This is a genomic window from Acinetobacter sp. NBRC 110496, assembly GCF_000876115.1.
Taxonomy (GTDB): Bacteria; Pseudomonadota; Gammaproteobacteria; order Pseudomonadales; family Moraxellaceae; genus Acinetobacter.
In genome coordinates this window covers 1-57,671 of sequence record NZ_BBTF01000021.1, presented here as the reverse complement: position 1 = coordinate 57,671, position 57,671 = coordinate 1, and the positions used below count along the sequence as shown (strand labels likewise).

55 protein-coding genes are annotated in these 57,671 nt (G+C 41.4%); 33 read left to right on the top strand and 22 right to left on the bottom strand.

Annotated elements, in window-relative coordinates; all coding sequences use genetic code 11:
• Positions 1 to 205: 205 nt before the first annotated feature.
• From Aba26S_RS11850 to Aba26S_RS11770, 17 genes are all read left to right on the top strand, one after another.
• Entirely contained in the window at positions 206 to 913 is a 708-nt protein-coding gene (locus tag Aba26S_RS11850; RefSeq protein ID WP_043972170.1) for a hypothetical protein, read from the top strand.
• 19 nt (positions 914 to 932) lie between these two features.
• Positions 933 to 1,436 (top strand): type VI secretion system contractile sheath small subunit, encoded by a 504-nt coding sequence (gene tssB, locus Aba26S_RS11845; RefSeq protein WP_005273741.1) that lies wholly within the window; start codon positions 933 to 935, stop codon positions 1,434 to 1,436.
• A complete protein-coding gene (gene tssC, locus Aba26S_RS11840) occupies positions 1,429 to 2,910 on the top strand; it encodes a type VI secretion system contractile sheath large subunit (RefSeq protein ID WP_043972165.1) in 1,482 nt (493 codons plus the stop codon). Before tssB ends, tssC begins: the two co-directional genes overlap by 8 nt.
• Before the next feature lie 51 nt (positions 2,911 to 2,961).
• On the top strand, positions 2,962 to 3,465 hold the full coding sequence (locus tag Aba26S_RS11835; protein WP_005151564.1) for a type VI secretion system tube protein Hcp: 504 nt from the start codon (positions 2,962 to 2,964) through the stop codon (positions 3,463 to 3,465).
• A 77-nt stretch (positions 3,466 to 3,542) separates the two neighbouring features.
• Complete coding sequence (tssE, locus tag Aba26S_RS11830; RefSeq protein WP_005273745.1) at positions 3,543 to 4,019, top strand: type VI secretion system baseplate subunit TssE; 477 nt, start codon at positions 3,543 to 3,545, stop codon at positions 4,017 to 4,019.
• A gap of 12 nt (positions 4,020 to 4,031) precedes the next feature.
• Complete coding sequence (gene tssF / locus Aba26S_RS11825) at positions 4,032 to 5,840, top strand: type VI secretion system baseplate subunit TssF (RefSeq protein WP_043972162.1); 1,809 nt, start codon at positions 4,032 to 4,034, stop codon at positions 5,838 to 5,840.
• Complete coding sequence (tssG, locus tag Aba26S_RS11820) at positions 5,804 to 6,799, top strand: type VI secretion system baseplate subunit TssG (RefSeq protein ID WP_043972160.1); 996 nt, start codon at positions 5,804 to 5,806, stop codon at positions 6,797 to 6,799. Before tssF ends, tssG begins: the two co-directional genes overlap by 37 nt.
• A complete protein-coding gene (locus Aba26S_RS11815; RefSeq protein ID WP_043972158.1) occupies positions 6,799 to 8,229 on the top strand; it encodes a hypothetical protein in 1,431 nt (476 codons plus the stop codon). The genes tssG and Aba26S_RS11815 overlap by 1 nt, the downstream gene beginning before the upstream one ends.
• Before the next feature lie 28 nt (positions 8,230 to 8,257).
• Positions 8,258 to 12,067 carry a type VI secretion system membrane subunit TssM gene (gene tssM, locus Aba26S_RS11810; protein WP_043972156.1) on the top strand — a complete coding sequence of 1,270 codons (3,810 nt, stop codon included), beginning with the start codon at positions 8,258 to 8,260 and terminating at the stop codon, positions 12,065 to 12,067.
• Positions 12,068 to 12,104: 37 nt separating this feature from the next.
• Positions 12,105 to 13,064 (top strand): type VI secretion system-associated protein TagF, encoded by a 960-nt coding sequence (gene tagF, locus Aba26S_RS11805; protein WP_005242891.1) that lies wholly within the window; start codon positions 12,105 to 12,107, stop codon positions 13,062 to 13,064.
• Positions 13,061 to 13,834, top strand: a complete 774-nt coding sequence (locus Aba26S_RS11800; protein ID WP_081408447.1) for an OmpA family protein — start codon at positions 13,061 to 13,063, stop codon at positions 13,832 to 13,834. Before tagF ends, Aba26S_RS11800 begins: the two co-directional genes overlap by 4 nt.
• 34 nt (positions 13,835 to 13,868) lie before the next feature.
• Entirely contained in the window at positions 13,869 to 14,399 is a 531-nt protein-coding gene (locus Aba26S_RS11795) for a PAAR domain-containing protein (RefSeq protein WP_043972150.1), read from the top strand.
• On the top strand, positions 14,392 to 15,084 hold the full coding sequence (locus Aba26S_RS11790) for a hypothetical protein (protein WP_043972147.1): 693 nt from the start codon (positions 14,392 to 14,394) through the stop codon (positions 15,082 to 15,084). Before Aba26S_RS11795 ends, Aba26S_RS11790 begins: the two co-directional genes overlap by 8 nt.
• Positions 15,085 to 15,087: 3 nt before the next feature.
• The gene (locus tag Aba26S_RS11785; RefSeq protein WP_043972145.1) at positions 15,088 to 15,501 is read left to right on the top strand and encodes an NF045616 family extracytoplasmic (lipo)protein; all 414 of its coding nucleotides are present in this window, start codon (positions 15,088 to 15,090) and stop codon (positions 15,499 to 15,501) included.
• 367 nt (positions 15,502 to 15,868) lie between these two features.
• The gene (gene modA, locus Aba26S_RS11780) at positions 15,869 to 16,639 is read left to right on the top strand and encodes a molybdate ABC transporter substrate-binding protein (protein WP_043972142.1); all 771 of its coding nucleotides are present in this window, start codon (positions 15,869 to 15,871) and stop codon (positions 16,637 to 16,639) included.
• A 4-nt stretch (positions 16,640 to 16,643) separates the two neighbouring features.
• The gene (gene modB / locus Aba26S_RS11775; protein WP_043972139.1) at positions 16,644 to 17,339 is read left to right on the top strand and encodes a molybdate ABC transporter permease subunit; all 696 of its coding nucleotides are present in this window, start codon (positions 16,644 to 16,646) and stop codon (positions 17,337 to 17,339) included.
• A complete protein-coding gene (locus tag Aba26S_RS11770) occupies positions 17,336 to 17,953 on the top strand; it encodes an ATP-binding cassette domain-containing protein (RefSeq protein ID WP_005242886.1) in 618 nt (205 codons plus the stop codon). The genes modB and Aba26S_RS11770 overlap by 4 nt, the downstream gene beginning before the upstream one ends.
• Here the strand turns inward: Aba26S_RS11770 and Aba26S_RS11765 are convergent.
• Positions 17,948 to 18,214, bottom strand: coding sequence for a metal/formaldehyde-sensitive transcriptional repressor (locus tag Aba26S_RS11765; protein ID WP_043972137.1), 267 nt, complete (start codon positions 18,212 to 18,214; stop codon positions 17,948 to 17,950). The genes Aba26S_RS11770 and Aba26S_RS11765 overlap by 6 nt on opposite strands.
• A gap of 55 nt (positions 18,215 to 18,269) precedes the next feature.
• Here Aba26S_RS11765 and dmeF point away from each other — a divergent pair, with 55 nt between their 5' ends.
• Complete coding sequence (gene dmeF, locus Aba26S_RS11760) at positions 18,270 to 19,205, top strand: CDF family Co(II)/Ni(II) efflux transporter DmeF (RefSeq protein ID WP_043972134.1); 936 nt, start codon at positions 18,270 to 18,272, stop codon at positions 19,203 to 19,205.
• A gap of 158 nt (positions 19,206 to 19,363) precedes the next feature.
• On the opposite strand, the gene Aba26S_RS11755 is transcribed toward dmeF, so the two are convergent.
• The 9 genes from Aba26S_RS11755 to Aba26S_RS11715 form a co-directional block, all read right to left on the bottom strand.
• Complete coding sequence (locus tag Aba26S_RS11755) at positions 19,364 to 19,648, bottom strand: gamma-butyrobetaine hydroxylase-like domain-containing protein (RefSeq protein WP_005242881.1); 285 nt, start codon at positions 19,646 to 19,648, stop codon at positions 19,364 to 19,366.
• Positions 19,638 to 20,630: a HEAT repeat domain-containing protein gene (locus Aba26S_RS11750; RefSeq protein ID WP_043972132.1), complete on the bottom strand. Its 993-nt coding sequence runs from the start codon at positions 20,628 to 20,630 to the stop codon at positions 19,638 to 19,640. Before Aba26S_RS11750 ends, Aba26S_RS11755 begins: the two co-directional genes overlap by 11 nt.
• Positions 20,631 to 20,642: 12 nt before the next feature.
• Positions 20,643 to 21,464 (bottom strand): ABC transporter ATP-binding protein, encoded by an 822-nt coding sequence (locus Aba26S_RS11745; RefSeq protein ID WP_043972129.1) that lies wholly within the window; start codon positions 21,462 to 21,464, stop codon positions 20,643 to 20,645.
• Position 21,465: 1 nt separating this feature from the next.
• The gene (locus Aba26S_RS11740) at positions 21,466 to 22,308 is read right to left on the bottom strand and encodes an ABC transporter permease (protein ID WP_043972127.1); all 843 of its coding nucleotides are present in this window, start codon (positions 22,306 to 22,308) and stop codon (positions 21,466 to 21,468) included.
• 118 nt (positions 22,309 to 22,426) lie between these two features.
• A complete protein-coding gene (locus Aba26S_RS11735; protein WP_043972125.1) occupies positions 22,427 to 23,836 on the bottom strand; it encodes an ABC transporter substrate-binding protein in 1,410 nt (469 codons plus the stop codon).
• A 10-nt stretch (positions 23,837 to 23,846) separates the two neighbouring features.
• A complete protein-coding gene (locus Aba26S_RS11730) occupies positions 23,847 to 24,092 on the bottom strand; it encodes a ferredoxin family protein (protein ID WP_005242870.1) in 246 nt (81 codons plus the stop codon).
• Positions 24,093 to 24,102: 10 nt separating this feature from the next.
• Positions 24,103 to 25,842 carry a fumarate reductase/succinate dehydrogenase flavoprotein subunit gene (locus Aba26S_RS11725; protein ID WP_005242868.1) on the bottom strand — a complete coding sequence of 580 codons (1,740 nt, stop codon included), beginning with the start codon at positions 25,840 to 25,842 and terminating at the stop codon, positions 24,103 to 24,105.
• 45 nt (positions 25,843 to 25,887) lie between these two features.
• On the bottom strand, positions 25,888 to 26,640 hold the full coding sequence (locus Aba26S_RS11720) for a GntR family transcriptional regulator (protein ID WP_043972123.1): 753 nt from the start codon (positions 26,638 to 26,640) through the stop codon (positions 25,888 to 25,890).
• Between the two features lie 252 nt (positions 26,641 to 26,892).
• A complete protein-coding gene (locus Aba26S_RS11715) occupies positions 26,893 to 27,837 on the bottom strand; it encodes a LysR family transcriptional regulator (protein ID WP_043972121.1) in 945 nt (314 codons plus the stop codon).
• Between the two features lie 93 nt (positions 27,838 to 27,930).
• Here Aba26S_RS11715 and Aba26S_RS11710 point away from each other — a divergent pair, with 93 nt between their 5' ends.
• Positions 27,931 to 28,572 carry a LysE family translocator gene (locus Aba26S_RS11710; RefSeq protein WP_005242860.1) on the top strand — a complete coding sequence of 214 codons (642 nt, stop codon included), beginning with the start codon at positions 27,931 to 27,933 and terminating at the stop codon, positions 28,570 to 28,572.
• Positions 28,573 to 28,617: 45 nt separating this feature from the next.
• Here the strand turns inward: Aba26S_RS11710 and Aba26S_RS11705 are convergent, their stop codons facing one another.
• The 4 genes from Aba26S_RS11705 to Aba26S_RS11690 all read right to left on the bottom strand — a co-directional run bounded on the left by Aba26S_RS11705 (position 28,618) and on the right by Aba26S_RS11690 (position 33,223).
• Positions 28,618 to 30,570 (bottom strand): family 2A encapsulin nanocompartment cargo protein cysteine desulfurase, encoded by a 1,953-nt coding sequence (locus tag Aba26S_RS11705; RefSeq protein WP_043972118.1) that lies wholly within the window; start codon positions 30,568 to 30,570, stop codon positions 28,618 to 28,620.
• The gene (locus Aba26S_RS11700; protein WP_004654714.1) at positions 30,545 to 31,477 is read right to left on the bottom strand and encodes a family 2A encapsulin nanocompartment shell protein; all 933 of its coding nucleotides are present in this window, start codon (positions 31,475 to 31,477) and stop codon (positions 30,545 to 30,547) included. The genes Aba26S_RS11705 and Aba26S_RS11700 overlap by 26 nt, the downstream gene beginning before the upstream one ends.
• A 235-nt stretch (positions 31,478 to 31,712) precedes the next feature.
• Positions 31,713 to 32,651 carry a serine O-acetyltransferase EpsC gene (gene epsC / locus Aba26S_RS11695; RefSeq protein WP_043972116.1) on the bottom strand — a complete coding sequence of 313 codons (939 nt, stop codon included), beginning with the start codon at positions 32,649 to 32,651 and terminating at the stop codon, positions 31,713 to 31,715.
• Positions 32,652 to 32,713: 62 nt separating this feature from the next.
• A complete protein-coding gene (locus Aba26S_RS11690; RefSeq protein ID WP_043972114.1) occupies positions 32,714 to 33,223 on the bottom strand; it encodes a rhodanese-like domain-containing protein in 510 nt (169 codons plus the stop codon).
• A 406-nt stretch (positions 33,224 to 33,629) separates the two neighbouring features.
• Between Aba26S_RS11690 and tauA the strand changes: the two genes are divergently transcribed.
• The 4 genes from tauA to tauD are packed head-to-tail and all read left to right on the top strand — an operon-like array spanning position 33,630 to position 37,211.
• Positions 33,630 to 34,670 carry a taurine ABC transporter substrate-binding protein gene (tauA, locus tag Aba26S_RS11685; RefSeq protein WP_171248940.1) on the top strand — a complete coding sequence of 347 codons (1,041 nt, stop codon included), beginning with the start codon at positions 33,630 to 33,632 and terminating at the stop codon, positions 34,668 to 34,670.
• A 9-nt stretch (positions 34,671 to 34,679) separates the two neighbouring features.
• Complete coding sequence (locus Aba26S_RS11680) at positions 34,680 to 35,471, top strand: taurine ABC transporter ATP-binding protein (protein ID WP_005242850.1); 792 nt, start codon at positions 34,680 to 34,682, stop codon at positions 35,469 to 35,471.
• Positions 35,468 to 36,349 (top strand): taurine ABC transporter permease TauC, encoded by an 882-nt coding sequence (gene tauC, locus Aba26S_RS11675; protein ID WP_005242849.1) that lies wholly within the window; start codon positions 35,468 to 35,470, stop codon positions 36,347 to 36,349. Before Aba26S_RS11680 ends, tauC begins: the two co-directional genes overlap by 4 nt.
• 16 nt (positions 36,350 to 36,365) lie before the next feature.
• Positions 36,366 to 37,211, top strand: a complete 846-nt coding sequence (gene tauD, locus Aba26S_RS11670; RefSeq protein WP_005242848.1) for a taurine dioxygenase — start codon at positions 36,366 to 36,368, stop codon at positions 37,209 to 37,211.
• A 275-nt stretch (positions 37,212 to 37,486) separates the two neighbouring features.
• Here the strand turns inward: tauD and Aba26S_RS11665 are convergent, their stop codons facing one another.
• A complete protein-coding gene (locus tag Aba26S_RS11665) occupies positions 37,487 to 38,587 on the bottom strand; it encodes an AraC family transcriptional regulator (RefSeq protein ID WP_043972109.1) in 1,101 nt (366 codons plus the stop codon).
• 62 nt (positions 38,588 to 38,649) lie between these two features.
• Here Aba26S_RS11665 and Aba26S_RS11660 point away from each other — a divergent pair, with 62 nt between their 5' ends.
• Together Aba26S_RS11660 and Aba26S_RS11655 are read left to right on the top strand one after the other, a co-directional pair.
• Complete coding sequence (locus Aba26S_RS11660) at positions 38,650 to 40,398, top strand: neutral/alkaline non-lysosomal ceramidase N-terminal domain-containing protein (RefSeq protein WP_043972106.1); 1,749 nt, start codon at positions 38,650 to 38,652, stop codon at positions 40,396 to 40,398.
• Entirely contained in the window at positions 40,395 to 41,681 is a 1,287-nt protein-coding gene (locus Aba26S_RS11655; protein ID WP_043972104.1) for a D-arabinono-1,4-lactone oxidase, read from the top strand. Before Aba26S_RS11660 ends, Aba26S_RS11655 begins: the two co-directional genes overlap by 4 nt.
• Before the next feature lie 109 nt (positions 41,682 to 41,790).
• Here Aba26S_RS11655 and Aba26S_RS11650 read toward each other — a convergent pair whose 3' ends face one another.
• A complete protein-coding gene (locus Aba26S_RS11650) occupies positions 41,791 to 41,928 on the bottom strand; it encodes a hypothetical protein (RefSeq protein WP_155522863.1) in 138 nt (45 codons plus the stop codon).
• On the opposite strand from Aba26S_RS11650, the gene Aba26S_RS11645 reads away from it, so the two are divergent.
• On the top strand, positions 41,927 to 43,090 hold the full coding sequence (locus tag Aba26S_RS11645) for an alanine racemase (RefSeq protein WP_043972101.1): 1,164 nt from the start codon (positions 41,927 to 41,929) through the stop codon (positions 43,088 to 43,090). The genes Aba26S_RS11650 and Aba26S_RS11645 overlap by 2 nt on opposite strands.
• Positions 43,091 to 43,143: 53 nt before the next feature.
• Here the strand turns inward: Aba26S_RS11645 and Aba26S_RS11640 are convergent, their stop codons facing one another.
• The 3 genes from Aba26S_RS11640 to Aba26S_RS11630 all read right to left on the bottom strand — a co-directional run bounded on the left by Aba26S_RS11640 (position 43,144) and on the right by Aba26S_RS11630 (position 45,600).
• Entirely contained in the window at positions 43,144 to 43,506 is a 363-nt protein-coding gene (locus Aba26S_RS11640; protein ID WP_005242833.1) for a hypothetical protein, read from the bottom strand.
• Positions 43,507 to 43,660: 154 nt separating this feature from the next.
• Positions 43,661 to 44,902 (bottom strand): transporter, encoded by a 1,242-nt coding sequence (locus tag Aba26S_RS11635; protein WP_043972097.1) that lies wholly within the window; start codon positions 44,900 to 44,902, stop codon positions 43,661 to 43,663.
• Between the two features lie 257 nt (positions 44,903 to 45,159).
• On the bottom strand, positions 45,160 to 45,600 hold the full coding sequence (locus tag Aba26S_RS11630) for a universal stress protein (protein ID WP_005242829.1): 441 nt from the start codon (positions 45,598 to 45,600) through the stop codon (positions 45,160 to 45,162).
• Positions 45,601 to 45,848: 248 nt separating this feature from the next.
• On the opposite strand from Aba26S_RS11630, the gene Aba26S_RS11625 reads away from it, so the two are divergent.
• The gene (locus Aba26S_RS11625) at positions 45,849 to 46,139 is read left to right on the top strand and encodes a hypothetical protein (RefSeq protein ID WP_005242828.1); all 291 of its coding nucleotides are present in this window, start codon (positions 45,849 to 45,851) and stop codon (positions 46,137 to 46,139) included.
• Between the two features lie 107 nt (positions 46,140 to 46,246).
• A complete protein-coding gene (locus tag Aba26S_RS11620; protein ID WP_043972093.1) occupies positions 46,247 to 46,738 on the top strand; it encodes a DUF2505 family protein in 492 nt (163 codons plus the stop codon).
• Positions 46,739 to 46,783: 45 nt separating this feature from the next.
• Here Aba26S_RS11620 and Aba26S_RS11615 read toward each other — a convergent pair whose 3' ends face one another.
• Positions 46,784 to 46,987, bottom strand: a complete 204-nt coding sequence (locus Aba26S_RS11615) for a hypothetical protein (protein WP_043972090.1) — start codon at positions 46,985 to 46,987, stop codon at positions 46,784 to 46,786.
• A gap of 133 nt (positions 46,988 to 47,120) precedes the next feature.
• On the opposite strand from Aba26S_RS11615, the gene def reads away from it, so the two are divergent.
• The 4 genes from def to Aba26S_RS11595 all read left to right on the top strand — a co-directional run bounded on the left by def (position 47,121) and on the right by Aba26S_RS11595 (position 50,097).
• Positions 47,121 to 47,603, top strand: a complete 483-nt coding sequence (gene def / locus Aba26S_RS11610; protein WP_043972088.1) for a peptide deformylase — start codon at positions 47,121 to 47,123, stop codon at positions 47,601 to 47,603.
• A gap of 115 nt (positions 47,604 to 47,718) precedes the next feature.
• A complete protein-coding gene (locus Aba26S_RS11605) occupies positions 47,719 to 48,996 on the top strand; it encodes a glutaminase (protein ID WP_043972085.1) in 1,278 nt (425 codons plus the stop codon).
• Between the two features lie 173 nt (positions 48,997 to 49,169).
• Positions 49,170 to 49,640, top strand: coding sequence for a hypothetical protein (locus Aba26S_RS11600; RefSeq protein ID WP_043972082.1), 471 nt, complete (start codon positions 49,170 to 49,172; stop codon positions 49,638 to 49,640).
• Positions 49,641 to 49,728: 88 nt separating this feature from the next.
• Entirely contained in the window at positions 49,729 to 50,097 is a 369-nt protein-coding gene (locus tag Aba26S_RS11595) for an endonuclease domain-containing protein (protein ID WP_043972080.1), read from the top strand.
• Positions 50,098 to 50,179: 82 nt separating this feature from the next.
• Here Aba26S_RS11595 and Aba26S_RS21415 read toward each other — a convergent pair whose 3' ends face one another.
• Positions 50,180 to 50,647 (bottom strand): hypothetical protein, encoded by a 468-nt coding sequence (locus Aba26S_RS21415; RefSeq protein ID WP_227541444.1) that lies wholly within the window; start codon positions 50,645 to 50,647, stop codon positions 50,180 to 50,182.
• Between the two features lie 1,032 nt (positions 50,648 to 51,679).
• On the bottom strand, positions 51,680 to 55,366 hold the full coding sequence (gene metH, locus Aba26S_RS11585; RefSeq protein ID WP_043972076.1) for a methionine synthase: 3,687 nt from the start codon (positions 55,364 to 55,366) through the stop codon (positions 51,680 to 51,682).
• Between the two features lie 438 nt (positions 55,367 to 55,804).
• Between metH and Aba26S_RS11580 the strand changes: the two genes are divergently transcribed.
• Positions 55,805 to 57,436 carry an inorganic phosphate transporter gene (locus tag Aba26S_RS11580; protein ID WP_043972073.1) on the top strand — a complete coding sequence of 544 codons (1,632 nt, stop codon included), beginning with the start codon at positions 55,805 to 55,807 and terminating at the stop codon, positions 57,434 to 57,436.
• Positions 57,437 to 57,671 lie beyond the last annotated feature (235 nt).

The following is a 57,671-nucleotide window of genomic DNA, read 5'->3' as shown; positions in this document are numbered from 1 at the left end:
GCACGCGTTTTAAGTTTTTTTTTACAAGAATGTCTGTCATGAAAATTTAATAATGTTAATAAACGTAACTAGTATTGACTTTATATGTGTTTTTTTTGTTAAATTCGCGGAAATGATGTAAATGTACAAAAATTGACGAGTAAGAGGGTTTTTTAACAATAATTGTCAGCTCTTCAATTATAAGTTAAATAATATGAGGCATATTTTGAAAAAAGGTATTGTAATATCAATTCTTTGTATAACAACGAGTTTAATCGGTAATGCAGTTTATGCTGATGATCAACCAGTAAAACCAATTAAATTAAAAAGTAAATGCATTAAACAGTATCCTTTGGCAGCAAACCAAACGGATCATACCCTCTTGGATCTTTATCAGCAGGCTTGTGATAAGGATAATGCTTCTCGTGTAAATGATTTATTAGCTCAAGCAGCAATGCGTATGTATGAATTAAAGCAACCGATGAATGCTTTAAAACTCGCGACGCAATTACAAGAGCAAAATGTACGTGGTACAACTTTAACAGATGTTACTTTTTTAGCCAGTGTTGAGATTGCCAATCAATCATTGCAACACATGCGTTCGAGTGAAATGCGTTATCTGAGTAATGAACTCACTTACCCACCTGCGAAACAGCTCAGCGATAACATTCGTGTTGCTTTACCTGCTCCAGATACCTCAACGAGCAAAGCAATTACTGATGAATCTTTAAAGAAAGAAATTCGAAATACGTCAAGCAATAACACAACGCGACGTACTACGAACAGAAAAGTACGTACAACTCAACCAACACGTAGTACTGTAACTCAAACAGTTGCACCGGTGAAACGTCAAACACCTGTAACACCTGCAGTTACGAAACAACCAAATACTGTTCAAAAGACAGGTTCGAATCCATTCGATTCGTTGAAATAATAATCAAGGGTGAAAAGTTATGGCAAAGAGAGAAAGCGTACAGAAAAAACTGCAACGCATACGTCCTCCTCGTGTACAACTCACATATGATGTTGAAGTTGGTGATGGTAAGGAATCAAAAGAACTTCCTTTTGTTGTTGGTGTGATGGGTGATTTCTCGGCAGCGTCTGAGTTAGAAAAAACCAAACTAAAAGACAAAAAATTTATCAATGTCGATTTAGATAATATCGATGAAGTGATGGAATCATTGGCACCACGCGCTGCGTTTCAGGTTCAGAATACCTTGACGGAAGAGGGTGGTCGTATGTCGGTGGATTTAACCTTCAACTCGATGGAAGATTTTCGTCCAGAGCAGGTAGTACAACAGGTTGATCCATTGCGTAAATTGGTTGAAGCACGTGAGCGTTTAACTGATTTGCGTAACAAGATTTCTAACAGTGAACGTTTAGAAGACTTGTTGGATGAAGTATTAAAAAATACCGATCAAATCCGTCAGTTAAGTGCGGAGGCTGAAAATGAGTAATTTACAGGCTGCCGCTGCAGCAAGTGTAGAAACAGAGTCAGTAAATTTACTCGACTCAATCGTTGAGCAAAGCCGCATTGCACGTAATGACGATGAACATGTTCGTGCGAAAAGCCTAATTGGTGAGTTGGCAAAAGAGGTCATGGCAGGAACGATTACCGTTTCTGAAAATATGACCTTGTCAATTGACAAGCGTATTGCAGAAATTGATGCACTCATCTCGAATCAGCTGAGTGAAATTATGCACCACGAGCAATTCCAAAAGATTGAATCAACGTGGCGTGGACTCTACTATTTCTGTCAAGAAACACCATCTAATTCAATGATTAAAATTCGTATGTTAAATACGACCAAAAAAGAATTAGTAAAAGATTTCCAAGGCGCGACAGATTTCGATCAAAGTACCTTGTTTAAAAAGATTTATGAAGAAGAATACGGTTCATTTGGTGGTGCACCCTATGCGGCACTGATTGGTGACTTCGAATTTGATCGTACCCCATCAGATATGTATTTACTGGAACAAATCTCTCATGTTGCTGCTGCTGCACATGCCCCGTTTGTTTCAACTGCAAGCCCAAGTATTTTAGGCCTTGAATCATTTACTGATATTGATCGTCCACGTGATGTTTCAAAAATCTTTGAAACAGCGGAATACGTTCAATGGCGTTCTTTCCGTGACAGCGAAGACTCTCGTTATGTGGCATTGACCATGCCACATGTCTTGGGCCGTTTGCCATACCATCCAAAAGAAGGTACTGCAACTGAAGGTTTCAACTTCATTGAAGATGTCTCTGGTGAAAACCATGATGATTATTTATGGATGAATGCGGCATATGCCTTCGGTACCCGTTTAACCAATGCATTTGATATGCATGGCTGGTGTGCTGCGATTCGTGGTGTAGAGGGTGGTGGTCTGGTTGAAGGCTTGCCAGTGCATACCTTCAAGACTTCAGATGGTGAAGTGGTATTTAAATGTCCAACTGAAATCGCAATCACTGACCGTCGTGAAAAAGAACTGAGTGATCTGGGCTTTATTCCGCTGGTACATTGTAAAAATACGGATTATGCAGCTTTCTTTGGCGCACAATCGGCTCAAAAACCTAAAAAATATGACAGTGATACGGCGAATGCAAACTCTGCACTTTCTAGCCAAATCCAATACATTATGGCGGTATCGCGCATTGCACATTATTTAAAAGCAATGATGCGTGACAAAGTGGGAAGTTTTGCATCTGCAGGCAATGTTGAAGCATTTTTAAATGAATGGCTCTCGCAATATGTCTTGCTAGATGATGGTGCATCTCAAGAAGCAAAAGCACAATATCCGCTTCGTGAGGCATCTGTAAAAGTTGTAGAAGACCCAGCTCAACCGGGTCACTACAAGTCTGTGGTTTTCTTAAGACCACATTTCCAGCTGGATGAGTTGTCGGTTTCTTTACGACTCGTGACTGAACTACCTCAGTCCTCAAATTAATAATGAGATCAGCTAGATAATAACTTTAAATAAAATAGAGGTAAATTTTAAATGAAAGATATATATGTTGAGTTTCGTGGTAAGTACAAGGTAGACGGAGAATCTCGCGATTCTGAACACAAAGGTTGGCTTGAAGTTAACTCTTGGGCTCATAACATTCGTCAACCTAAATCTGCGACTTCAAGTAGCGTAGGTGGCCATACAGCTGAACGTGTTGAACACTCAGACATGATCTTTGTTAAAGACTTGGATGCAACTAGTCCTAAACTTTGGGAAGCGTGTTCTGCGGGTTATACGTTTGATGAAGTACAGATCGATTACTACCGTGCCAATGGTGATAAACGCATCAAGTACTTACAAATCAAATTGAAACATGTTCTTGTTTCAAGCGTAACACCGACTGTAAACGAAGAAGGTGTTCCAACTGAAACATTTGGTTTGAAATATGCTGCTGTTGAGTGGACTTATAACCAACAAGACATTAACGGTACTGCGAAAGGTGCCGTGACGAAGAAATGGTCATTGTCTAATAACACAGCTTCATACGCTGCGTAATCGAGACTGTGATGTTCTAGTAGAGGTTAATAGTCGCCTATTAGCCTCTATTTTTCCAAGATGCCGTTCCTATAAAAATGAATTTAGATCATCTATATCCTTATGGATTCAGATCAACATTATTTGATCGTTTAGTACCAGAGCAAGAAGATTATTTAAGAGGGATGTCGATTCAGCAGTTACGAGAGTCGGTTGCTCGTGATTTGGAAGACTTATTGAATAGTCGGATCGCACAATTTGATTGTGATATGGATGAATATCCACTCGCAAAGAGATCAATTTTGCAGTTTGGAATTATTGATTTTGTTGGTTTATCAACAGCCAATCCATTGGATCGAGATAAAATTTGCCAGTCGATAGAGCAGTCTATTGCAGCACATGAGCCGAGATTGCGGCAGATCAAAGTTGAAATGTTATTGGATGGGCACAATATGGGGTCACTTTGTTTAAGTATCCAAGCTTATTTAAATATACATCCTTTGTACGAGCCGGTGTTCTTCGACGCTTTACTTAAGCCGACAACACAACAATATGTTATTTCTGCCAGAACTTAGTGTGAGCGACCTGTGATAGAGCAACTTTTACCGTATTATGAAAAACAACTACAAGAATTCGGTCAGCAATCCAGAGAGTTTGCACAGAAGTATCCAAAGATTGCGCAGCGACTTTCACTCAATCAAGAACAAATTGACGACCCGCATATTGAGCGTTTAATTCAAGCTTTTTCCTTGATTGCAGCGCGTATTGATAAAAAACTAGAAGACAGTTACGACGTTTTTACCCATTCTTTATTTGAGGTGATGTTTCCTCAATATCTACGTCATTTCCCTGCATGTACTGTGGTAAGTTTTGAAGATATTAATAAACTAAAACAACTGAGTTCTGCGCATATTATCCCACAGAAAACCGCATTGAAGTCACGTAGTTTTAAGGGGGTACAGTGTGAGTTTAATACGACTAATGAAGTTCGATTACTACCGATTTCATTGATGCAACTTGAGTTTCAAACCTCGCCAAGTATTCATATGCATTTGAATCAGAATGCAACTTTAAGTTTGAAGTTTGAAGTTTTTAATGATGCACAAAAATGGATTCTAGATGAAAAATTGCCGATCTATTTAGATGCTATCTCAAACTTTCCCTTACAGGTTTTGGATAGTATTTTTCGTAAAGATACTGGTTTTGCGATCCGTGTCGGACAGCGTGTGGTCGAGGTCAGTAATCCTTTTGAAGTGATGGGTTTTAGCGAACAGGAAAGCCTGTTACCAGTTGACCAGCATACACACCATGCCTATCGTTTATTGATGGAATACTTCTGCTTTCCTGAAAAGTTCAATTATCTGAATCTTGATTTGAGTTGCTTAAAGGGCATGCTTCAACAACACAATCAATTTGAAATTTTGATCCATCTCAAGCTGAATTTGAATGATCAAGCGGTGGTGCGTAATTATTCAGAATTAAATATTGCCAATTTTAAGCTGTTTACGACACCTGCAATTAATTTATTTGAAAAGCAGGCTGAACCGCAAAAGGTTTCACATACCCAATTGCAGTATCCACTTGTGACTGATGCGCATCATCCAGAGCTTTACCACGTATATTCTGTGCTTGAGATGAACATGGTGCGTGAAAAAACAAATCAGGAGCAAACGTATCTTGCTGTTCTGCCTTTTTTTGCGATGAGTCATTACCATAACGATAAAGTCCAGTTTTTCTATTCACTCAATTATTTACCTTCACAAAGCAAAGCCATGCAAATGGGCTATTCGATTGTTTCAAAACATTTGAAACCTTATGAAATTAAATCAGATTTCATTAGTACCCAGTTGCTCTGTTCCAATGGTGATCTACCACATGAAGCTTTGAGCCAAAGCAATAATATTCTAAATTTAAATGACAGTAGTCTGGCGCGACGTGCATTAATTTTAAAACGTCCAACTTCGCCTTTTTATTTCGATAAAAATAAAAACGAACAATGGCGCATTATTTCCCATTTATCTCTGAATACCTTGGCCTTGATGAAAGGGGATGCCTTGAGTCATGTCAAAGAGCTATTGGCTTTATATAATTTACCGCATTCCAAAGAAAATATTTTATTGATTGATGCCTTAAAACAGCTCAATTTTTCAACCACCAATAAGCTCATGAATGCAAAACCGTTCCCAATGTTCATCCGTGGGGTTAAGGCCGAGCTTTCGGTCAATAAGAATGTGTTCCGAGGGCATAGTCTCTATATTTTCAGTCAGTTACTGAGTCATATTTTTAATTTGAAAGTTCAGATTAATAGTTTTGTCGATGTGGTTGTAAAAGACAGTCTTAATCAACAGGAGATATACCAATGCGTACAGAACGTTGGTGGCAAGACTCTTCTGTAGTCGACCAGGTCTTTAAAAAGGCCAGTTCATTTGAATTTGTGCAGTCGACTCGACTATTACGTCATTTACCTGTGGCAAAGCGGCAGCAGGATTGGTCTGACGATTTTCAATTCGATACCTCTTTCAGTTTAAGTTTCCCTGCGACTGAAATTGAAGCACTGAGTTATCAAGAAGAACGTATTCAGTTAACCAATTTAGTTGTTGGTTTAACTGGAACGCAAGGCGCATTGCCTTATACCTATACCAATAAATTAAAACAGAGCTCTCGACAACAACGTCTGGAGATTAAGGCTTTTTTGGGTTTATTCAACCATAAACTCACCACGAAATATGTTGATGCGAGTATTGCTTATAATCTACCCATTCGTTATGAAATAGAGCAAGAAAACCATTATCTCGATATTTTACATGCCTTGAATGGCTATATTCGTTCGCAACATGAACAGCATGATTTGGATGAATATTTTGCTGAGTTTTCAGGTTTAATGCAGGGGCAGAACAATACCGCACATGCTTTAAAAACGATACTTGGTTGTGTGTTTGATACACAGGTGCATATACAGGAATTTATCAAAGAAAGATTTCAGCTCGGGGATGAGCAAAAAACCTGTTTAGGTGGAAATAATCCAAGTTTATTGGGCATCAATACCTTTTGTGGCGATACGGTTCAGCAGATTGATGGCAAAATCGAGATTCAAATTGGCCCATTAAGTCGTGAAAAATATTTAGCTTTTTTACCAGATCAACCTTTAAATAAAAAGTTAAAACATCTGGTTCAAACGTGGTGTAGCCCAACCTTGTTTATTGATGTCCGGCTGATTCTGGATAAAGATGAAGTGCGCCCGATTTGCTTGGATTCAGTACAGGAGATTGGTTTGGGGCAAGGGGCATTTTTAATGCCATCAGCACAATTACAACATAACACTGAAACGCGTTATGCACTTTTAGGAGCCGCATAATGATGAAGAAAATTTTAGCGACACTCATCGCTTGCTTTATCTTGGTTGGTTTGGTGGTGATTTTTTATTGGCGTGATATCCAATATCAACCAGAATCTGCTGATTTAATTAATTATTTTCTTATTTTACCCGTTGTGATTAGCTTACTGTTGCTGTCACCTTGGCTGCTTTATAAGACATATCAACATTATAAAGAGAAAAAGCAACGTGTTTTGCAGGCTGAACAAGAGCAAGAACATCGTTCAACCGAGCTACCACTGCCAGTTTTAGAAAGTAAATGGTTAGAACTGAATCTCTATGCAGCAGGTGCATATAGCGCTTTGGGTGAAAATGATTCGATTCTTGATGGAATCAAGAAGTTTAGCAGTCCTCAGTTAGATCAGAATCTGGTGAATTTTCATGGGATACCGATTCTCTCTTATCGAATTGAAGAGCTTGATCAGCAAATTCAAAATACGGATGACGAGGACTTGCAATTTCTATCGGTTCGACAGCAGCGCATTATGACGCTGATCCACCATCAGATTGAACAGCATACAGAGCTTTTAGCATCGATTGCTGATCACTTAAAGCGCTCAAGCCTGTTTTATGAAAGCCAGAATTTACATGAATACCGTATGCATCCTGCATGGATTGATCCGAGTTTTTCAGGTGATGAAGAGCGAGAAGCGCTACAGGTGGAGGTGAAGCAGATCTATCGTTTAGATAAGCTAAATCTGCACATTTTATTGTCTGAGGATGTGGTGCATACCTGGAATGACCAGAGTAGTAATGAAAGTATTCAGGCCATTTTCTACGATCTCGGTATGATTCCGCAAAAGTTCCATATTGAATATCACTACCTTAGTGCAGCTTCAACAGAGCAGTATCTGCTTGAATTGCTCGACCGGATTCAGAATCAAGCCCATGAAGTTTCATTGGTGATTGCAGCAGATTCAGAAATAGATCAGGAAATTATTGATGAAAAGTCTTGGGGAGCGGGTGCTTATATCCCTTCGGAATTTGTCAGTAGCAGTTGTTTAGCGCATCCAGCAGTTCAGTTGGAACGGTTACAGCCTGAAAAGACCTTTAAGTTGGTGAGCAACCAAAATAATCTCGATCAAATTTTCCAAGAGCTCAAGCTTGATGATTTACCGCAGTATCAAGCAGAAGAACCTTTTGTATTGGTGGTTGAGGATGGTACGGATGTAAAAGTGGCCAAAAAACTGGAACAGTTTTTTAAGCAAAGTCCTGTTGAGGCGCATCATTACTTGTACTGCAAACCTATTTTTGGGCATAGCCAAAACGTAGCAAAACTTTTTGGAATAATGTTAGGGGCGCATTTTTCTGAGTCACATGTTGCCTTTGTTTATGGACACAATTTAAAAGCATTTATTCAAGCTGTTCCTGAGATCACGCAAGATCAGGAAAGTGTAGCAATTGCTGATTAATTAACTTTATTAAGAATTCGAGAACTCAATGTATATCATTTTAGGTTATCTGTGGCAGTACATCACGAATCCTAAAGCTATTATTGCTTTATCCTTATTCGTTGCACTGATTTCTTCATATTCGTCTATTCCTCGGCATATCTTTTGGGCATTGGCGGCGACCTATGCATTGGGTTTAATCGTTTATGGGATTTATTGGCTGATTCAAAGAAAACGTCATGCCGAACAAGGTGAAGAACTTGCCAATGCCATAGAGCAAGATAGCCAAGCGGAATATGGTCAGCACAAAGACAAAGCCGAACTACAGTTAATTCAGCAGCAGATGAAAGAATCAATTCAATTGATTCGTAAATCTAAATTGGGTGATAAAAAGGGTAATGCGGCTTTATACGAATTGCCTTGGTATATGGTGATTGGTAACCCTGCAGCAGGTAAGAGTTCTGCGATTTATAATTCTGGCTTGAAGTTTCCATTTGAAGAAACACATCAGAAAATGGTTTCAGCGGGTTTAAGTGGTACCCGTAACTGTGACTGGTTCTTTTCAACGGAGGGTATTTTGCTGGACACTGCTGGGCGTTATTCGGTGTATTCAGAGGACCATTCCGAGTGGTTGGGTTTTTTAAATATTTTAAAGAAAAATCGCTCTAAAGCGCCTGTTAATGGCCTGATTTTGATCGTGAGTATTGCTGAGTTAATCAGCCAAAGTCCTGAAAACTCTTTGAAACTGGCAAAAAATTTGCGTGCCCGAATTCAGGATTTAACCGAAAAACTGGAAGTGGTGGTTCCTGTCTATCTGGTTTTTTCTAAAATGGATTTGATTGCAGGCTTTACCGAATTTTTTGATTGCTATGAGTCGCAAGAATACAATCAGGCTTGGGGTGCAACTTTACCCTATGAGCAGAACTCATCGCAGAATGCGGTTGAATTATTCGATAAGCATTACAGCATTTTGTATGACGGTTTAAAGAGTGTCAGTACCACACACTTGAGCCGCCGTCATTCTCAGAATATTTCTCCAAGTGTGATGACGTTCCCGTTAGAGTTCAAAACTTTAAAGCCAGCATTGAAAAGCTTTATTGGCACTTTGTTCGAAGATAATCCATATCAGTTCCAGCCCGTTTTTAGAGGTTTCTATTTCACCAGTGCTTTACAAGAAGGTGTGATTGAAAGCCCAATGACGGAAAACATTGCACAAGAATTTCAACTCCAGCAAATTCCGGGGAATGGTCAGGAGGGAGGGAATTCTTCTGTTGCACCGAATCATGGTTATTTCTTACAGGGCTTATTCTCCAATGTTATTTTGAGAGATAAAGATCTGGTCAAACAACACATCAATCCAGCGAAAAAACGTCAGCGTTATATCGCCTTTATTGCGGCATTGGTTGGGGTTTCTCTGGTACTTGGGGTTTGGGTCTGGTCTTATCGCAATAACCAACAGTTGATTGCCGATGTACAGGCTGATTTAGATAAAGTGGTGCATTTAGAGAAAGCCTCAGGACAGCAATTATCAACCCAGCTTGAAGCTTTATTGATTTTACAAGAACGGTTACAGCAGTTGGATCAGTTCGATGAAAATCGCCCACTGAAATTTAGCTTTGGTCTCTATCAGGGCAACCAGTTACGCGAGAGTTTAAAAGCTGAATACCTCAAAGGCATCAAGCAAATTGTTTTGACCCCAACACAGCAAAATATTGCGCAATATTTACAGCGTGTTAAAAATAACGAGGCGACTTTAAAAGCCAATCACGTCAATGTCGAAATCAAACAAGTTGCGAAAACACAGCAGTATTTAGAGCCTTCAGATAGCAATCCACAAGATGCTTATAATGCATTAAAAGCCTACTTAATGATGAGTAATCATGAATATATGGATACCAGTCATTTAAGTGATCAGGTTTCTCGTTTCTGGCGTTCTTGGCTGGATGCCAATCGTGGTCAAATGCCGCGTGGTGGAATGATTCAGGATGCAGAGAAGATTCTCTCTTATGCCATGACTTTGGCCAATCAAGACGGTTTCCCTGTACTTGAAACAGATGCTCAGGTGGTTGATCAAACTCGCCAGGTTTTATTGTCAGTGATTCGTGGTATGCCTGCGCGTGATCGCGTTTATAACGAAATCAAGATGCGCGCAGCAGTACGCTTTCCTGCCGTGACAGTTGGACAGATTGTTGGGGAGCAAAACCGAGCGATTGTACTGGGTAGCTATGCATTACCTGGTGTATTCACCCAAAAAGCATGGGATGAGTATGTTGAAAAAGCAATTGAGGAAGCTGCGAATAAACCAACAGACAGCAAAGACTGGGTGCTGAATAGTCGCCAATCTGATGACTTAACTTTCTCAGGTAGTCCTGAACAGATTCGCAAGCAATTAGTGGCCTTGTATAAGCAAGAATATGTGACGGAATGGAAGAAGTTCCTGAACGGTATTTATTATGCCAAGGCGGATCAGTTCACTCAGCAAGTGAAGAGTATTGATATTCTGGGTGAACCACAAAACTCACCAATTCGAACCCTGTTACAGCGTATTGCAATTGAAACGAACTGGGATAATCCAATCGTACAGGCTGAACTTGCAGTGCCTGAAAAAGGCTTTGTGGCGTGGTTCAAACGCAAGGTACTCAATAATTCAGATGATAAGGCAGCAGCTCAGGCGGTAAACAAGGCTCAAGGGGCAATTTCACAAGAATATCAAATGTTCTATCAACTGGTACGTAAGCGTGATGATTTACAAGATAAATCATTATTTGATGAGTACATGAACAATCTGGCACAAGTACGCAGTAAGTTTAATGATTTGAAAACTGCGGGTGAAATTGGCCCAAGTGCTATGGCACTGGTTAAACAGACCATCAATGATCAGACATCTGTGTTTAATACCACACAGAAATATGTGGATGAGAAAATGATGGTGGGTCTGAAGGATACCGATCAACAGTTATTACAGAAATTGTTAATGACACCACTGACACAATCTTTTGCCAGCTTGATTGCGCCGACTCAAGATGAGCTCAATAAATTGTGGGGGATTCAGGCTTATCAACCTTTTAAAACCAATTTGAGCCAAAAATATCCATTTAACGCGGGTGTGACCCTACAAGCGACCAGCAATGAAATTGGTCAAATCTTTGGTGAGACGGGTAGCATCGCACGCTTTGTAAAAGAAGCATTAGATCCATTTGTGATTCGTCGTGGTTATGTCTTAACGTCGAAAACATGGAAGGACTTAGGGATTAGCCTGAATCCACAATTTGTCATGGCATTCCAGCAATATGTGGCACCAATCAATGGCATGGCGACAGGCAGTCTAGATCAACCTGCGGCTGCACCGGTATCGAATCAGTCCAACTTCCAGTTCTATCCATTGCCGAACCCACAATATCTGTCGTATACCATCGACATTGATGGCCAGCGTATGGTGTTTGAAAACGGAATCCAACAGTGGGTGAACTTCGTTTGGCCAAATCAAGGTGCTATCCCGGGTGCACGAATTACTGCAGTGGACTTGGAAGGCAAAACCCATACCATTTTTGAAGAGCCAGGTGAATACGGGATTAATCGTTTGATTGATGCGGCACAGCGCAAAGAGCAAAATGGTAGTTTTGAAATGACCTGGACCAGCAAAACAGAACCTTCTTTAACGCTGAAAGTAAACTTCCGACTGATTAGTGGCAATAGCTCGGGCAGTATTGGCTCTAGCCGAGGTTATGCAGGCTTACAACTGGTGGACAAAGTGGTAACTGACAAAGCGGTACGTGTAGTTTCTGCACAAGCAACGCCTGCTGCCGCCGCAGTGAAACCACCAGCAACAGCGCCAGCACAACCAGGAGTAACCCCGTAATGTTAGGGATAATCAGGGAACAGCAGGAGGCACTTGGATGCAACAAGTAAGGACAACACCTTTGTATTATGGAAAGACACCCGCTCGCGGGGACTTTCTGAAATCAAAAGGACAGTATGCATTAATTCAGGTGCTGGATCAGTGGATTACGGAAGCACTTGAACATGCGATGCGTGCGCCTGACTTTAAACAGCGTTATGAGTCTTTACCAGCACTGGATTTCTTTATTGCCAATCCGGCTGAATCGATGTTTTTGGCTGCCAATCTGATTGCAAGCCAAGACAGCTCAGGGCGTGCATTTCCAATGGTACTGAGTCAGTTGCTTGAAGTTGAGCAGCCTTATCAAAATTTATTATTGGCCCCGTTTTACTATAAATCAGTCTTGGTCGATTTATTTCAGCGCAATCGGGTATTACGCAGTATTCGTGATACCAATATTATGTTGGAGAAGCTGAATAACTTACCCAATGTGGTTCAGATTTTTAGCGCTGACGAATGTCATGGTTTTTATGAAAACCATACCATGCATTCTTTTGCCCAATTGATGAAAATCAATGTCTATGAATTGGCACAGAGCATGATCGGATTGGGGCTTTTGCTACAACCGATCTTAAAAAATGGTACCAGTCGTTTAAACAAAGTGCTGATTCTTCCAATCAATAATTCAATGTATTGCTATGAAATTGCAGCATTCTGGGTCGGTATGGTTGGACGCTTCTTAGGCATGAATAATGCAGAAATTCTGATTGGTATCTTGCATCGTGATGAGCCGATTTTATTCATTGGTTTCCAAGGTGCCGATATTATGGCACTCAGCGATATTTTTACACAAAACATGCAGAGTGAGCACTGGGTATCTTTAATCCAGGCACAATGGATTGATGCTTATCTCGAGCAGAATGCAGGGCTTGCCACACTCGAACAATCACTTTGTCAGCGTCAGTTGAGCCTTAATCAAGGTTTGAAGCTGTTCAGACAAACTTTTTTAGATGAATGAATATGAGAAATAATCCGAAATCTATCTGGGTAAGTTTACTGTTTGGCTTATGTGTTTTAGGTCAAAGTCATCTGCTCCATGCTGCACCGATTGTGGTGGAAGGCGTGGTTCCGAATGAGGAGAGCAAGCAGGCGATCTTGGTGAAAATGCAGTCTGTCTATGGGGCAGATCAAGTCGTGGATAAAATTCAGGTACGTCCAGTGTCTGCGCCGAGTGGCTGGAGTGATTCAGTGACCCGTGTGATTACACCTGATTTGAAGAAGATTTCACAAGGTCAGTTACGTGTGAGAGGCACTCAGGTTGATTTAACCGGTAAGATGACTGATCCGAATCAGATTCAACCAACCACCAGCAGTTTTCAGGCTTTGGTACAGCAACCGTATCGTTTCAATGCACAACTTTCAGTGAATCAGGCAGAGCAAAAAATTATCGATGATGCACTTAAGAATCGAATCATTGAATTTGAATCAGGCAGTGCAATCCTGACCAAGGCGGGGCAACAGATTCTCGATGAAATGGCGGTGGCTTTAAACAAGGTTGGCGGCAAGAAAGTCAAAATTATTGGCCATACCGATAGTTCTGGTGATGCCAATAAAAATACCGTATTGAGTCAGCAACGTGCAGCAGCGGTACAAACTTATCTGGTCGGTAAAAGTATTGCTGCAGATCGTTTGAGTACAGAAGGTAAGGGTTCTAGCCAACCCGTTGCTGATAATGCAACTGCTGATGGTCGTCGGAAAAACCGTCGAATTGAATTTGAAGTGCTTTAGTTAAATTAAAAATCTAAATGCGAGGGATGTGATTATGGCAACACCTTATATTGTTGTCGGTTGTCCAACCACAGGTGGTGGGCAGGTGATTAGCGGCAACAGTAGTTTTCTTATCGAAGGGATTCCGATTGCCTGTGTGGGTGATAAGGCAACCTGTCCCAAGCATAAAACGGTTGCTACGATTGTGGCGGGTGACCCATATATGCAAGTCATGGGCAAAGCAGCAGCACGTGTGAATGATCCTTTATCATGTGGTTGCAAGTTGCTGCCGAAGCAGAGTCTAGTGGTTCAGGATAATGCTGGTGGTTCTGGTAGTGGTGCAGACAAATCTTCTGAAAGTAATAATACTAATAACTTCTTAAGTTTAGAGAATTATGGACATAGATTTCAATTAAAAGATCAGATAACGGGGAAGCCTTTAGGGAATATCTGTTATGAAATTGATAAGAGTGGAGAGAAGATTCATGGAACAACTGATAATCAAGGTTTTACTGAGTTAGTTACGAATAAAAATGTGGAAGAAATAAAAATTAGTATTATTTATGAGGAGCACCAACATGGATAAGGACCCATTAACTCAATCAGCTAGGATAATAGTAGCAAATGCAACAGCAAAATTATCAAAACTAAAAAACAATCAACCACCTCCTACAACAGAAATTAAAATTGAAACTAAAAGAAAACTAACTTCTGGTGAAATTAAAATGTGTCAGTTAGTCTTCAAAGATGCAGTAGATTATTCGAAAGTATGGATTCATATAGGAGGTTATTTGCATAGCGCAACTGGAAATGCAATGTCACCTGCTGGTGAAATTTACCTTCCCAAAAAAGCCTATGATAGAAATCCGGATTTTAGTTTAGCTCCTGGAGAAGATAGACACTGGTTCATACATGAAATGACTCATATTTGGCAATTCCAACTAGGTACACCAAATGCTTGGTATGGATTAAAACAACTTTGTAAAGGCGGATATACGTCTTTAGTTGATTCTGCCGATTCTGGTGCGGATGAGTTAAAGGCTTATGATACTGATATCTTAGGGAGAGATGCAGGAAAAAAATTTAATGAATTTAATTTTGAACAACAAGGACGGTTAGTAGAGTTTTGGTTTGATGCATGTTATTTACAAGAGGTTAGACCGGGAAGATTACATCATCAGCGCAGTTTAAAACTTTTAGGTCACATAGAAAGAATCTTGAGAGATTTTATTCTAAATCCATATGATAAATCATTATTGCCGAGATCATAAAAGATGAAGTCTACATATTTAAATCTATTATTTTTTTTGGGTTTTTGTGTTTTTATCACTGGATGTAATCCTCAAAGTAAGGATCTTGAGGTAAAACTTAATCAGGGTAATTTATGCGTATTTACGAATAATCCTAAAACCGATTATGGATATGATAGTAGTATTGTTATCTCTACAGGTAAAGTAGATCATACAAAAGAATTTCAAAGTAATTATGAGCAGCTTTATAAAAATGGAGTATTGCCTATAAATGAAAAAAGCTGTACCAAGGTACCTATAGATATTTTTGAAAAAAATGTTGTATATGAAATTACTTTGGAAACAAATAAAATTTATCATAGAAGTATTTGTCTGCTGGAGAGCAATGGTCGGATAGACATAAAATATATTGATCCTGGTAAAACTATATGTGAATAATCTAAAAAGAAAGGGTGTCTCAAGTATTTAATATAGTTTTTTATTGAGTCCGTAAAGTTGAAAGAAAATCAGAAATAGTAAATCATATTGCTGGTCCATTTGTTACTGTCTCATTCCTAAGATAACAACTCTTGTTATCCACTCAAGATAGACGACGTCTATTCACCATCATTAACTTGATGTTTGAATAGACGTTTTTTTGTTTTTGCATCCAAAAATACTGATCACAACACATAACGTTCGATACTTGATAGCGTTACAAACAGATGAATGAATAAGAAGAACAAGACTAGCGAATTGTTATTTTTCGTGTATCTTTATTAAGCGATATATTTTTTAAAACATATCGAAATTTGAGGACGATATAATGCCAACAATGATGAAAAAAACATACCTATACACTGTCGTTTTCGGGGCGAGTTTATTGATTCAGACACATGCCTTTGCTGTAGATGCTGTGACTGTTTATGCAGCAGCAAGTCTGACCAATGCAGTGAATGAACTTGATACAATCTATGAGCAAAAAAATAAAACCGAGGTCAAAACCTCATATGCAGGTTCTTCAACTTTAGCCAAGCAAATTGAAGCAGGGGCACCAGCAGATGTATTTATGTCTGCTGATGTGCAATGGATGGATTATTTACAGAATAAACAGCGGGTTGCAGCAGCGGATCGGATTAATTTATTAGGCAATCGTTTAGTTGTGATCACGCCTAAAGATCACCCGATTAAGTTGAAAATGGATAAGAATTTTGACCCGACCAAGGTCATTCAAGGCAAGCTCTGTACAGGGGATACCAAAAGTGTACCGGTTGGAAAATATGCCAAACAGGCTTTGACATCATTGGGTTGGTGGGACAAAGTTGCCCCAAAGTTGGTTGAAACCGAAGATGTACGTGCAGCTCTCAACTTTGTTGCCCGTGGTGAGTGTCAGGTCGGAATCGTCTATGCAACTGATGCAGCAATCAGCAAAGATGTAGTGGTGGCAGGCATCTTCCCTGAAAATACTCATCCACCGATTATTTATCCAGTGGGTTTAACTAAAAAGAATGCAGAATCGATAAAATTCTATAAATTCCTGCAAAGTGGACAGGCCAAAACGATATTTAAAAAATATGGGTTTAGTGTGTTGCAGTAATTAAATGATGATCCTGAGCCCAGAAGAAATTGAAGTCCTCAAGCTATCCTGCAAAGTGGCAGCAGCATGTCTGCTGTTTAGTTTAATCCCTGCAACTATAGTGGCTTGGGTATTGGCCAGAAAAGAGTTCTGGGGCAAATCGCTGTTTGAGACTTTGGTATTCTTACCATTGGTCTTACCACCAGTTGTGCCTGGTTACTTGTTGTTGCAGTTATTTGGTAATCGAGGGCTGTTTGGGCAGTATCTTGCGCCTTTGGGTTTAGAGTTTGCCTTTAACTGGAAAGGGGCTGTATTGGCCTCGGCAGTGATGGGCTTTCCCTTGTTGGTACAATCGATTCGACTGGCAATTGAACTGGTGGATCAACGCTTGGAGTTGGCTGCGAAAACCTTAGGGGCATCCTCTCTTGGGGCATTTATGCAAGTGACATTGCCACTGGCTAGTAGTGGGATTTTGGTCGGTGCTATTCTATGTTTTTGCCGAAGTTTAGGTGAGTTTGGCGCAACCATTACTTTTGTTGGCAATATTGCTGGTGAAACCCGCACTTTACCGCTGGCAATGTATAGTTTAATGCAGCAACCTGATACCGAAGCGGCGGTGTGGCGATTGATTATGCTGTCTTTATCGGTAGCGTTCTTTGCCTTATGGTTTGCGCAGTGGTTCAATCGTTACCAGAGAAACAAGCGTGGGTATTCAGCATGATTGATTGTTATATACAGCTACAACAAGGACAATTCTCTTTGGATCAACGCTTTCAGTCGGATCATTCTGTGATTGGGTTATTTGGGGCTTCAGGTTCGGGAAAAACCACCATATTGCACAGTATTGCAGGTTTAATCCGACCACAATCGGGATGGATCAAAATCCAGAACCAGACATGGTTTGATCACGCTCAAAAAATTAATTTAATTACACAACAGCGTCGGGTAGGGCTTGTCTTTCAGGATGCCCAATTGTTTCCGCATAAAAACGTCAAACAGAATTTAGTGTTTGGTTTTAAGCATATTGCGCCACAACAACGTCAGTTCGAAGTGGACTATATTGTTGAGTTACTCAAATTGGGGCATTTGCTGGAACGTATGCCGATTAAGCTGTCTGGGGGAGAAAAACAGCGAGTGGCTTTGGGACGAGCATTATTATACTCGCCACAATTACTGCTTTTAGATGAGCCGCTATCTGCACTGGATACCGCGCATAAAGCTGAGATCATTCCTTTTTTTCAACGCGTTAAACAGGAAATCAAGATCCCAATGTTGTATGTGAGTCATGATCATTCCGAGCTAGAACAACTGAGTAACACCATTTGGTATTTATAGATAGCGTTGTAATAAGGTGAAAAATTTTTCGACTTCCTCCTCTTCGACGTGATCAGCCCCTTTTAATACATGCTCTTTTAGGTGTTGTTCAATCAACTGATTCATTAAGCCATTCACTGCACCTTTGACTGCTGCAACCTGCTGTAAAACCTCTATGCAAGAACTGTCAGGATTGGTAAGCGATTTCTCGACTGCTGCGAACTGTCCTTGAATCCGCTTAAGACGATTTAAAATTTTCTTATCTTGATGGAGGTGAGACATACTTTTTTTCCTAAAAAATATATACTAGGGGGAGTATGTTGGAAGACTAAAATAAATGCAGCATAGTAACCTAGAACGACGTCATTCTCATCAGTTTGATCAAGGAAATCCCTTGGCTCAAAAAAGAATTTTAATTGCCACTATTTTGACCGCTGTGATGATGGTCTTGGAAATTATGGGTGGCTGGTTTTTTAATTCGATGGCTTTACTTGCCGATGGCTGGCATATGAGCTCGCATATGCTGGCCTTGGGACTGGCTTATTTTGCCTATCGTATGACGCGACATTATGCGCAGGATCAACGCTTTAGTTTTGGTACATGGAAAATTGAAATTCTGGCGGGATATAGCAGTGCGATTTTATTGATGGTGGTCGCGCTGTTGATGGGGATTCAGTCACTGGAGCGCTTATTCAATCCAGTCACCATTCATTTTAATGAGGCGATTCCAATTGCGATTATTGGTCTGATGGTCAATCTGATTTGTGCTTGGCTATTACATGAAGGTGGTGATCACCATCACCATTCGCATAGCCAGCATCATGAAGCACATCATCATGCTCATGACCATCATGATTTAAATCAAAAAGCTGCATTTCTGCATGTGGTTGCCGATGCGGTAACCTCTGTTCTGGCCATTATTGCCTTATTTGCGGCCAAATACTTCGGCTGGAATTTCCTCGATGCTTTGCTTGGAATTGTGGGTGCATTGCTGGTGGCGAAATGGTCTTGGAGGCTAATGCAGGAAACCGGTAAAACCTTACTGGATGCCGAAATGGGTCATCCTGTGGTTGAGGAAATACGTGAGGTGATTGCCGGGTTTTCACAGGTTGACATTACCGATCTGCATGTGTGGAAAGTGGGGACAGGCAAGTTCTCGTGTATTGTTGGTCTGGAAACGACATTGACCGATCTTAATCCTGATCAGGTCAAAGCCGCGCTGGCGATTCATGAGGAAATTGTGCATGCCTCAGTCGAAATTCATCATATTTAACTTAGAACGTCATCGAGTGGCATTTTGATCTACTCGATGAACTTTATATTTTGATTGCAATAAAATAGGGAAGATCACAATTTAGATGATCTATTCTATTTGCCTCATAATTCAAAATGATTAGTTTTAATAATAGAACTTATCATTTTGAATATTCTTTATTGACTCAGTTCTTTTAAAAAAGTCCAAGGGAAAATCCCTTGTTCATGCCCATCATCAAAGCAGATTTGAATCCCATAACCTTGAGAATAGATTGCTGTAATAGAGACATGATCTGTCTTTGGGATTTGCTTTTGGCGCAGACGATTAGAACGACAAAATCCACAAGGACAACTGGCTCTGAGCTGTGCGTGACTAAAATTCTTCTCTGTACCATCTGCCCAAGAGAGAAAAAGGCGTTGCTGTTCGATATCGACTCTAAGCTGATACGGTTCAACTGACACATTGTTTCTCCTTGATCAAAGCGAGTCCAATCCGAATCGATTTACGCACTTCTGGGTCAGGATCTTCGGCATGCTGTAATAAAATATGCTGAGCGGATTCCCCACCAATTTCTCCCAAGGCAATCGCAACTTCTTTACGGAGGTTACTGATGTCATGCTGGAAATTTTCTTGGAGTTTGGCGATTGCCGCTTTGGATTTGAGTAAACCCAAACTGCGTGCAACTGCAATGCGAACTTGCCAATAAGGGTCATCTAGTTGTTGCAAAAGTGGTTGTTCTAATTCAAGGACTTTTAATTTTCCAATGGTCAAAGCAGCTTCGACCCTGAGTTGCCATGCCTCGGCTGTGAGAGAACTGTGTAAAGCTGATAAAATTTCAGGTGTTGAAACTTGAGTTGCCGCCAAGCCACCTGTGGCGGTACGGCGGATTTCAGTATCAACATCATGCTGTGCGATATGTGCTAAGGTTGCTAAGCCTTCCTGTTTCTGCAACCAACACAATGTACTGACTGCTTCTTTACGGACCAAGGCATTGCGATGCTGAACATGCTCTAGGATAGCTTCAAATAAGTGTTCAGCCCGTAACTCCCTAATTGCTCTCAAAATCGAAGCAATCACAAAGTCATCGTGATGCTGCAAATATGTTGCCAGATGATCAGCAGATTCGACATGTTTAATTTCACTTAAGCTTTGCGCTGCTGCAATACGTACATTTTCATGTGGATCGTTCAAGGCTTGGGCCAAAGTATGTAAAGATGTTGTATCCTCCCAACCCTCTAAACGGGTGGCGGCCAACTCACGTACCTTGCTGGCAGGATCATGTAACACAGCATGCTGTAACCAGTTTAATAATTCGGTTTGTTCCTCATCGGCAATATTCATAATTGCGACAAAGCGGATATTTTCATCGTGCTGATTCAGTTGAAGGAGATAATCCGCATAATCCTCATCAATATCCGTCAGGACTGGGTAATTTAGACTCATCTTTTATTGTTCCTAAATAGCGACTTTCTGATTTAAACCGAGTGGATTTAACCGGCTGAGTTCAGCTTGAGTGGCCTGTTTTAATACTTGAATGCAATGTTTTTTAATTTGGGTAAATTCGCTTGAAGTGACCAAATCAACATGACGTGGACGTGCAAAATCCAGTTTGATTTCTTCAATGATACGTCCCGGACGATGGCTCATGATCAAGACCCGATCTGCCAGAAATAAAGCTTCATCAATATCGTGGGTAATGAACAGCACCGAAGTTTGTATGCTTTGCCAGATTTCAAGCAATAGTTCCTGCATCTTTAAACGGGTTTGCGCATCCAATGCACCAAAGGGTTCGTCCATTAGTAATACTCGAGGCTGATTAATCAGTACGCGTGCAATTTCAACCCGTTGTTGCATACCACCAGACAGTTCGGCAGGATACTTATGTTCAAAGCCTTTTAAGCCGACCAGTTCAATCATTTGCACTGCTTGTTCTCGTCTTTTGGCCTTGGAAATCCCTTTCATTTTTAAGCCAAAGCACACATTCTCTAGCACACTTTTCCAAGGAAAGAGCGTGTGCTGCTGAAATACCAGACCACGATCGGAAGAGGGTTTTTCAATAGTTTTTTGATCCAGTAACATGGTGCCCGAGCTAATCGGCAAATGGCCTGCCAGTGCGCCAAGCAATGTTGATTTACCACAACCCGAAGGACCCAGCAAACAGACAAATTCACCTGCCTGAACGTCAAAAGAGACATGATCCAGTGCCTGAAAGCGTTGTTTATCCTGACCCAGATGCAGATTGATATTGTTTAAATGAATATGACCGTACTGATGCATGTTATGCCTTCCTTAACTGATACCAAGGGGTAAGTTTTTTACCGAGATAGCGCAGAAAAGCACTGCTGAACATCCCTAAGGCACCGATCAAGAGCATGCCAACAATAATGTCTGCATAGTTTTGTAAGGTGAAGGATTCCCAAGTGAAATAGCCGATACCGAGCTGACCGGAAATCATTTCAGCTGTGACCAGACAGAACCAGCAAGTTCCCATACCAATAGCAAGACCAGTGGTGATACTAGGTAAAGATCCAGGAATAATCACTTCTCGCAAAATGGCAAACTGACCTGCGCCTAGACTTTTTGCGGACGCAATGAGGCGTTGATCAACGGCCTCAACGCCGTGAATGGTATTGAGCAAGATTGGAAATAACGCCCCTAAAAAGGTAATGAAAATCATTGAAGCTTCTGATGATGGAAACATCAAAATTGCCAAGGGTATCCATGCCACCGCAGGAATCGGGCGCAAGATTTCTAGAGGTGGCATCAATAGGGCCGCTAGCGTTTTGGAATAACCAATCAACAATCCTACAATGACCCCAATCACTGACGCGAGTAAGAAACCAATCAAAACTCGAGCAATACTGGCCTTTACGTGAGCAAGTGCGGTATCCAGTTCGGCAAAAGCCAGTAGAGACTGAATCACCTCTCGTGGCGAAGGTACATTGGAAAAATTGATTAGCCCTAAATTAAAATGATGCTGTGAAGCCAGTTGCCAAAATACCAGACTGAACACCAGTGACATAGTACTCAAGCTGTATGAAATGATACGACTTTTTGAAAATTTCAGCACAGGACGGATTGCCTTAGACTGAGTCGGTTGGGTATCCGCTAAACTATTCATATTGTTTTCTCCTGAATCTCAAAATCCCCCCTTTAAAAGGGGACTTTTCACGAGTCTAAAGACTGACTAAGCTCCGTGAGGCTCCTCCCTTTCTAAAGGGAGGTTGGGAGGGATTTGTTCACTTCACCAACTTTTGGGCATTATTAAAGTCATAGACTTTGCCGCCATGTGTTTTGGCCCAATTGTTGGCATCACCACGCAGTAAGAAGGCACTGATCTGACCGCTTTTATCGGTGGCATACCATGCCAGATTCGCCAGTAATTTGATTCTTAAATGACGGTCTTGGTTATAGACCACACGGATGTTTTTACCGCTTTGCTTTAATTTATTTAAATCTGCAAAGGCCGTTTCAGGGGTGGCATAGCTACGTACTTTGGCCTCACCTTTCACCCAAATCTGTGTGACCCGATCAAAACTCTGAATTGGTTTTTGCGTCAGGGCATCTGTGGCAACCAGAGGGGATTGAGCGTAATTTTTGAGTTGTTGTGCATAATTCAAGCCTGCACTCTGGAAGGCTTTTTTGATGTATTGGTCATCAATGAACTGGCTGACATTGATATCAACATCATCACGACCCAGATATTTCAAGGTATCGACAGCAGTTTGAGTGGCTTGTTTGTATTCAGGTTTCCAGGTCAGGTCACGAGTTTGTACACCGAGAGGTCCATGAAATAAATACACCACTTCTGTAGGAATCCCTGTTTTAGCTGCGATCAGTTCACTGTATTTTTCAGGTTGTTTACGGATTAACTGATCGGCTTCAATCGTCGCGCGTAAATAGGCCTGAATAATTTCTGGATATTGTTGAGCATAGGCTTTGCTGGCTAAAGAACCATGAAAGGTGGGGGTTTTGGCCTGCGCACCGTCATAGATTTTGCGGGCAAAACCTTGATAAGGGAATAATTCGGCAAAAGGGACGAAGTCAGCATGTGCATCAATCTTATTGCTTTTGAGTGCTGGACCCGCCACTTCAGGGGCTTGCGCAATAATTTTGACATCCTTTTTCGGGTCCCAACCTTGTGCAGCAACAGCACGCAGTAAAAGACCATGTGCGGTTGAAGCGAAAGGAACAGAAATGGTTTTTCCTTTTAAGTCCTGAATGGAATTCACTTGCGAATCTAGTGGAACCACAATACCGTTACCGCTACCCGTGGTACTGCCAGAAAGCACACTCAGGAAAATACTTTCTTTGCCTGTCTTTTTAAAAGCGACATTGTTATTGACTGCTGGGAAATCTGCCATTGCGCCAATATCTAAACGACCTGCCACCATTTCACTGGTCAATGGTGCACCAGAGGTAAAGTTTTTCCAGACAATATCGTATTGGGCATCTTTATATTTACCTGTTTTGGGCAAATATTTAGGCAGTAGATTTAACTCGCGAATCAGCAAGCCGCCAGTAGCACAGTTAATGGTGGTATCTTGGGTACCAATCGCAATCCGAATCTTTTCTGCATGTGCCGAGCTAAAGATCGTTAGCAAACTACTACTCAGAATCAGGCTTTTGGCGAAGTGGTTGAGTCTCATGTTGTTCCCCTCATTTAAGTAAATATGGAATGTTGACCTGAATGGCATCGGTCGGGCAGTCTTTTTCGCATGGCATGCAATACCAACATTCATCAAACTGCATGTAGGCTTTGTTGCTGATTGGATGAATCGCCAATAAGTCCATCGGGCAAACATCAACACAGACGGTACAACCCTTGTCCGCAATACATTTGTCTTCATCCACCAATACGGGGGCGGCGGTACGATGGGGAATTTCTTTAAAAATAAAAGCCATGTGATGTTCCTTATTTGACTGTTTCAGCCACTAATTTTTTATTAATCCGCAATCGGTTGTAGGAGTTGGCCTCATCTTGTTCAATCGGGATCAGATAGGGCTCTACCATTTTTTTAAAGCAGACCATATTGCCGTGCTGATCTTTTTTCAGATGGACATGACAGAACCAGTCCTGATCGTTTTTTTCAGGGCAATCTGCACGGTAGTGATAGAGTCCCCAACGGCTTTCTTCACGGAAGAGCGAGGCACGTGCGGCCATTTCGGCGCAGTCCCGAATCACAGCCACTTCGGCGGCACGCATCAATTCGTGTGGGTGACTGGCATTGATCTGCTCAATATCGGCTTTGATTTCCTCAAAGCGTTTCAGCGCAATCTCAATTTTCTGTCGGGTTTTGGGCGGCTGGAGGTAGTCATTGACCATACGGCGTAACTTGTATTCCACTTGCTCGGATGACAATCCTTCTGGACGTTGCAAAGGGGCAAAAATACGAGCTTTTTCAGCTTCGATTTCATCGGCATTCAGTTCTGAATCAGCTTGTTCAATGACATATTCAGCGGCATTGACCCCAGCGAACCAGCCATAGGTAAAGGCACCGAGCATGTAGTTATGTGGAACGGCTGCCATATCACCCGCGCTATACAGGCCTTTGACCGAGGTTTCTGCTTTTTCATTGACCCACACCCCGGAAGCACTGTGACCGCTACAGAAACCGATTTCTGAAATCTGCATTTCTACCATATCTTGGCGATAATCGGTGCCACGTCCTTCATGGAAACGTCCACGACTTGGGCGTTCATTGGTATGTAAAATCTCTTCAATAGTTTGAATGGTCTCTTCGGCCAGATGATCCATTTTCAGGAATACTGGGCCATTGCCACTTTGCAGTTCTTGATAGAACTCCCACATCATTTGGCCTGACCAGTAGTCACATTCAATAAAACGTTCGCCTTTGCTGTTGGCGGTATAACCCCCTAAAGGACCAGTCACATAGGCACAGGCAGGGCCGTTATAATCTTTAATAAGCGGATTGATCTGGAAGCATTCCAGATTGGAGAGTTCAGCTCCGGCATGGTAAGCCATGGCATAGCCATCACCTGCATTGGTCGGGTTTTCATAGGTGCCCATCAAATAGCCAGATGCAGGCAAGCCCAAACGTCCTGCTGCACCGCAACATAAAATCGCAGCCTTGGTTTTGATCACATAGAAATCACCATTGCGACAGTCAAAGCCGAGTACGCCGTTGATCGCTCCCTCAGCATTTTTCAGCAGGCGAGTAGTGACGATGCGGTTATTGATTTTGACTTGCGCACGTTTCAGTTGGCGATACAGGACTTTTTTAATGTCATGACCTTCAGGCATCGGCAGCACATAAGCGCCCATGTGATGGACTTTTTTGACGGCATATTCACCTGTTTGATCTTTTTCAAATTTCACACCCCACTGATCCAGTTGCTGAATGGTGGTGAAACTGTGTTTGGCGTAGGCATAGACTGTAGCTTGATTGACAATGCCATCATTGGCAATGGTAATTTCCTTGGTGTATTGCTCAGGCGTGGCATAGCCAGGAATAATGGCATTATTCAGGCCATCCATGCCCATTGAAATTGCACCACTGCGTTTCACATTGGCTTTTTCAATTAGTAAAACTTTCAGGTTGGGGTTGGCTGTTTTGGCTTTGATGGCTGCCATTGGGCCAGCCGTTCCCCCACCGATGACGACAATGTCATAGTCCAGTGTAATCGTATTCATGTTGTGCCTTTATTAAGTGCGTTTTAATTCACAAGGTTGATGACCTTAGGTATTTCTTTTTCGATCGACTCTTAAACGGTATTGGAAGGTCTCTCCAGAGAAGTACAGATATTCGAAGTCAATTGGGTGGCCAGTATGATCATGGGTCAGTCGTTCCACTCTTAACAGAGGGGCATTGATATCGACCTGCAGCAGTTCACTGAGTTCTTCGTCAGCAAGGGTGGCATCAATGTTTAAATCTGCATGTCCCAAGGCAATGGATAAATCTTCTTCAATTGCTAAAAACACATCACGCGTGGAGAGGTTGATCTCCTGCAAAGCTAGTCCAATCGCTTCGGGTAAATAAGTAAGTTCAAATGAAACGGGTTTACGGTTAAGTAAGCGAATCCGTTTGATTTCCACCACGGTGCTGTTCAGCGAAAGTTTTAATTTCGATGCAATTTGTGGTGTAGCGGGAATGAAGCGAAATTCTTTGACCACGTTAAACACCTCATGTCCCATATTGGTCATGGCTTCTGCAAAGCCTTGTAACTGGGAAATGTTCTGAAAGGTTTTCGGTGCGCTCACAAAAGTACCTTTACCTTGAATCTTGTAAACCAAGTGTTCGAGCTGAAGTTGATTGAGTGCCTGACGAATGGTGATACGGCTGACGTTAAATAATTCACTCAGTTCTTTTTCAGATGGTAACTGCTGATGAATCTGATAAGTTCCATCAACAATCTGCTGCAGCAGGGCCTGATAGACTTGATCATACAACGGGCGTTCGCCACTCAGTTTATTTACAATCGGTTGGTTCATTGAATTTAAACTTGTTATAACAACTTGGTTGTTAGATTAGCGATTATGCAAAATGAAGAAAAATAACTTATGCAGCAAAAAATATCTGTTTTTGTGCATTGTCTATTGAGAGAGATAAAAATAAAGATGCTTTTTATCGTTTTATGAATGGATGATTTCTATTGAGATATAAATGAAAATCAAGATTTTAAGATACATTGATTTTCATTTGGTTTGCTATTGTCACTAGATTTATAAATGAAAGTGATCGTTTTAGCTTGGCGTATTTTGCGGAAATAAGACTGGTTCTGCGGCTAATTTTTCCGCCAGATATTGAATGAAGACACTTAATTTAGGTGGAACATGACGAGTAGGTGGATAGAGCAACCATGCGCCACCACTGTAGTGGGTTTTAAAATGCCAATCAGGTAAGACCTGAACCAGTGTGCCTTGTTCTAAGGCATGGCGTGCCACGAAGTAAGGCAAACTGGCAATGCCTAAGTGTTGTAAAGCAGCACTGAGACGCACGCCGGTATGATTGGCTGCATAACGACCACGGACTGGCACCGTAATCGATTTCTGTTCTTGCTGGAATTTCCACTTCGAATCATTGGGCTGTTCACCCAAATAAATACATTGGTGCTGCTTTAAATCATGAGGATGTTGTGGTATCCCATTCTTGTGTAAATATTCAGGCGTGGCACAAATCAAATGATCAATATCAATCAGTTTTCGTCCCATTAAGCCACCCGGTGGCTGTTCGGTAATACGAATCGCCAGATCGACACCATCATCAATCAAGTCAATATAGCGGTCTTCCAATAGCAATTGAATATCAATTTTAGGATACAGTGCCAGGAATTCGGGCAAATGTGGATGCAGCATAAAATGCCCAACGGCTTTGGGCACACTGATCCGAATAATGCCCTGTGGTTCAATATGAAACTGACCTGAGCTTTCCATTACTGCCTGTGCCGCATTGACCATGTCGACACAGCGTTCGTACACCTGTTGACCACTTTCACTTAAACGCAGTTTACGTGTGGTGCGGTGCAATAAGCGTGTGCCTAAAGCGCGTTCTAAACGGGCAATGGCACGGCTCACTGCAGACGGAGTGGAACCGAGCTGACGCGCCGTTTCAGAAAAGCTTTCCGTTTCGACAACTTTGACAAAAGTAGCCATTTCATTTAACAGAACCAGACTTTGATTTGTGCTCATGAGGCAAAAGTTATTTTGATTTTTATTGGATTATCGCGTTTGGAAAATCGAAATACAATCATTTTCTATTGTCATGGTGTGGAGATAAATGAAATGTGGGAGTTATATGGGCATGAATTCTTAGCCTTGGCATTGATCCATTTTATGGCTGTTGTATTACCGGGGCCTGATTTTATTATTACGGTACGACAAAGTGTTCGTTATGGTTATTTAATTGGCTGTATCACTGCAATCGGCATTGGTGTCGGCATTTCGGTGCATGTGTTTTATACCTTGGTGGGGGTTGGCGTGCTGATCCAGCAAAGTGTCTGGTTAATGTCGTTATTACGTGTTGCAGGCGCGGCTTATTTGATTTATTTGGGCTGGCAATGTTTACGTAGTCAGCCGAATGCCAATCTGGATATTTTGGCAGGGGAAGCGCTGGGCAAACCGAGCTTGATCCAAGCCTTTAATATGGGTTTTTTAACCAATGCGCTGAATCCTAAAGCGACAGTTTTCTTTCTGGCGATTTTTACCACGATTGTTAGCCCAACCACACCGTTAAAGGTTCAAATTGGTTATGGCATCTGGATGTGTCTGGTCAATGCGTCATGGTTTATTTTGGTGAGTATCATGTTTGCACAACCGGTTGTACGGAAACGCTTTTTGGAGTTTGGGGTGTACTTTGAACGGGTAATGGGGGTTATTCTGAGTGCAGTTGCATTACGATTGATTTGGAGTGTGGCCTTTGCCTGAATAGAAAAAGACTGCACTGAGGCAGTCTTTTTTATTGGAGAGGGGTTAAGCACTGCGTTTGTTTCTGCTCAGTTGATGTAAGACTGACACCAGCAAATCAATTTCTTCCGTGGTGTTGTAAAACGCCAAAGATGGGCGCACCGTTTGTTCCACACCAAAACGACGCAAGATCGGCTGAGCACAATGGTGTCCTGAACGCACTGCAATGCCATGTTGATTCAGTGCCTTACCCACTTGCTCGGTTGAATAACCTGCAAGGGTAAAGGACATCACACTGGCTTTGTTTTTCGCCGTGCCAATCGGTCTCAAACCTGCAACGCTGCTTAGTGCATGCTGGCCATATTCCAGCAAGTCATGTTCATAACGGGCAATATTATGAATGCCGAGGCGTTCCACATATTCCAGTGCAGCGCCTAAACCAACTGCATCGGCAATATTGCCTGTACCTGCTTCAAACTTGTTGGGGGCAGGTTGATAAACCACTTGCTCGAAGCTGACGTCCTGAATCATATTGCCGCCACCTTCCCACACAGGCATGGTCTCCAGAATTTCAGGTTTGGCATAGACTGCACCAATACCTGTTGGCCCAAAGACTTTATGTCCTGAGAATACAAAAAAATCCGCATCAATTGCCTGCACATCGGTTGGCATATGCGAAACAGATTGAGCACCATCAACCAAGACCCGCACCCCTTTGGCATGCGCGATTTTGATCACCTCAGCCACAGGGGTGACCGTACCTAAGGCGTTGGAGACTTGGGTAATCGAGATCAGTTTGGTTCGCTCATTAATCAGTTTTGGCAGTTCTTCCAAAATGATTTGACCGGTATCATCCACAGGAATGACACGGAGTTTGGCACCGACTTTTTTGGTGAGTTGGAACCAGGGTACAATGTTGGCGTGATGCTCAAGATGCGACACAATGATCTCATCACCTTCAGCAATATTCTGCTCACCCCACGTCTTGGCTATCAGATTAATCCCTTCGGTGGTGCCACGAACAAAAATGATCTCTTTGGATGATTTTGCCCCAATAAAACGGGCCACGACATTACGTGCATGTTCATAAGCATCGGTCGCACGCGCTGCCAGTTCATGTGCTGCACGATGAATATTGGAATTTTCATGCTGATAAAAATAGGCAATACGATCAATCACGCTTTGTGGCTTCTGCGTCGTTGCTGCATTATCAAACCAGACCAGAGGACGGCCATTGACGCGTTCTTGCAAGATTGGAAAATCACGACGAATGGCCTGAATATCCAAGGGCTGAGCGGCATTGGCAACAAACTGCGGCTGTGAGGCTTGGTAATTGCCGTAATCTGTATTGCTCTGAGGTAGATCTAGAAAGTAGAAACCTGAGGACGCAGTACTTTGGGGTTGGGCTGAACGTGGCTGGTCTTGCTGCAATAAACTTTTTAGCGCATCGCCGTGTGGTAATTGAAATGATTGTGCTGTTGCAAAACTGGCAGCATCAAATTCAGAATTTGATGTGCTGGGTGCTGCAAAATCATTTAAAAAATAAAATGGTGATGCCTCGCTTGCCGATGGGCGAGAAGGTTCAACCAAAGGCACATTCGGTGAGCTATGAATAGCTTGTGGAAAATTTGGTTCAATTGGTGGACGAGGCAAGTTCGCCCCACCGACTACTGGCGCAGATGCAATCGCACGACGTTCAGGATAATCGGGATAGTTTGGGATATGCTCGGGATATTCAGGGTTCAAACTTTTTTCATAAGCAATATTGGGCGCACGACCACTGAGCGCTGCTAAAGGTTCAGCAGGCTGAGGTTGATGTGGCGGTGTACCGACATTGGGCAAGTCCAAATTCAAACCAGAAGGGTGACCACTGCCTGAGCTTGGCAGTGCAGCAAAAAATTCAGAGGCGAGTCTTGAAAGTGTTGCTTCATCTGGGAAGTTGGACGGTGGGCTAACACCGACCACTTCAGAACCCGTTGGACTACCTTGCAAATTATTTGTAGTTAACTGGGTAGTCATGATATTTGTCCACCTCCACATCTTCGAGCACAGCCAAAGCATCCTCAGTCAATACTGCCAATGAACAGTATAGTGAGATCAGATAAGACGCAATTGCATTGCGATTGATGCCCATAAAGCGTACGGAAAGCCCTGGGGACTGCTCGCCAGCCAAGCCCGGTTGGAACAAGCCCACAACACCTTGACGTTTTTCACCTACACGGAGTAACAGGATTTTGGTTTTACCATCTTCCACTGGAATTTTATTGGATGGAATCAGTGGGACACCACGCCATGTGATGAACTGTGAACCAAATAAACTGACAGTTGGTGGCGGTACACCACGACGGGTACATTCACGGCCAAATGCAGCAATCGCATCTGGATGTGCAAGGAAGAAACCTGGTTCTTTCCAGACCTTACGCAATAAATCATCAAAGTCATCTGGTGTTGGGGGGCCATTTAAAGTTGAGATACGCTGTTCATCTGCGACACTGGCCAATAAACCATATTCAGGGTTATTGATCAGCTCGCTTTCTTGGCGTTCTTTTATGGTTTCAATGGTTAAGCGTAATTGTTCTTTGATTTGATCATGTGGGCTGCTGTAAAGATCAGCAACACGGGTATGGATATCCAAAACAGTAGAAACACCATTTAAGAAATATTCCCGCGGTTGCGCATCATAATCAACAAAGGTTTGGGGCAATGTAGCCTCATCACGTTGTGTGCATGCAACTTGGATGTCATCGGTATTGCTGACACGGTTGACGCGATAAATACCTGCTTCAACAGGAATCCATTGCAATAAATGCGTGAGCCAACGCGGGGTAATGGTCGAAAGTTGTGGAACGGTCTTGGTGGCATTGGCAAGCTGTCTAGCGGCATGGTCCCCAAGTGCAAGTTGGACTTTATCAGTGGTTTTTGCCATGAATCAATTTTCCTGTTGTCTTTGGCTTTGTTAATAAAATTGGTTTTATTGCAATAATGTTTAATGATTTATTCAACTAGACTAGTGACTATTTAGTATTTTTAAAAATATTATTATGAGATAAATAATCATAAATTATTTACTTATTACTCATAAGAATATATTTATAAAAAATAAATATAAGTGTTGAATATACGTTTGTTTATTCTGAAAAATATTTAAATAACTCATTAATTTAAACTTTACTATTATGTAATGACTCACTTGGCGACTGTAAAATCTGGCTGCCTGCTGCAACACTATGTGTCAGCCAAACGTTACCGCCAATAATGGAGCCCTTACCAATGGTGATGCAGCCTAAAATGGTTGCACCTGCATAAATCACCACATGGTCTTCAACAATTGGGTGACGGGCATAATCTTTTTTCAGTGCCCCATCTTCATTCAGCTCGAAGCGTTTCGCGCCGAGCGTAACGGCCTGATAGATGCGCACATACTCGCCAATCACTGAGGTTTCACCAATCACTACACCTGTGCCATGATCGATAAAGAAGCCTTTTCCAATTTGGGCGCCTGGATGAATATCAATCCCTGTGGCCGAATGCGCCAATTCAGAAATAATGCGTGAGAGCAGTGGAACACTGTGATAGAGCTGATGCGCTACACGATGATGAATAATTGCTAAAATCCCTGGATAGCAAAGCAGGACTTCATCAACACTATGCGCTGCGGGATCACCTTCATAAGCAGCACAGACATCGGCATCCAACAAGCGACGGATGTTAGGTAAGGTATTGGCAAAATCTTGTACGATGGTCTGTGCCAAAGCGACTTGCTGTTCGTACAGCAGACGCTCATTACTTGAAACAGGGATGGGTTTAACCCGACTTTTGGCTTCGTAATTTAAAGCCAACTTGACCTGCGCAAACAGTTCATTCAAGACACGGTCAAGGGTATAGGCAATATAATAATCTTCTGTTTCTTGGCGTAGATCGCTCGGCCCAAGTCGCATTGGAAATAAGATCCCACACAAATCATCTAAAATTGACTTCAGCGCATTCTTAGATGGCAGTTCACGTCCACCAAACTCTTTGATGCGATGTTGACGTTCTCTCCATTCATGTCGTGCTTGTTGTAGGCCTTCCACGACAGGCTGTATTTTCCATTGGCTCACGCGAGTTCCTTGCAAAACGAGATATTAAATAAATCGTAAAATAATTGCTTAAAAAAGCAGCTTTAATCTTGTAACCAAGGTAACTGATGCGTACGCCAGCCATTGCTTTGATTACGTTGTTGTTGCTCGTTTAAATCACCTTCAAAACCTTCCAGCACATTATAAACTTGGGCAAAACCCGCACTAAAAGCTGCTGCCGCTGCTAAGGCTGAGCGTTTTCCACTACGGCAGAGTAATAAAATGGTTTGATCTTTACCGACTTTGCTATCTAGTTCTTTCAGAAAACGTGGATTGCGGTTAAATGATGTTCCAGTAGCCCAGGCTACATGGATACTTTCTGGAACATAACCCACAAATTTACGTTCTTCATTGGTACGGACATCCACTAAAACAGCATGGCCTTGTTGAACAAGAAACCAGGCTTCAGCAGGAGGAATGCTGCCTGTAAAATCAAGCTCATTTTCTTCTGCATAATGTTGCGCACGCTGCAGTATATGTTGTGGATCGTTTGAAGAACCGTGAGAACTAAAGTTGGATTCCACAGCTTGAGCAGAATCAAATTGAGCATTCATTTTTATAACCTCTATATACATCAACGTGATGTTTTTTTTATCTTAGGACTGTTTCGATATTCAGGAAAATAAGCAAAATTTATTTATATATCTATTTTTGATAAATAATAGGTTTTTATTAACTTGTTCGGAATATAGTTTAAAACTGAATTTTAAAGTGAATGTGCTTATTTAATTTAAATATAGAATTATCAGGATTAAATATTTTACTTTTCAATTAAAATAAAGGATAAATATTTAAAAGAGTGATTTGGAAAATTAAATGCAAGAACAGTAAAAATATCAAAATTGATGATAAAAGCAGCATAAATTGTCTAAGCCTTATTCTTATCTCATAAAAGAATAAGCAACTCACTTTTTCTTATTTTTAATCATAAAGCAAGCCGAATACCATAAGCCTATATTGTTGAAAGATCATTTAATTATGGGCATCAAGAACGCTAAGCCGCTAATTGTTACAGCGATCGTCCTTGTGACGATTGTTGCTTTTATTGTCTATCAAAATCAAAAAGATGCTGCACCAGTTCAGTCTAAAAATAACAAGGCAGTGGTGATTGCCTATCAAACGGGTGTTGATCCAACCAAAGTGGCACAGGCCAATGGTGATTATGAACGTGATAGTAATCAAGCAATTCAATGGCGTAAGTTTGATGCAGGATCAGATGTGGTCAATGCACTTGCTTCTGGTGATGTCGTGATTGGTAATATCGGTTCTAGTCCATTGGCAGCCGCAGCTAGCCGTGATTTACCGATAGAAGTATTTTTGGTGACTGCAAAATTAGGCGGCTCCGAAGCTTTAGTTGTGAGTAATAAATCTGGGATTCAGACGCCTCAAGATTTAATTGGCAAAACTATTGCCGTTCCCTTTGTTTCAACGACACATTACAGCCTGTTATCAGCACTCAAGCATTGGAATATTGCAGATAATCAAGTCAAGATCATTAACTTACGCCCACCTGAAATTACAGCAGCTTGGGAGCGTGGTGATATTGATGCAACTTATGTTTGGGAACCTGCATTGAGTAAAGTTAAAGCCAGTGGTCATGTCTTAACAGACTCAAAACAAGTCGGCGAGTGGGGTGCACCAACTTATGATTTATGGGTAGTGCGTAAAGATTTCGCTGAAAAAAATCCAGAATTCTTAAAAGCCTTTGTACAAACCAGCTTAAAGCAGATTGAAAGCTATAACCAAGATCCGAAAGCATTTGAGCAAAATGCGGAGAATATCCAGAAAATTGCTCAGTTGACAGGGTCGGACAGCAAAGATATTCCATTGCTTCTTTCAGGAAATCTGTACCTCGATCGTCAGCAACAGCAAGCGACTTTATCGGGTGAATTTGCCAAGAATATTTTCGATACCGCAACTTTTTTAAAGAGCCAAGGTAAAGTCGATCAAGTCAAACCTGATTATCAAAATAATGTGACCACCAATTTCTTACAGCCATAGGAGATCTAAATGAGCGTATTAGCTGCCGAGCATCTTCATTTAACTTTTCCAAAGCAGACTGTACCTGTATTGCAAGATATCAATCTGAAGATTGAAGAAGGTACGTTGACTGTGATTTTGGGTGAGTCTGGCTGTGGTAAAACGACATTACTCAACATCTTAGCTGGCTTTCAACAGCCAAGTTCAGGCCAGATTAAACTGGATCGTGAAGTGGTGACTGCGCCTGATGCGCGCCGTGCGGTAGTATTTCAGGATCATGCGCTGTTACCTTGGTTAAATGTCTCTGAAAATATCGGTTTTGCTTTACAGCTCAAGGGTTTGAAAGCGCAAGAAATTCAGCAGCAAGTCGATGCAATTCTAAAAATTGTTGGTTTAAGTCACGTGGCTCAAGCCAATATCTGGGAATTGTCCGGTGGCATGAAACAACGGGTTGGGATTGCACGTGCCTTGATCAGCCATGCGGCATTTATTTTACTGGATGAGCCTTTTGCTGCGCTTGATGCCTTTACCCGTGAAACCATGCAACAGTTGGTGCTGGATTTATGGATTGAACAAAATAAATCGTTCTTCTTGATTACTCATGACATTGAGGAAGCACTATTGCTGAGTAATCAACTGGTGCTAATGACTGCTCGCCCAGGCAAGATTGTCGAAACTTTAAAGCTGGATTTTGCAGCGCGTTATAAGCAAGGCGAATCGATTCGTGCGATTAAGTCTGATCCGAAATTTATCCAATTACGCGAGCAATTGTTTGAACGTTTACGTGCGCAGAAACAGACAGGACATGAGGTGGCTGTATGACGGGTCAAGCAAAAAATACAGCTTATGAGCTGAGTAAGACAGAACAACTACAATCGACGAATCAAGCTCAGTCTGCTTCTTTTTTGAGTCCAATAGGAGCTTTCTTTACTCGTCATCGTAGTTTAGCACTCAGTCTTTCCAGTGTACTCGGTGTCTTGGTGATTTGGTATTTGATTACCGCATTAAAAATTGTCCCAAGCCTGTTTTTACCCAGTCCACAAGCGGTATGGCAGAAGTTCCTTGAAGTCAGCCAGCAAGGTTTTATGAAAGCCACTTTATGGCAACACTTGGCAGCAAGTATTTCACGTGTCTTATTGGCCTTAGTTGCCGCGATAGCCATTGGTGTGCCTTTAGGTTTATGGATGGGTTTAAACAAATGGGTGCGTGCAGTGCTTGATCCATTGGTTGAGTTATTGCGTCCGATTCCACCTTTGGCCTATTTACCACTATTGGTGATCTGGTTCGGGATTGGTGAAACCACTAAAGTGCTTTTGATTTTCTTTTCGATCCTTGCACCTGTGATTATCAGCAGTACCCATGGCGTACTCAGCCATCAGCTCAACCGTGAGCGTGCAGCATTGTCTTTAGGCGCAAGCCAGTCGCAAGTGTTTTGGCATGTGATTTTACCAACCGCTTTACCGCATATCTTGACGGGTATCCGTATTGGTTTGGGGGTGGGCTGGTCAACCTTGGTGGCTTCGGAATTAGTGGCAGCAGATCGAGGCATTGGTTTTATGGTGCAGTCTGCAGCACAGTTCCTGATTACCGACACAGTGGTTCTCGGCATTATTGTGATTGCGATTGTCGCGGTTAGTTTTGAATTGTTTTTGCGTTGGTTACAGAAGCAATTATCTCCTTGGTATGGCCAACAGTTATAAGTGTGAGTAGTAAAAGATGACCTTAAATATTGAAGTTATTAAACCAACAATCGGTGCCATTATTCACGATGTTGACTTAAACACGGCTGATGAAAATACTACACAACAAATTCAACAGGCCTTGCTAGACCATCATGTAATTTTCTTCCGCAATCAGCAGCTCGCACCTCAGGCGCAAGCTGAGTTGGCACGTAGTTTTGGTTCTTTGCATATTCATCCGATCTATCCATCTATCGTGGATGTGCCTGAAATCATTGTATTGGACAGTTGGAAACAAGACTTACGTGATAATGAACTTTGGCATACCGATGTCACTTTCAGCCAAAAGCCACCATTGGGCTGTGTATTACAAGCCATCAAGATTCCACCTGTAGGCGGTGATACACTCTGGTCAAGTGGCGCGGCGGCATTTGCTGCTTTGAATAAAGACTTGCAGCAGAAGTTAAAAGGCTTAACCGCAACACATGACATTCGTCAGTCTTTCCCGATTGAACGTTTTGCGCATAATGATGTTGAGCGTCAAAAACTGGAAGAAACCTTTAAGCGTAATCCACCCGTTGTTCATCCTGTGGTCAGAACACATCCTGTAACAGGCCAGCCCATCTTGTTTGTGAGTGAAGGATTTACTACACGTATTAATGAGCTGGATGAGGCTGAAAGTGCTGAATTGTTGCAATATTTATTTGCGCATGCCACCAATGAACGGTTCCATTTGCGTTGGCAGTGGCAGGCAGGCGATGTCGCGATTTGGGATAATCGTTGTACGCAGCATAAGGCTTTATTTGATTATGGTGATGCACATCGAATTATGCATCGTGCCACGATCAACGGTGATGTGCCGTTTTATCAAGCAGCGAGTTAAAATTTAGTTTTAATTTTTTGCTTCGGTGGAATCTTACAGAGATCTCATCTTATTTTGGATAAGCATCCGTTTTCTCTCTTACTTTTCAGGGATGAAAAGTAACAAAAATCCTTTGTTTGGCTGATGATACTTCCTTGTATCACAGCCAAACTGGCGGCATCCATGCCGCCGAGCGCGCTAGTGAATATTTGCGAGAATTTAAAATTACAAGAAAAAGCATTTACGGTTTGGTTTTATCTGCATTTGCGCTTGGAAATTTCTAGACCGTTTTATTCTTAGGTATTCAGTAAAATGCTCTCTTGTTTATAAACCGAAGGCGCTTGTCCCGTCCAGCGTTTAAAGGCACGTCGAAATTCACGTAATTCGCTAAAACCCAATTGCAGGCTAATTTCACTCATCGACAGGTTTTGTTCCAGTAATTGCTTGGCTTTGCGTTCTAACACATTTTGCCGAATTTGTTGAAAACTCAAGCCCTCTGCTAATAATTGCCGTCTTAAATGGCGTTCGCTGATCCGTAAATGTTCAGCAGCGTGCTGCATCTCAAAGCGTTCAGGTAAGTGCTGTTCAATCAAATGATCGAGTAAATGTACATAGCCGACTTGATTGAGCTGGTCGATTTCTTTTAAGGACTGTTCACAGATTTGGATAGCAGTTGCGTAGTTGGCAGGGCTATAATTTTTTAAGCTGCGTTGTAACAGGCGGCTACTAAAACGCATGATATTTTTATCACAGTTAAATTCGACTGGGCAGCCAAAAAAATCGTTATATTGTGCTTGGTATTCGTTGGGAAAATAGCTGAGCTCAAGACTGATCACATCATCATGATCGCCCAACATGGCGTTTAAACAGGTGATGATGCTGCTGAATAATTCATCATAGAAAAAGGCTTTCAGTTCATTGCAGGGATAAGGTTCGGTGACTTCCAATTCACAAAGATCAGCGTGGATAGAAAAGTCGATATTCAAGACACTGCCAGAAATCCGATGGTAGCGCAGCGCAATGTCTAAAGCATCTGCAACCGTTTTACACGATTGCATGGCAAAGCCCAAAATCCCCATTGAAATCAAACCTTCACTACTGCCAAGTTTTAAACCAAGGTCGGGTTGTTGGTAGGTTGCAATAGCCTGACGTATCACATCACATAGTTGAGGGAAACGAACCACACCTTGGGTTTGCTGTATTTGTGCAGTGTCTAAACCTGAATTCTCAAACCATGCAGCATAATCCCACTGTTGCTGCTCTGCATAATGGATCAGGCTCGCCAGAATGGTGGGTGGAATAAATTGCTGTTGATCATTTTTATCGCTGCTACGTATAGGCATAAGTCCGTTTTGCCCCCCACAGAAAAGTGTCTTTAACCCTGTTGGGTATCGCATAATTTTGATTAACTTTCAACATGCTTTAACACAGTTAGAAAAAGAATTGAAAGGAAGTCGTGATGTATCAGGTGGGTTGGGACAAGCAGCAAATCAAAATTACACCGAAAGGTTATGCCATGTTTGGTTATGGGCAATGGTCGCATCGTGCTTATGAACAGCGTACGGCTTTATATGCCCGTAGTGTGAGCATCGTCGATCCATCCGGTCATCGACTGCTACTTTGTTGTCTTGATTTAGGTTGTATTACCCATGCCATGCGCAGCCAAACGATAGCGCAGCTCACGCAGATCTTAGGTTCACAATTTGATGATAATCAATTGGTGTTAATGGCGACCCATACCCACTCTGGGCCTGGTGGCTGTGGTTATGAAGCCTTATATAATCTACCGACACCTGGTTTTGTGCCTGAACATCTCAGTGCAATTGTCGAGGCGATTGTACTGAGTATTCAAAATGCAATCGGGTCTGAACAAGACACCGAGATTTTCTTGGGGACGCAACATTTTTCAGAACATACTGCTGTGGCATGGAACCGCTCAATCAAAGCTTATAATCTTAACCCAGAGGTTCAGCCGCGCACTGAGGCTGAAACGCATTTAGCCTTAAACCGTGAAATGCAATTGCTTGGTTTTTATCGTAAACAAAAATTGCAGTCCTTTATTTCTTTCTTTGGGGTACATGCAACCTGTTTGGGAAATTCTTTAAACGCCTATGATGGCGATAATAAAGGTTATGCGGCTGCATTTTCTGAGCAGGCTTTAACTGAGCAAGGAATTCAAAATCCAGTCACGATTTTTGCTCAAGCAACCGCAGGGGATGTATCGCCACATTTTCATGGCAAAGATCAGCTCAAGATTCGCAATCGAATTAAGGGTGAGCAGGAGTATCAATACGCGCAACAAAATGGGCGTTATCAAAGTGAACTGGCTTTAAGTACCTTGCAAGGGAATATTGCTAAAAATTTAGAAAAAGTCGAAGGCAGGATCGATGCTGTTTTGTCCTATGTTGATCTGAGTAATATTGAGATTCCCGATGCATTTGCAGCGGGGCAAAAGCATGCAAAGACCAGCCAACCTTGTCATGGTACTGCATTTTTTGCAGGCACACCTGTGGATGGTTTAGGTGCACCCAAACCCTTAATCATGGGGATGCAATTTTTAGCCGATCAATTTCGCAAACAAAAAATCAAGCATCCCAAAGCAGCAGACTTTGCAGACTATCAACAGCTGTATGCATCTCAAGGGCCGAAACAGATTTTACTGGAAGCAGGTGCCAAAAAGATTTTAGGTCAACCGATTGGTTTTCCGCCGAGTATGCTTGATCCGCTGATTGCCGAAATGAATCGACAAGTGAAAGCAGGGGCGATTCAGCACAGTCCTTTAGTCCCAAGTGTGGTTCCCTTACAAATTGTGCGATTAGGTCAATTGGCTTTGATTTGCTGCCCAGGAGAATTTACGACTATCGCAGGGCAGCGTGTAGTTGATACAGTTAAACAGATGCTTGCAGCACAGGCTTCAATTGAAAGCGTTTGGTTGGCATCGTACTGCAATGATTATATGGGTTATGTCACCACCTATGAAGAATACCAAGCGCAGGCGTATGAAGGTGGACATACCTTATTTGGTCAATGGACATTGGCAGCCTGTCAGAGCAAGTTCCAAGGCTTAGCAGAACAGTTATTATTAGAAAAAGATAAACGTCATTACGATGAAATGACACGACCACCGCACATTCCAGTGCAGGAACTCGCAAAACGCACTAATCATGGCAATTTAAAAACTGCCGTCAGCCAAGGAGAGGCAGTATGAGGGATTTAACACAAGGCATTTGGTCGAACTGGTCTGGCTTTCAAAAAGCCAAGCCACAACAGATTTTGCAACCTGCCAATATTCAAGAACTACAGGCTATTGTTCAGACGCAGCAAAAAATACGGGTAGTGGGTGCAGGGCATTCCTTTACGCCGTTGGTCTGTACTGATGCAACCTTATTGTCTTTGGATCATATTGCCGGAATAGCCTCTACCGATTTCGAACGCTGCCAAAGCAGCATTTATGCAGGCACACGTTTATATGACCTAGACCAACATTTACAACAACAATCGATCAATCAGGCTTTAATGAATCAGGGCGATATTGATCAGCAAAGTCTGGCGGGTGCGGTCTCTACAGGCACACATGGCACAGGCGCAGATTTACATTGTATTTCGGCCTATGTTGAGGCATTTGAGTTATTGACGGCATCGGGTGAAATCCTGAAATGCAGTCGCACAGAACATCCTGAAGTTTTTGCCGCAGGGCGAGTTTCTTTAGGTAGTTTAGGCATCTTGACCCAGATCACCATGCAAAATCGCCCACGCTATAAACTCAAAGAACATATTCAACTTTGTCCTGTAGAGGACATGATGCAACACATTCAGCAATGGAAACATCAGCATCGACATATTGAGTGCTTTGTGTTTTCCCATGAAAAGCAGTTGATGTTGAAAACCTTGGATGAGACCGATGAAGCGGTTTTGCCTCGTAAGGAAAATTTCCCATCGGATGATGCCTTACTAACCTTTTGTTCCGAATTAACCAAAAACTTTCCTTCGCTGAATCCTTATTTACAGAAGCTATTAGGGATCTTTGTCAAACCAACCACTTATGTCGATTGGTCGAGCAAGATATTTCCAACACCGCGCAATACCAAGTTCAATGAAATGGAGTATCAGATCCCTGTTGATCGTGGAATTGCCTGTCTGGATGAAGTGTTGCATGCCTTAAGAACGTATAAAGTTGCGACCTTTTTTCCGCTCGAATTTCGCTTTGTCAAAGGCGATGATATTTGGCTCAGTCCTTTTTATCAGCAGGATTCCATTTCGATCTCGGTGCATCAATATCATAAGCAAGACCCGCGTTTGATTTTTGATGTGGTCGAGCCAATCTTGCAAAAATATAAGGGGCGTCCGCATTGGGGTAAAATGCATCAAATGAACAAGACACAGCTTCGGGCTTTATATCCAAAGTGGGATGATTTTATGGCTTTGCGTCAGCAGCTTGACCCAGAAGCCAAATTTTTAAACCCCTATCTGGAAAAGCTGTTTTTAGGTTAAATCGAATTTTTATGAGTTGAAAGTACTTAACGGAATCATATCGAATTCCCATCCAATTAAGGGTGAAGCTTTCGGCTAGATTTACTTTGGTTTCGTCCTGAGAAGCATTTCAAGCTTCGCAAGATGTATTTAAACTCTTGCGTTTTGCCAAAGCTTTGGTCGCTTTGGCTTGCTCAGGTTGTAGATGACATTCCCTCGTATAAGATGGTTTTTTAGGATCACGATTAAATAAAAAAGGTATCGCCATGTTGGATCATTATTTTAAACAACTCAATCTCGATCTAAAAAAACAGGGGATTGCCACTCCGCAACTGATCATCGATGAAGCGGCTTTAAAACAGAATATCCAGCATGTGCAAGTACGATTGTCTCATGCACCGCATTTAAAAGCGCGCTTGGTGGTGAAGTCATTAGCCAGTCTGGATTTACTCAAGTTGTTATCTGCCCGAATCAACACCCAGCGCTTTATGGTGTTTCATCAACCACATATCGTTTTAATCTTAGAAAATTTTGCTGAAGCCGATATCTTGTTGGGTAAGCCGATGCCCGCTCAAGCCGTACGTCACTTCTTTGAACAGCATCCAGAATGGTCAAATGCCAATATCCAGTGGCTGATTGATAGCAAGCAACGTTTACAGCAATACCTAGAGATTGCTCAGCTCTATTCGCTATGCTTGGATGTAAATATTGAGATTGATGTCGGTTTACATCGTGGTGGCGTGCAGTCGACAGCGCAAATGGTCGAAATATTAAAGTTAATTCAACAGTATCCGCAGTATTTAAAACTTTCTGGTTTGATGGGCTATGATGCGCATGTCAGCAAGATCCCAGCCATTATTAAAAAGCCTGAATTGGCCTATCAAAGCTCGCAGCAGACCTATGCCGATTACCAAAAGCTAATTAAAGAGCAGTTCCCAACGCTGTGGAAGCATGAGCTTTGCTTTAATGGCGGAGGCAGTCCAACCTTTAGTTTTCATACGACTGAAAGTGTCTGCAATGATTTGTCTTTTGGTTCAATGCTGCTCAAACCGAGTGATTTTGACAGTGATTTTTTAAGGGCCTTGCAACCCGCCTTATGGATTGCTGCACCGGTATTAAAAATCTTGCCATTTACTCAACTGCCATCGATGTCATTGTTGGATAAATTGCCACATAAGTGTAAGGCGCTGTTTATTTATGGTGGCTATTGGCTGGCTGATTATGTCTATCCTGACCAAGCGCATACCCATGCATTGTATGGTCGTAGCAGTAATCAGGAGTTGGTCAATGTACCGAAGGATTGTGATATTCAAGTCGATGATTTTGTGTTTTTAAGACCGACACAAAGTGAAGCAATTATTCCTCAGTTTTCCAAGTTAAAGCTGTATCGCACACATGCTTTTGAGACATGGCAAACGTTTAGTGAGTAACGGCATTGCGATTGCCAATAGCCGACCTAAAAGTTTGTTAACGATTTTGAGCCTTAAAAGAAATCTGCCAAATGACAGCTTTTCGCTTCAGTCAGATTTTCAATGGAATCGACCAGTAAAACATTGGTATCTTTTTCGCTTTTATAGGCTGCAATCACTTCTGCATAAATCGGCTGTTTGAGTTTTGAGGCTTTGGAGATAAAACTTGATACCGCCTTTTCCTTAGACCAATCTGCATCTTTTAGCACATATTCATTTTCTACACTATCACATCGCGTCAAAGTGGCTTTTTTATCCTTTATGGTTAAGGTGCCCATAAAAATATCCATACTTTCTTGCGGTTCAGTTGAATTGGCAAAAGTAGTGAAAGGAAAAAGTAAGCTAAATATAAAAAAGACAAAGGACATTTTTTGCATTGGATTTTTGCTCGTGATTAGGTTCATTATCAGAATAATATTGCCGAGATTCTAATCTAACTGTTTTCCTCAAGCATAGGAAATCATGAAGTAGGAACAGGATTTGAAGCGGATCATGTTCCTACGTGGCTGAATAGCTGATTGAAATGATTTGCTAAAAATGATAGCCAATTTTTAGACCATAAGCGATGGCGCTGTTATTGTTAAAATCGGCCTGTTCTGCAATCGGTTTAATGCCAGGCACTGGGATGTAATAAGTACCATCTTCGGCAACGACATCGCCTAACCAGAAGTATTTAACTCCAGCCGCAATAAAGTAGTTCTGAGCAGGGTTGAACTGAACACCTAAGCCAAGCCCCCAAGAGCCTTTGGTTGGATTTAAGGTCGATGCAGGGTCGCCTGTACCTGAGTCCCAACTGACTTCCGTCGATGCACTCCATTTTTCAGTAAACTGATGCCCAAGTCCGACATTTACCGTCCATTGATCTTTTTGGTAGCTGTCCAGATCAAAACCGCCTGTATAGGTTCCTTCGCTGATCAAGCCTGTTAGGTATTCAGTCACTGCGCCAAATTGAGTGGGGCGAATGTGAAAATCTTTCCAGTTGACCCAACGTAGATTGGTATAGAGTAGCGTGTCTTTATATATGCCTGTTTGAAAATCAATATTGACGGATTGTGGAGTGGAAATTCTGGTTTTACTTACTGTGGTGACTTCCAAAGGTTGACCCAACATGGTTTCAGTTGCTTGCATATCATGGTCGATTTTAGAACGATAGGTCACCGCTGCTTTTAAGGCAATCTCTGGAATTTGATAACCTAGACCTGCCAACCAACCGACCGCATGATTGGCTTTAAATTTGGCATCATAGCCATTAAAGGCTTCGCCGTATGAATTACCACGCAGAGCTACATCACCTTTGACAGATTGATAGACGGCACCGCCATAGAGTTGAAAATTGCGAAAAGGATTCACACCTAAAATCATGCTGATGCTTTCGGTATCGACATTGACCGATGTCCCTTGTTGGGTAAACTCATTATCCGAAAAGGTATTATTCGATTGCATAGGATAAGTAATATTAGCACCAAACGGTTGATCGTAAAGCAGGCCAAAGCTGATTTGATTTGTTAGCTGTAATTTGAGTGCGGCACTATAATATTGAAAACTATTGCCCATATTGCCTGAGTTAAGATTCTGAGGATCATTGACCAGTTCTGGGCGATTACGAATTTTCCCCGAAATACTTGGATCTACTGCAGTGGCATTGACCTCGACATAATTGCCATTTTCCAGAAAAGGGAGAATGGATTGTGCTGATTGATCCAGTGCTGCAGCGTGGTTTAATGTTGTGATACACATCCCACAGAGGGCAATCACCATTGGATTGAGTTTCATATTGATCATCCTTGCAATATTATGTCTTATTATTAAAAGTGTTCTTGATGAACAGTCATTTTTGAATGATAGCGAGCTGATTCCACACACTATTTTGATTTTAAAATGAATATCCAGCTACAAGTGAAGCATCTTTTTAGATCATGGCATAGGGTTGTAAATGATCAATATGGGGGGCTAATCGGTCTGGTTGGGAGATTTCAGGCAATAAAAAACCCCGTATCGAGACACAGGGTTTTTTCAGTTAAAGCAGGCGCTTATTGCTTAACGATCAGCACAGGAATATGTGATTCGGTTAAAACGGCACGTGCTACGCTACCGAGCAGTAAACGTTTTACTCCTGTACGGCCATGAGACCCCATCACAATCAAATCTGCACCGACTTCATCGGCCACAAAAATAATCCCTTCACTGGCTGAACCATGATGAATCTTGGTATTAACTTCAATACCGTCACGGATAAAGGATTGGGAAATATCTTGTAGCTGGGTTTTGGCATGCGCTTCGGCTTGCATAAAATAATCTGTTACCGCAGGCGCAAACTGATAGAAATCCACACCCACAAAAGGATCAACGACAACGACACTCAAGATCGTGACTTTTGCCCCTGATAATTTTGCTAAAGACAGTGCATGTTCAACCGCTGCATAAGAAATTGGAGAATCGTCAACAGGGACTAATATATTCTGATATGACATTTTATATTGCTCCTTTATGGTTATAAAAAATAATAAAGCATAATATGTTGATAACATATTGAGTCCGCGTGAGCAAATCAGCAGTAGCAAAAAATGTATGATAAAACTGAAAATAATCTAGAAAAACAGCGTATTCCCGCGCAAAATAGAGCGATCAGAAAATCACTGTATTTTTGTAATTTTGCTTAAGATTAACTTTAGATTGAACAATAAAATTTAAGCTTGATTTGAAACGAGAAGGAAGGTTCGTGTTACTTAGTTTAGACGCATTTAAGCAACAAAAATTTGATCAGATGGCGGCCAAAATTATGGCAAATCCATCCTTTTATCTAGACTTTGAGTCCGTTTCAGACTTTTATAAAGCCGCATGGTTAGATGAGTTCCCGCAAGGAACGACATGGTCAGCAACAGGTTTGGATGATGGCGCTGAACAATTTTATGCGGTAATTGAATATGGCGACCATTATCTATATATCAGTCGCTTGCAGCGGGTGACGGTTAAATTAGGTATACGACATCATTACAATCAAAATAACTAATCCGAACAGTCATCTATTTTTGAGCCCCCAGATTTTGAGATCTAAGTCCGAGTGCTATACTTTTGCGCAATCATGAAATCCTAATAAAACAAAATGGACATTTAAAAATGGCACATCAATTTACGGTGAATGAAACAATTCATGGTGTTTCAATTGAAGATTTTTCAAGACTGGTGGCAGATACTTCATTGCATGAAGCGGTATGCAAACGTATTCCGGGTGAAAACTTGGACATTATTGAATCGAATATCAAGGGCGATATTTATACGCTACGCCGTGAATATAATCTGGATGTGAATATTCCAGAGGTCGCCAAAAAATTATTAAAAAATGCATTTCGTCTAAAACGTGCAGACATTACCCATTTAAAAAATTTAACTTCTACGGTTGAGCTTGGTGCAAATCTGCCTCTGGAAGCAAAAGGCGAGCGTAGCGTGACTGGGGATAGTGATAAAGTGCATATCTCTTTAACGTGGACTGTCAAAGTCAAAGTTCCCTTGATTGGCGGGATGTTGGAAAAGCATGCTGAAGGCGAAATCCGTAGATTCAGCACGCTTGAAATCGAGATTGTTGCTGATGAGTTAAAGCAGCATCTTTAATTTTCCATCAACAGAAAACTCTCCAAGCGGAGAGTTTTTTTGTTTTTAGAAACGCAAGAAATAGGGAATAATTGAAAGAATCACACCAATGATACCAACCACGGTGTTGCTATCGATGAAGTAGGTAAAGAGCATCAGAACTAAACCACAGACCAAGGGCACGGTCATTTTCTGCTTTTTGCCATACATAAAATAGCCTAAGCCAATTGAGCTAAAGATCACACCAAGAAAGAGTTGGGTTGCATTCATTGTGGTTTGCCATCGGTTATTTTTATCGCGCATATATTATGACAAGATTCTTAAATGAAAATTATGGTAACCCGATAAAATATCCAATACGATATTATTCACTATTTGGTCAAAACAATTATAAGGGCGTGGGATGAGTGTAATTCTACCTGTAGCACAACGTGGTGAAGAAGTTCTAAAAATTAAAGCGGCAACGGTCGCGAGCGGGGAATTTAACAGTGAATGGTTATTGCAATTGGCTTCTGCCATGCATGCGACCATGCTGGAGCGGAATGGTGTCGGGATTGCGGCACCACAAGTTTATATTTCTAAACGATTAATTATTGTGGCATCGCGTCCCAATCCGCGCTATCCCGATGCGCCTGAAATGGATGCGGTGGTGATGGTCAATCCTGAGATTCTGGCGTTTTCACAAGAGTCTTGTTTGGGTGAGGAAGGCTGTCTCAGTGTGCCAGATGAACGTGGGCTGGTAGAACGGGCACAAGCGGTCAAAGTACGTTATTACACCTTACAGGGTGAAGTGATTGAAACCACTTTTGAGGGTTTTCCTGCGCGTATTGTTCAGCATGAGGTGGATCATTTGGATGGTATTTTATTTGTTGAGCGTTTGAGTTAGTTGTTTTTGTAAGCTCATAAAATCATTACAAAAGCTATAATTTTTATATGATCAGTGATCTGTATTATAACTTTCATCTAAATTAAAACTTGAATTATTTAAAGGTTAGATGACCATGAAAACTCCTCTTCCTGATTATTTGGCACATGTGATTGAGGCCTGCGATACAGATAATAGAGGAAATCTCGCCGATTATATTCCTGAGTTGGCCAACGCCAATCCTGATCGTTTGGCACTGGCTTTATCTACAGTTGATGGTGAAATTTATTCCGTTGGGGATGATGAGATTGAATTTACCATTCAGTCGATGTCCAAACCATTTACGTATGCCTATGTGCTACAACAGCTTGGTATAGACGCGGTATTAGAGAAAGTAGGGGTTGAACCTTCAGGTGAAGCTTTTAATGAAATTTCATTGGGCAAAGACCGCCGTCCCAAAAATCCGATGATTAATTCGGGTGCAATCACTACACATTCATTGATTCCAGTCAAAGATGAGTTATCAGGCGCAGAAATTTTACGTCGATTTATGAGTGAGCTGGCAGGACGTGAGCTGCAATTTGATGATGCAGTATATGAATCTGAGGTGAAAACGGCTTACCGCAATCTCTCGATCGGTTATATGTTGCGAACCGTAGGAATTTTAGAGTCCGATCCTGAAGAAATTGTGAATGGCTATATTCGCCAATGCGCGATCTTGGTGACAGTTAAAGATCTGGTACGGATGGGCAGTGTTTTTGCCAATGGCGGAGTAGATCCTAAAACTGGAAAACGCTTATTGAATCGTGCTGTAGTACGCCAAGTCCTGAGTGTGATGATGAGTTGCGGTATGTATGATGCAGCGGGGGATTGGCTCACGACGGTGGGGATTCCTGCCAAAAGTGGTGTTGCTGGTGGAATCTTGGGGGTGTTGCCGGGTCAGGTGAGTATTGCGGCTTTTTCTCCTCGACTCGATGAGCACGGTAATAGTATACGCGGCATTGATATCTTGGAACGGCTCTCTCGTGATATGGGCTTGCATTTGATGGAAGGCACACCTTCCGCACAAACGATTGTGCAGAGTCATTATCGAACTGGAAAAGATGCATCTTTGAGTGTGTATGTGCTTCGCGGTGTATTGAAATTTACTGAAGCGGAAATGTTGTTACGGACCTTGCAATGTGAGCCTGTCGATAAAAGTTCTATTGTGATTGATTTAACTCAGATTTCACTGATTCATGAGGTCGGAAAACGAATGTTTTTAGAAGGCATTGATCGCTTGATTGATGATGGTCACACTTTATTGTTGGTTGATCCTGAACAGCGTCTGGATAACGCGCGAACGCATAAAGATCGGGTGTTGCATGTTTATCAGAATCTTGAGGATTTGATTGAGAAGCATAAGGAGCTGTAGGAGTAGAGAGCCTATATTGAAATGATATAGGTTCTAAATTAGTGCGATGTTTTTCCGATGTGAGGTTTAAACATCGTATTGAATAATATCGTTGGTTGAATTGTCACTTGTGGGGCGTATTTACTTCAAATTTTATTTATACTGAGCCGATTAGTTTTTGCAGAATATCTAAAATGAAAAATAAAATATTGGGTTTAGCATTGATGGGTCTGGTTTCACAGCCACTGTTTGCAGCTCCATTTGTTCAACCTGTGATTCAGGGTAAAACGTACAATAATTGGGAGGTGCCTATACGTTCATTGGGTAAACCGAAAAGTGTTGTTAAAGGAAAACCTGATGAATGTAACGGTGGCTATTTCCCAGATGAATATGATTATGGCAGCTTTAAACTTTTAGATACAGGTGTCATTAAAGAGGTTTATTTTAGTCAGAACAATGCACTAGTGTTTCATGGACAAAAGATTGGTAGTGGGATAGATCAAAAGAGTTTTATGCAACAATTTAAAAAATATGAATTGTGGATGGACGCTGAAAATAAGAATGCTGTTTATAGTGGGCTGGCTGAAAGTGGAAATGATTCAATAGAATTTGTTTTTAAAAATGGAAAACTTCTAAAATATAAGTTGTTCTTTGATAATTGTTAATTTTGGAAGATTAAGTATATAGGATTGATAAGTTAAAGATTTAGCTGTCTTTTATTTCTTAATTTTACTCTAACGCTGAATTAATTAGATGAAGCCTTATAATAAAAATCTAAAGCAAGTATCTCGAAATTTAAGAAGCAATATGACAGATGCTGAGCAACTGCTATGGCAAAGGATCAGACGTAAACAGATTTTAGGATTACAGTTTTATCGACAAAAACCTCTTCTAAATTTCATTGTGGATTTCTATAGTCCAGCAGTGAATTTGGTCATTGAATGTGATGGTGGGCAGCATTACACCAAATTGGGGTTAGAGGCTGATCAAAATCGTGATCATGCTTTAAGTGAATTAGGACTGATCACGTTAAGATTTAGTAATCATCAGATTTTGACTGAGATAGATGCTGTGGTAGAGCAGATTTTTTATGTGGTTCGGCAAAGGTTAGGAACCTTCTAATCCTGCTTTATAAGAGGGAAGCTTTGCTGTGAATTGGATCTATGTCGTGGATTCGCGCCGCTCCCTCCTTTTTAAAGGGAGGTTAGGAGGGATTTTTTATACAAAATGATAATTCGCATGTGTGTGGGAGAGAGTGAGTAAATGTTTCATACTGAAATTCAATTTGTTTATCATGTAAAGTGTCTAAAAAGTTTTCCAAGCTATAAACATTATCAATCTGATCTTGGTTTAAACCAACATTAAGAGCATTCCAAAGTAAGCAGTTTATAGCTTCAGTGTAGATACTTAGGTACTGTGGAAGAAGATCAAGTTCATATAGAAATAGTTTAATTTTCAATTGATCTACAACATCTTCATTGCCCTGAATATAGTAGGTTAAAGTAGATGGATTGAAATCATTATCTAATTTGAGGATTTTTGATCCAAACCAAATATCATCACCAATATCGGTATACTTAATTTTTATATTAAAATCAGTCAGATAATTTTCAGCCTTGTGTGCACTCCAACCCTTTTTTAATGGAATTTCAATTAAATTTTTTCTTTTCATATTTCTTTGTTTTATGAGGGAAAATGACTTTATAAGCTGTTGATAATTTCCAATCTTATGTATTTTGATGTGATGAAACCATTCATCGATTAAATCTTTTTGAGTTCGAAAATTAATAATGACTAAAAATTTGGTAAGAGAGATTAGTTTTTTATTATTAATAAAAAAATGAAGTCATACGAATATTTCCTCATATTTTATATATAAGAGAAAAAACCAAAGGAAAGGTAAATATAGTATTGTTAAAAAGATCGGTGTTAAAAAATCTTGTAATGTTTGATAATTTGCAAACTTTGAGAGATCTCTAAAAATTTGAATTAAAAAATGGGTAAAAAATATGAAAAAAATAATTATTAGTATGGAGTCACAAAGTTTTTTAACTTTAAGATGTTCAGGATTGTGTTGAGCAACTGTACTGAATACCGTTAAAATAGTAATAATTGGGAAAATAATTATTAGTTCTATAAGTAGATTAAAGGTATGAAAATTAATAATAAACTGAAGAAATATGCTTAAGTTTATTGATGATTTTATAGTTCCGATAAAGAAATTTTGCGAATTCTCCTTAATAGTGTTTATGTTAAACAAAGTACCTATTGCAAATGTTATATACCAAAAAAATGTATTTTTAAGTTGGCTAAAATCCCAAATCTGAAGTTGATAGAGAAGCCATAATATCGGCGTTAGATATGAAGTAATGAATAAAATGGACGTAATTATTTTTATATGGAAAAAACTTTTAATGATAGCAATAAGAGATGATCTAAGATGGAGGTTTTTTAAAGAGTAGAAAACGATAACTACGAAACAAATTATCATCCATACAATTGAAGCTATTTCCCTCGTATTTAGTTGATCCATATTTGAAAAGCACTTTAATTTTAATGATTTAGTATAGTTTAATTTACTCGACTTTATAATCCCTCCCAACCTCCCTTTGAAAAGGGAGGAACTGTCACGTAATTTATTAGATACGTGCAAGTCCCCCTTTGCTAAAGGTGAGAAACTACGTTTCGCAAGAGGGGGAATTACTTAAGCAATCGAATCATCTAAATTCGGTGCTAACCAACGCTTCGCTTCATCCAGTGTCCAGCCTTTACGCTTTGCATAATCCTCAAGCTGATCCTGAGAAATCTTACCCACGTTAAAGTATTCACTTTCAGGATGCGAATAATAGAAACCACTGACAGAAGAAGGCGGCATCATCGCAAAGTGTTCAGTTAACTTGGTACCGATCTTCGCTTCCGAACCTAACCAGTCAAATAACACTGCTTTTTCTGAATGTTCTGGGCAAGCAGGATAACCTGGTGCAGGACGAATACCCACATACTTTTCTTTGATCAATTCTTCATTGCCCAAAGTCTCATCGGCTTTATAGCCCCAGAATTCTTTACGGATACGCTCATGCAAATGCTCAGCAAAAGCTTCGGCAAAACGATCAGCCAAAGACTGAACCAAGATTGCTGAATAATCATCACCTTTGGCTTTATATTCATTTGCCAGTTCTTCCGCACCAAAGATCGATACAGTGAAACCGCCAAGATAATCGGTATTGTCTTTAGAAGTGCTAATAAAGTCTGCTAAAGATAAATTCGGTTTGCCTGTGACTTTGTCAGATTGCTGACGAATATGCTCAAAAGTATGCGTAACATTTTGCCCCGTTTCATCAAACACACTCACTGTATCCGCACCTGTACGTTGTGCAGGGTATAGGCCAAATACAGCACGTGCATCGAAACGCTTATTCTCGATAATGTCTTTCAACATCGCTTGCGCTTGGTTATACAAATCAGTGGCCGCTTCACCCACAACTTCATCTGTCAGAATTTTCGGGAATTTACCTGCCAAGCTCCAAGAGATAAAGAAGGGTGTCCAGTCAAAGTACTCAACCAATGTCGCCAATGGATAGTTGGTAATGACTTGCGTGCCCAAAGTATTTGGAATTGGTGGGATATAGTTGTCATCCACTTTAAAGCCATTTTCAATCGATTCAGCATAGCTGAGTTTGGCTGCTTTCGGTTGCTTGTTAGCTAAACGCTCACGGATCTTGGCATATTCAGCACGGTGCTCTGCAATAAAATTGCCACGCATTTCTTTTGATAATAGGGTCGTTGCTACACCCACTGCACGCGAAGCATCAGCCACATAAATCACCGCATCATTTTGATACTGCGGATCAATCTTGACTGCGGTATGTGCTTTCGATGTGGTTGCACCACCAATCAACAGTGGAATGTCAAAGCCTTTACGTTGCATTTCTTTGGCAACAAACACCATTTCATCCAAAGATGGGGTGATTAAACCAGACAAACCGATGATGTCGCATTTCTCATCAATCGCAGTTTGCAGGATTTTTTCCGCAGGGACCATCACGCCAAGGTCAACGATGTCATAACCATTACAACCCAAGACCACGCCCACGATATTTTTACCAATATCGTGTACGTCACCTTTTACAGTTGCCATCAACACTTTACCTTTAGACTGGCTTCCTGTTTTTTCAGCTTCGATGTACGGGTTCAGCCATGCCACGGCTTGTTTCATTACACGTGCAGATTTCACCACTTGTGGTAGGAACATTTTACCTGAACCAAACAAGTCACCAACCACGTTCATGCCATCCATCAATGCACCTTCAATCACATCGAGTGGACGTTTAGCTTTTAAACGAGCTTCTTCGGTATCTTCATCGATATACGTGGTAATACCTTTGACTAAGGCATATTCAAGACGTTTTTCAACCGATTCATTGCGCCATTCAAGGTTTTCAGCTTCACGTTGTGCGCCACTATGACCACGGTATTTTTCAGCCACTTCAAGCAGTTTTTCTGTCGCGTTTTGACCCGATTCACCTTGGTTCTGGTTTAGAACAACATCTTCAACCGCATCTTTCAGTTCTTTTGGAATATCGTCATAAATCGCCATTTGACCAGCGTTCACGATGCCCATGGTCATGCCTTGCTTGATGGCATGGTAAAGGAATACCGAGTGAATCGCTTCACGCACCGGCTCATTACCACGGAAAGAGAACGATACGTTAGAGACACCGCCTGAGATCATGGCATGCGGCAAGTTTTGTTTGATCCAACCTGTGGCTTCAATAAAGTCGACGCCATAGTTGTTATGTTCTTCAATCCCTGTTGCCACGGCAAACACGTTCGGGTCAAAAATAATATCTTCAGCAGGGAAGCCAACATCATTGACCAAAACATCATAAGAACGTTTACAGATTTCACGCTTACGTGCAGCGGTATCAGCCTGACCAGTTTCATCAAAGGCCATGACAATAATCGCAGCACCGTATTGACGACATAAACGTGCTTTTTCGACAAACTCGTCATAACCTTCTTTTAAGGAAATTGAGTTGACGACCGGTTTACCTTGTACACACTTTAAGCCTGCTTCAATGATTTCCCATTTCGATGAGTCAATCATGATCGGCACACGAGAGATATCTGGTTCAGATGCGACGAGGTTGAGGAAATGCACCATCGCATTTTGCGAATCGAGCATCCCTTCATCCATGTTGATGTCGATGATCTGTGCACCAGCTTCAACCTGTTGCTGAGCCACTTCTAAAGCTTCGGCAAAGTTCTCTTCACGGATTAAACGTAGGAATTTTTTTGAACCCGTTACGTTGGTACGTTCACCCACATTCACGAATAGTGAATTTTCATCAATGTTAAATGGCTCTAAACCACTTAAACGGCATGCAGGAACAGTTTCAGGCACTTGACGTGGCTGAATGTCTTTGACTGCATTGTAAATGGCACGGATATGGTCAGGTGTGGTACCACAGCAACCGCCCGTGATATTGATCAAACCACTTTCAGCAAATTCTTTAATGAATGCTGCCGTTTGTTCAGGCGTTTCATCATATTCACCGAAGGCATTCGGTAAACCCGCATTAGGATGGGCAGAAATGAAGGTATCTGCAACATCAGAAATCGTTTTCACATGTGGACGCATGGCATCTGCACCCAAGGCACAGTTAAAACCAATCGAGAGTAAATCGCCATGACGTACCGAGTTCCAGAAGGCTTCTGCGGTTTGACCTGTTAAGGTACGGCCAGATGCATCGGTAATGGTGCCTGAAATCATCAATGGCAGTTCATGACCAATTTGCTTGAATACCTCTTTCACCGCAAAGATTGCAGCCTTACAGTTCAAAGTATCAAATACAGTTTCGATCAACAGAATGTCAGCACCGCCTTCAATCAGGGCATGGGCAGCTTCAATATAGTTTTCTTTGAGTTCATCAAAAGTAATATTACGGAAAGCCGGATCATTGACATTCGGCGAGATTGAACAGGTACGTGAGGTCGGGCCGAGTACACCTGCCACAAAACGTGGTTTTTCTGGGGTCGAGTATTTGTCACATGCTGCACGCGCTAAACGTGCCGCTTCACGGTTGATCTCTGGAACAAGATCTTCCATGTGATAATCCGACATTGAAACACGGGTGCCGTTAAAGCTGTTGGTTTCAATAATGTCCGCACCTGCATCCAAGTAGGCTTCGTGGATGCCTTGAATAATTTTTGGCTGGGTTAATACCAATAAGTCGTTATTGCCTTTTAGGTCTGATGCCCAATCTGCAAAACGTTCACCACGATAATCTTCTTCTTCTAATTTATGGCGTTGAATCATGGTTCCCATTGCGCCATCAATAATCAGGATACGTTGGGCAAGAAGTGATTGTAGGGTGGTAAGCGTGGACATTCAGGAACCCCAGGAGCTGATGAAGATAAAAAGCAGGGGCATTGTAACAGAAGCTACGCCAAAGCGCGTATTTTCAGCAGTCAGCAAGATGATTCCATTAGTTCATTCATAAAATGTCATAAAAGCTTCACGAAGTTGTCATAATTGAATTGGATAATGCTTAAAAAGAAAACAGGTTGTTCGAAATGTGACAATTCGATGTCATATTTCGTAGCATTTGTTGCAAAATCAGACAAACAGTTCTTATGGTGTTTTTGTTTTTATAATGTATTGTTTTTTATTAACTAAAATAAAATACAGGGCGTATTTATTGTAAGAAAATACAAAAAAATGTGAGGAAAACATGAAATTTTGGCTTTATGTGACAGTCCTTTGTCATATAATTGTCATAATTTAATTAAACAATACAGGGGATTTTATTATCCCCTAACCGTCTACATGAATTCTAATCTTCCTCCTGTTTCGGATTCACCGCTTGCCAGCTCTCAGGCAAAATCGACGAATGTACATGTACCAACACCGAAATTTTTTATGCCGGTGTTCTTAACAGTTATTGTTGCAACACTGATTTATATCGGTTTTCAGCTCAGCGCTGATTTGGCACATGTACCGCCTTTAAGTTTATATTCAGTTATTCTTTTATCGACGGCACTTTTCATTGCTTTAGGCTTTGAATTTGTAAATGGTTTTCACGATACGGCAAACGCTGTAGCGACGGTTATTTATACCAATGCATTACCTGCTCCAGCAGCAGTGATGTGGGCTGGTTTCTGTAACTTCCTTGGAGTTATGGTAGCGAGTGGCGCAGTTGCGTACGGTATTATTGCATTACTTCCTGTAGAAATGATCATGAATGTCGGCAGCGGCGCTGGCTTCGCGATGGTTTTTGCATTGTTAATCGCAGCAATTCTCTGGAATCTGGGTACGTGGTTCTTAGGAATTCCTGCATCAAGTTCACACACTTTAATCGGTTCGATTTTAGGTGTGGGTATCATGAACCATTTCTTGAATGCTTCAGTTGGTGCGACCAGCAGTGGTATTGATATGGATCAGGTGATTAAAGTTGGTAAGGCGCTATTATTCTCTCCATTGATTGGTTTTGCATTTGCAGCCATCTTATTCTTATTGGTGAAGAAAGTCTTTAAACGCCAAATGGAGCTGTTTCAGCCGCCTGAAGGCAATAAGCCACCACCACCACTCATTCGTGCTATCCTGATTTTCACCTGTACGGGTGTAAGTTTTGCCCATGGTTCAAACGATGGTCAAAAAGGTATGGGCCTGATCATGTTGATCTTGATCGGTTTGGTGCCATTGGCTTATTCGTTAAATAAAAATTTAGATGCCCAGCAATTACAGTCTTTTGAACAGCTTTCTGCACAGACAGCAACCGTGTTGAATGTTAATCAAAATGAGCTGACGGATGAAAAGGCACGTGATGTATTAACCAAATATATCCAAACCAAAGAACAAACAGATGAAGTTGTACCTGCACTTGCAAGCATGACTGCACACTTGGGTAACCGTGTTGCTGGTTATGGCGATCTTAAGGCGATTCCTGAAGCCGCTGTCAGTGAAATCCGTAACGACATGTATTTAAGTACCACGACCTTCAAGCGTTTAGATAAAGCAGAAGCTTTACCTGAAATGGATAAAGACCAAGCGAAAGTAGTTAAAGAATACCGTAGTAGCTTGGATTCATTCCTTCAATACATTCCGAACTGGGTGAAAGTCGCAGTTGCATTGGCATTGGGTCTTGGTACCATGGTCGGTTGGAAGCGTATTGTGGTGACTGTTGGCGAGCGTATTGGTAAGAACCACATGACTTACGGTCAGGGGATGTCGGCTGAGCTTGTCGCGATGAGTACCATTGCAGCAGCAGATGGCTTAGGTATGCCTGTATCAACGACACATGTATTAAACAGTGCGGTTGCGGGTACTATGGTTGCGAATAAATCAGGCTTGAATTTCGCAACGGTGAAAACCATTCTTTCAGCATGGATCTTTACTTTGCCAGCGACGATTGCTTTATCGGGCGGCTTATACTGGTTATTCTTGCAGTTCGTTTCATAATGCAAATAAATTGTTGCGTTTAAGACGGAATGTAAAAGCTTTGCTTCGGCAAAGCTTTTTTTATGCCTGTTATCGGGGTTTCTTTAAGATTGGCTGGTTTTGGATATCAGTTGGTCTTTCGAAATAGGTAAGCGTATGCTGTCCTGAATAGCTGAATAGCTGAATAGCTGAATAGCTGAATAGCTGAATAGCTGAATAGCTGAATAGCTGAATAGCTGAATAGCTGAATAGCTGA

What these genes read in the sequence shown, in the direction of transcription:
- tssB (WP_005273741.1), top strand. Translation starts at nt 933, where the DNA reads ATGGCAAAGAGAGAAAGCGTACAGAAAAAACTGCAACGCATACGTCCT.
- tssC (WP_043972165.1), top strand. Translation starts at nt 1,429, where the DNA reads ATGAGTAATTTACAGGCTGCCGCTGCAGCAAGTGTAGAAACAGAGTCA.
- Aba26S_RS11835 (WP_005151564.1), top strand. Translation starts at nt 2,962, where the DNA reads ATGAAAGATATATATGTTGAGTTTCGTGGTAAGTACAAGGTAGACGGA.
- tssE (WP_005273745.1), top strand. Translation starts at nt 3,543, where the DNA reads ATGAATTTAGATCATCTATATCCTTATGGATTCAGATCAACATTATTT.
- tssG (WP_043972160.1), top strand. Translation starts at nt 5,804, where the DNA reads ATGCGTACAGAACGTTGGTGGCAAGACTCTTCTGTAGTCGACCAGGTC.
- Aba26S_RS11815 (WP_043972158.1), top strand. Translation starts at nt 6,799, where the DNA reads ATGATGAAGAAAATTTTAGCGACACTCATCGCTTGCTTTATCTTGGTT.
- tssM (WP_043972156.1), top strand. Translation starts at nt 8,258, where the DNA reads ATGTATATCATTTTAGGTTATCTGTGGCAGTACATCACGAATCCTAAA.
- tagF (WP_005242891.1), top strand. Translation starts at nt 12,105, where the DNA reads ATGCAACAAGTAAGGACAACACCTTTGTATTATGGAAAGACACCCGCT.
- Aba26S_RS11800 (WP_081408447.1), top strand. Translation starts at nt 13,061, where the DNA reads ATGAATATGAGAAATAATCCGAAATCTATCTGGGTAAGTTTACTGTTT.
- Aba26S_RS11795 (WP_043972150.1), top strand. Translation starts at nt 13,869, where the DNA reads ATGGCAACACCTTATATTGTTGTCGGTTGTCCAACCACAGGTGGTGGG.
- Aba26S_RS11790 (WP_043972147.1), top strand. Translation starts at nt 14,392, where the DNA reads ATGGATAAGGACCCATTAACTCAATCAGCTAGGATAATAGTAGCAAAT.
- Aba26S_RS11785 (WP_043972145.1), top strand. Translation starts at nt 15,088, where the DNA reads ATGAAGTCTACATATTTAAATCTATTATTTTTTTTGGGTTTTTGTGTT.
- modA (WP_043972142.1), top strand. Translation starts at nt 15,869, where the DNA reads ATGCCAACAATGATGAAAAAAACATACCTATACACTGTCGTTTTCGGG.
- modB (WP_043972139.1), top strand. Translation starts at nt 16,644, where the DNA reads ATGATGATCCTGAGCCCAGAAGAAATTGAAGTCCTCAAGCTATCCTGC.
- Aba26S_RS11770 (WP_005242886.1), top strand. Translation starts at nt 17,336, where the DNA reads ATGATTGATTGTTATATACAGCTACAACAAGGACAATTCTCTTTGGAT.
- Aba26S_RS11765 (WP_043972137.1), bottom strand. Translation starts at nt 18,214, where the DNA reads ATGTCTCACCTCCATCAAGATAAGAAAATTTTAAATCGTCTTAAGCGG.
- dmeF (WP_043972134.1), top strand. Translation starts at nt 18,270, where the DNA reads ATGCAGCATAGTAACCTAGAACGACGTCATTCTCATCAGTTTGATCAA.
- Aba26S_RS11750 (WP_043972132.1), bottom strand. Translation starts at nt 20,630, where the DNA reads ATGAGTCTAAATTACCCAGTCCTGACGGATATTGATGAGGATTATGCG.
- Aba26S_RS11745 (WP_043972129.1), bottom strand. Translation starts at nt 21,464, where the DNA reads ATGCATCAGTACGGTCATATTCATTTAAACAATATCAATCTGCATCTG.
- Aba26S_RS11740 (WP_043972127.1), bottom strand. Translation starts at nt 22,308, where the DNA reads ATGAATAGTTTAGCGGATACCCAACCGACTCAGTCTAAGGCAATCCGT.
- Aba26S_RS11735 (WP_043972125.1), bottom strand. Translation starts at nt 23,836, where the DNA reads ATGAGACTCAACCACTTCGCCAAAAGCCTGATTCTGAGTAGTAGTTTG.
- Aba26S_RS11730 (WP_005242870.1), bottom strand. Translation starts at nt 24,092, where the DNA reads ATGGCTTTTATTTTTAAAGAAATTCCCCATCGTACCGCCGCCCCCGTA.
- Aba26S_RS11725 (WP_005242868.1), bottom strand. Translation starts at nt 25,842, where the DNA reads ATGAATACGATTACACTGGACTATGACATTGTCGTCATCGGTGGGGGA.
- Aba26S_RS11720 (WP_043972123.1), bottom strand. Translation starts at nt 26,640, where the DNA reads ATGAACCAACCGATTGTAAATAAACTGAGTGGCGAACGCCCGTTGTAT.
- Aba26S_RS11715 (WP_043972121.1), bottom strand. Translation starts at nt 27,837, where the DNA reads ATGAGCACAAATCAAAGTCTGGTTCTGTTAAATGAAATGGCTACTTTT.
- Aba26S_RS11710 (WP_005242860.1), top strand. Translation starts at nt 27,931, where the DNA reads ATGTGGGAGTTATATGGGCATGAATTCTTAGCCTTGGCATTGATCCAT.
- Aba26S_RS11705 (WP_043972118.1), bottom strand. Translation starts at nt 30,570, where the DNA reads ATGACTACCCAGTTAACTACAAATAATTTGCAAGGTAGTCCAACGGGT.
- Aba26S_RS11700 (WP_004654714.1), bottom strand. Translation starts at nt 31,477, where the DNA reads ATGGCAAAAACCACTGATAAAGTCCAACTTGCACTTGGGGACCATGCC.
- Aba26S_RS11690 (WP_043972114.1), bottom strand. Translation starts at nt 33,223, where the DNA reads ATGAATGCTCAATTTGATTCTGCTCAAGCTGTGGAATCCAACTTTAGT.
- Aba26S_RS11680 (WP_005242850.1), top strand. Translation starts at nt 34,680, where the DNA reads ATGAGCGTATTAGCTGCCGAGCATCTTCATTTAACTTTTCCAAAGCAG.
- tauC (WP_005242849.1), top strand. Translation starts at nt 35,468, where the DNA reads ATGACGGGTCAAGCAAAAAATACAGCTTATGAGCTGAGTAAGACAGAA.
- tauD (WP_005242848.1), top strand. Translation starts at nt 36,366, where the DNA reads ATGACCTTAAATATTGAAGTTATTAAACCAACAATCGGTGCCATTATT.
- Aba26S_RS11665 (WP_043972109.1), bottom strand. Translation starts at nt 38,587, where the DNA reads ATGCGATACCCAACAGGGTTAAAGACACTTTTCTGTGGGGGGCAAAAC.
- Aba26S_RS11660 (WP_043972106.1), top strand. Translation starts at nt 38,650, where the DNA reads ATGTATCAGGTGGGTTGGGACAAGCAGCAAATCAAAATTACACCGAAA.
- Aba26S_RS11655 (WP_043972104.1), top strand. Translation starts at nt 40,395, where the DNA reads ATGAGGGATTTAACACAAGGCATTTGGTCGAACTGGTCTGGCTTTCAA.
- Aba26S_RS11645 (WP_043972101.1), top strand. Translation starts at nt 41,927, where the DNA reads ATGTTGGATCATTATTTTAAACAACTCAATCTCGATCTAAAAAAACAG.
- Aba26S_RS11650 (WP_155522863.1), bottom strand. Translation starts at nt 41,928, where the DNA reads ATGGCGATACCTTTTTTATTTAATCGTGATCCTAAAAAACCATCTTAT.
- Aba26S_RS11640 (WP_005242833.1), bottom strand. Translation starts at nt 43,506, where the DNA reads ATGCAAAAAATGTCCTTTGTCTTTTTTATATTTAGCTTACTTTTTCCT.
- Aba26S_RS11635 (WP_043972097.1), bottom strand. Translation starts at nt 44,902, where the DNA reads ATGAAACTCAATCCAATGGTGATTGCCCTCTGTGGGATGTGTATCACA.
- Aba26S_RS11630 (WP_005242829.1), bottom strand. Translation starts at nt 45,600, where the DNA reads ATGTCATATCAGAATATATTAGTCCCTGTTGACGATTCTCCAATTTCT.
- Aba26S_RS11620 (WP_043972093.1), top strand. Translation starts at nt 46,247, where the DNA reads ATGGCACATCAATTTACGGTGAATGAAACAATTCATGGTGTTTCAATT.
- Aba26S_RS11615 (WP_043972090.1), bottom strand. Translation starts at nt 46,987, where the DNA reads ATGAATGCAACCCAACTCTTTCTTGGTGTGATCTTTAGCTCAATTGGC.
- def (WP_043972088.1), top strand. Translation starts at nt 47,121, where the DNA reads ATGAGTGTAATTCTACCTGTAGCACAACGTGGTGAAGAAGTTCTAAAA.
- Aba26S_RS11605 (WP_043972085.1), top strand. Translation starts at nt 47,719, where the DNA reads ATGAAAACTCCTCTTCCTGATTATTTGGCACATGTGATTGAGGCCTGC.
- Aba26S_RS11600 (WP_043972082.1), top strand. Translation starts at nt 49,170, where the DNA reads ATGAAAAATAAAATATTGGGTTTAGCATTGATGGGTCTGGTTTCACAG.
- Aba26S_RS11595 (WP_043972080.1), top strand. Translation starts at nt 49,729, where the DNA reads ATGAAGCCTTATAATAAAAATCTAAAGCAAGTATCTCGAAATTTAAGA.
- Aba26S_RS21415 (WP_227541444.1), bottom strand. Translation starts at nt 50,647, where the DNA reads ATGAAAAGAAAAAATTTAATTGAAATTCCATTAAAAAAGGGTTGGAGT.
- metH (WP_043972076.1), bottom strand. Translation starts at nt 55,366, where the DNA reads ATGTCCACGCTTACCACCCTACAATCACTTCTTGCCCAACGTATCCTG.
- Aba26S_RS11580 (WP_043972073.1), top strand. Translation starts at nt 55,805, where the DNA reads ATGAATTCTAATCTTCCTCCTGTTTCGGATTCACCGCTTGCCAGCTCT.